Source organism: Pseudacidovorax sp. DMC4 (genome assembly GCF_056314265.1).
Map to the genome: position 1 here is coordinate 386,682 of NZ_JBQUYR010000003.1, position 41,753 is coordinate 428,434.

Below are 41,753 nucleotides of genomic sequence, written 5' to 3' on the forward strand. Positions count from 1 at the left end.
GGGCAAGACGCAGGTTCTGTACCTGACCCGCGCAATGGCCGGGTCGAGCGTCATCAGCTCCCCGGAGTCCGGCGACAAGATCACACGCGCTGAGCCAGTGGCCGCCCAGGTGAATGTGGGCAACGTGTCCATGATCCGGTCGGACTGGAATCAGCCCCTTCTCAACGAGTTGCGGAGCTTCCCCAACGGGACGAATGATGACCAGGTGGATGCGCTTTCGAGGGCGTTTGCCGAGCTGATCGCGCCCCGCAAATCGTTCTTCGGATAGCAATGTTCAACCTCTTCCGCAAACCTGCTGCCGCGCCGAAGGAAAGGGCGCCCAAGGTGGGTTTCTTCTCGACCCATTCGGTGATCGAGGAAGAGGGTCGGCCGAAGTTTGCCGACTGGCTGGCCAACGTGACGGCCAAGATGCCGAAGGTTGTGCCTGAAGGCGCAATGGACGACAGCTCGGGCGCCGTGACACTCAAGATGCAGTCGCAGCCCCAGGCGATCAACGAACTGTTGGCGATGTGGTACGCCAGCCAGTCGTTCATCGGTCACCAGCTGTGCGCCATCCTGTCGCAGCACTGGCTGATCGACAAGGCATGCTCCATGCCTGGCCGGGATGCGATCCGACAGGGGTTCGATGCGGTCAGCGTGGATGGGGATGATCTCCCCCCTGATTCGCTCAAGGTGCTGCGCCAGTACGACCGCAAGTACAAGCTTAACTGGAACCTAGAGCAGTTCATTCGGATGGGCCGGATCTTCGGTATCCGCATCGCGCTGTTCAAGGTCGAATCGACCGACGCGGAGTACTACGTCAAGCCGTTCAATCTGGATGGCGTGACGCCTGGAAGCTACAAGGGGATCGTTCAGGTCGATCCGTATTGGTGCGCTCCTGAGTTGGATCAGGCATCGGCTTCCATGCCGGACTCGATCCACTTCTACGAGCCGACGTTCTGGATCATCAACGGTCAGCGGTATCACCGTTCGCACCTCGTGATCTTCCGCAACGCCGAGCCCCCGGACCTGCTCAAGCCGATGTACCTCTACGGTGGTGTGCCGGTCCCGCAGAAGATCATGGAGCGGGTGTACGGGGCTGAGCGGACCGCGAACGAAGCCCCGATGCTTGTGCAGACGAAGCGCACGAATGTCTGGCTCACGGACATGGCGGCTTTCATCACCAAAGGTGATGAGGCTATTGAGCGGCTTCAGGACTGGGTCCGCTACCGTGACAGCTTCGGTCTGAAGATGGGCGACAAGGAAGGCGACGAGTTCCAGCAGTTCGACACGTCTCTGGCTGATTTGGACGCGGTGATCATGACCCAGTACCAGATCGTGGCCGCTGCAGCCAACGTGCCGGCGACCAAGCTGCTGGGCACGACGCCGAAGGGTTTCAACGCCACCGGGGAATACGAAGAGGCCAGCTACCACGAGGAGCTGGAGAGCATCCAGACGCACGACCTGACGCCGTTCATTGAGCGTCACCACGCGCTGGTGCAGAAGTCGTTCATCAATGGCGAGCAGATCGAGACGACCGTCTCCTGGCGCCCGCTGGACACGCCGACTGCGAAGGAACTGGCCGACACCAACCTGGTGAAGGCGCAGACGGGCGCGGCCCTGATCGGCGCGGGTGCCCTGAGCAGCGAAGACGAGCGCCGCCGCATCGCCACGGACCCGGACAGCGGCTACAACGAATTGGGCCTGGACGACCTGCCCGTGCCCCCCGACGATGGCGACGACGACCAACCTGATTAAGGGTGGCGTGCTGCGGCCTGCGGTGGACATCCAGCAGGAGTACGCGACCCCCATCCTGACGCTGGTCCGAAAGATGGGCGACGAGGTCAAGCGCGAGGTGCGCCGCCTGTTCTCTGAGTCAAGCTTCCACGCGATGGACGACGACAAGGGGGGTGGGGATGGCTATGGAAACATAGCATCCCAGGCCCGGATCGCCGTCAACGGCCTGATCGACAAATACGAGCCCCTGTTCCGTCGTATGGCGAAGAGGGCGACTAAGCGGATGGTTAACCGCACGGTCAAGAACAGTGCTGTCACGCTGGGGATGTCACTCAAGGAGATGTCCAAGGACGTCAGCCTTTCGACGGACTTCATCGATGAGCGGATCAGGGAGATCGTCAATGCCAGCACGGCCGAGGCGGTGAGCCTGATCAAGCTGATCCCGCAGAAGTACCTGAGCGAGGTTCAGGGCGCGGTGTCGCGGTCGATTGCGTCGGGGACGGGACTGCAGGAGCTGATCTCGTTCCTGAATGAGAAGTACGACCAGAACATCCGCCACGCTCGCAACGTGGCGATGGACCAGACCCGCAAGGTCTACAGCAATGTGAACGCCGCGCGCATGCAGGCGCTGGGCGTGAAGAAATTCGAGTGGGTGCACACGGGAGGTTCCCAGCATCCACGCAAGGACCATCAGGAGCTGAGCGGCAAGGTGTTCAGCCTGGATGACCTGCCTGTCATTGGCGTGATGTACGGCAACGAGGTCCGAGGCAAGCCCGGAGATCTGCCTTACTGCCGCTGCACGATGCGGCCCATTGTTTCGTTCGAGGATTGACATGGAAGAGCAGACCCGCAGCGCCGCAGGAGTGATGTACTCCGCTGGCGGCCGTGTGCTGCTGCTCAAGCGGTGCGCTGATTCGGTGCACGGCGGTACGTGGGGATTCCCCGCTGGCGGCATTGAAGAGGGCGAGTCCCCAGCCGAAGCCGCAGCGCGCGAGTCGGAAGAAGAGGTTGGGTTTCGTCCTTCTGTCCTGCGCCTGCTCTCGGAGGGAGAGGGCTTTACCCTCTTCGCAGCAAACGACGTGTTTTCGCCCGTCCTGAACGACGAACACGACGGCTACGTGTGGGCGCCGGTCAATGACCTGCCTACGCCGCTCCACCCGGGTGTCCAAGAAGCCATTGAGGCGGCGTCCAACGCCGTAGCGATGGACAAGACCGCGCGAGAACTGGACATCAACGGTTGGCCCGAGATTCGCGCCAACCCTCTGTCCAAGGTGGGCGTGTACCCCTATGCCGGCCGGTCCATCCCTGGCGCCGAAGAGCCGGACCGCATGTACATGGTCTATCGCCCGGCAGAAGAGCTGGCCGACCCTGACTGCATCGCCTCGTTTCGCCTCCTGCCGTGGATTGACAACCACGTCATGCTGGGCAGCGAAGAGGCTGGATTGATGCCTGCCGAGCGCAAAGGCGTGCAGGGCGTAATCGGTGAAGAGGTGTTCTTTCAGGAAGACACGCTCTACGGCAATTTGAAAGTTTTCTCCCAATCCCTGGCAAACCTGATCGAGGCCGGGAAGAAGGAGTTGTCCTGCGGATACCGCTGTGTCTACGAATGGACGCCTGGCACCTACAAGGGCCAGCCGTTCGACGTGATCCAGCGCCGCATCCGCGGGAATCACCTGGCTCTGGTTGAGTCGGGGCGAATGGGGCCAGAAGTCGCAGTTCTGGACGGCTCCGCTCTCGATCATTTCACGTTCACCCTTGACTCAAAGGATGTAAGCATGGCTGAAGAAACCAAGGACGGCGGCGAAGCTGGGGGCGGCATGTCCCTGGAAGACGCCGTGAAAGCAATCGAGCAACTGATGCCCGCCATCGAGATGGTGCGCAAGGCTGCTGAATCGAAGGTCGACGCCGAGCCCGCCCCCGCGGCTGTGGTCGACGCCGAGCCCGAGAAGAAGGACGAGGAAGAGAAGAAGGAAGCGCCCGCCATGGACGCGGCCGAAGTCTTCAAGACCTTCTCCAAGCTGGCCAAGCAGCGCGACACGCTCGCCGAGCAGATCTCGTGGCACGTCGGCACGTTCGACCATGCCGACATGACGGTGGAAGAGGTCGCCCAGTACGGCCTGCAGAAGCTGAACATCAACGCCCCCAAGGGCCAGGAAGTCGTCTTCCTCGGCGCCTACCTCCAAGGCAAGGGCGATCCCAAGCAGGCGAAGACCGTCAAGTCCGACGCCATGGACGCGAAGTCGTCGAACAGCTTCGTCACCCGCCACCTGAACAAGGAGTAAGGTCATGGCATTCCAATCGACCATCAACGTCAACCTGGCGTTCGGCGTTCCCGGTGAACTCATCGAGGAAGGCCCGCAGCGTGCTGAATCGCTGATCATCAACAGCAACGGCGGCACGAACACCGTCGGCTTCGCCTTCACCAAGTCGGCCTCCACCAACGTCGCCAAGGTCGGCGGCACGATCAACCAGGGCGCTGCCAGCGTCACCGGCTCGATCAGCGGCACGACCCTGACCGTGACCGCTGTGTCTTCGGGCACGCTGGGTGTCGGTCAGACCATCAGCGGCTCCGGCGTGACCGCTGGCACCACGATCACCGGCTTTGGCACGGGCACGGGCGGCACGGGCACCTACACGGTGTCTGCTTCGCAGACCGCCTCATCCACCACCATCACCGCGACGGGTGGTGCTGCGGTGTTCGCCGGCATCCTTTCCAATCCGAAGGTGTACGCGTCCATCGGCACGACCTCGGGCCCGCTGGCTCCGACGCTGAACCTGCCGGACAACACCCAGGGCGAATTCCTCACCATGGGCAACATCGTCGTGAGCGTCACGGGCGCCGCCAACATCGGCGACCAGGTGCAATACGACATCGTCACGGGCGCGCTGTCCTGCGTCGCTCCGGGCGCCTCGGCATCGGCGGGCAAGGCGCTCGTCCCGAATGCGAAGGTGTGGCGCTTCCCCACCGCGGCGACCGGCCTGGTTGCCATCATGCTGACCAACTGATCAGGGACGGAAGATCATGAACAAGAGCATCGAACACAGCCACATCGGCCCGCGCGATGTCCGCCCCGTCGTCATGACGCAGGCGGATGTCGCCGATTACCGCGAACTGCGCCAACTGGGCATCAACTTCGGTCCCGGCATCGTGTCCAAGATGGCCAAGGCCATGGACAGCTTTGCCATGGACGACCAGCAAGGCGGCATCACCACGCCGTCGATCACGACCCCCATCCAGTTCCTGCAGAACTGGCTGCCGGGCTTCGTGCGTGTGGCTACCGCCGCCCGCAAGATCGACCAGCTGGTCGGCATCACCACGGCTGGCTCCTGGGAAGACGAGGAAGTCGTGCAAGGCGTGCTGGAGAACATCGGCAACGCCCAGCCGTACGGCGACTACACCAACGTGCCGCTGGCAAGCTGGAATGTCGAGTTCCAGCGCCGCACCGTCGTTCGCTTCGAGAAGGGCTTCAAGGTCGGCAACCTGGAAGAGGCCCGCGCTGCCCGCATCCGCGTGAGCACCGCCGCCGAAAAGCGAGCCTCTGCGCAGCTCGGCCTGGAGATCACCCGGAACCTGGTCGGCTTCAATGGCTACAACTCGGGCACCAACCGCACCTATGGATTCCTGAACGACCCGGCGCTGCCGGCGTACGTGACGGTGGCCACCGGTGCCAGCTCGTCCACCCAGTGGTCCACCAAGACCTTTCTGGAGATCACGGCCGACATCCGCGAGGCTGCCGCTGCCCTGCAGACCCAGTCGCAGGACACGATCAACCCCGAGGGTGTGGACATCACGCTTGCGGTCCCGACGGCCTGCTATCAGTACCTGTCCACCCCCGCGGTCTACGGCGCCATGTCGGCGCGCCAGTGGATCAAGGAGACGTACCCGCGCATGCGCATCGAGTCGGCCCCCCAGCTGAACGCGGCCAACGGCGGCGCGAACGTGTTCTACATGTACGCGGAGCAAGTGGACGACGGCGCGAGCGACGACAGTCGCACCTGGGTGCAGGTGGTGCCGGCCCGCTTCCAGGCCCTGGGCGTGGAAAAGCAGGCCAAGGCGTACCTGGAAGACTACGCGAACGCGACGGCTGGCGTGATGCTGAAGCGTCCGTACGCCGTGGTTCGCCGCTCCGGCATCTGATCCTTTCGGATCGCCTCCTGGGCCTCTGTGGGCAACCACAGGGGCCTTTTCATTTGTGTGCCCCGGGCTCGGGGCTGTTGAAAGGCTCCAAATGGCCGGCAAGAAGATTTACGTTTTTTCCACCCTCGCCAACGACCAGAAGTACACCAACTGGGCTGACGGCGGCGGCGGCACCAACATCGAAACCGGCTCCGTCCTCATCCGTGGCGGCGCTGGCGTGGCGAATGAGCGCATCATCACCCCGCTAGGCGTGTCGACCGAGATCGATGAAGACCAGTTGGCGATTCTCGAAAAGAACAGCGACTATCAGCGGCATGTGAAGCTGGGCTTCATCAAGACCCAGGCCAAGCACTCCGACCCCGAAAAGGTTGCTGCCGACATGAACCGAGCGGATGCGTCCGCGCCGCTCACCCCGACCGCTGTTGCAGAGCTGGGGGAAGTGGACGCCCGGGACTGACCTGTGGACCACGCTCTCGACATCGCGGCATTCCGGGCCATGTTCCCGGAGTTCGCCGCATCCCCTGCCGACACCACGCTGCAAGCGTATTGGTCTATGGCGACGGGCTTCATGTCCTCGACGGACGGCGTGATGTTGAATGGCGCATCCCTTCAGCTGGGGCTCAACCTGCTGACGGCGCACATCGCCAAGATGCTGGGCGGGGCTGCGACGGGCTCCGTTGCACCTGGCCCGGTCACTGGCGGCTCGGAAGGGTCGGTGAGTTCGTCCTTTGCTGCCCCCCCGACTAAGAGCGGGTGGCAGTTCTGGCTGTCCACCACGCCCTACGGCCTTCAACTGTGGGCGCTGCTGCAGGTCCAATCTGCGGGGGGCTTGTACGTCGGCGGTCTTCCTGAGACTGGCGCTTTCCGCAAGGTCGGAGGTATCTGGTGAAGTCGCTCAACTTCGACAAGATCGAAGCGCGCATCGCCTCGATCCCCGAGAGCTTTGACGACAAGGTCGCCCAAATGGGGTGGTTCGACTCGGCCCGCTACCCGGATGGCACGCCTGTTGCCTATGTGGCGACGATCCAGGAGCATGGTGCCCCTGAAGTCAGCATCCCCCCTCGTCCCACGATCAAGCCCACTATTGAGAGCCGAAAGGCCGATTGGGTCAATCTGCTGGCCAGCGGTGTCAAGGCTGTGGCACAGGGCAAGATGACCGCCGACGAGGTGCTGGAGGGTGTGGGCCTGCAGGCTGCCGGCGACATTCGCAAGGCCATTGCTGCCATCAGCAGCCCTCCGCTGAGCCCGACAACCATCCTGCTGCGCAAGTGGCGCCGAGAAGGTCGCACGATCACCGGCAAGACGGTCGGGGAGGCCGCTGCCGCGGTGGCTGCTGATCCGAGCCTGATTGCTGGCGAGAACGCCAAGCCCCTGAACGATACCGGCCTGCTGGTCGCCACGCTGACGAACGCTGTAGGCAAGGCATGATCAACCTGCGGGCTATCGCCAACTCTGCAATCCAGCAGATCAACCCGAACATCATGGGAACGCTGCTGCGGTCCACTGGGTACACGACCCAGCCCGGGGGAAAGCGCGTGCCGACGTTCGACACGTTGACTGGCGAGATTCAGGTCCAGGCCATCGGCGCAAAGGATCTGGAGCACATGAACTTCCTGAACATCCAGGGAGTGATGCGGCTGGTCTACATCTGGGGCAACTGGGCCGGCGTTGTCCGAGCGGACCAGAAGGGTGGTGACATCCTGCAGTTTCCCCAGGTTCCGGGTGCTGAGGTTCAGGATTGGCGCGTGGTCAACGTCAAGGAGACGTGGCCCACCTGGTCCAGCGTCATTGTCGTCTTGCAGAGCCCCGCATCATGATCGTCACGCCGACGCAGAACGACCTGTTCGTGAAGCTGCAGACGTTCGTGATGGATGTTCTGTCTCTGGATGGCGAGAAGGTCATCCAGGGCATCGACAACGGCGTGCCCATGCCGCTGGGTGGGTTCGTGGCGATGACCGAGGTAGGTCGCACCCGTCTCGCCACCAACACGACCCGATACATCGACAGCTCGCCCACGATGGCGAAGGAATCGACACAGGCAACGAAGGTCAGTTTTCAGCTGGATTGCTACGGCCCCGCGTCTTCGGACTGGGCGGCGATCCTGGCAACGCTGCTGCGCGATGAATACGGGTGCATCGCACTCGCGCCCGTGATGCAGCCCCTGTTCACCGACGAGCCGCGAATGATGCCGCTGGTCGATGGTGAGCAGCAGTACGAACAGAGGTGGATGGTCCTGGCAGAGATGCAGGTCAACGCCACCGTCTCCAGCCCCGTGGAGTTCTTCGATCAGGCCCAAATCGGGCTGGTCGAGGTCGATTCCTCCTTTCCTCCCGCGCCGCTGATCACATCCTTCGGGGGTCAGTTGGTCGAAACCTTCGCTGGCCAGCCCATCGTGAGCGGCACGCTTGAAGGGTAGCCCCGCCAGACTTGGCCACCCAGCCCGCCGAGTGCGGGCTTTTTTCTTGGAGCATTGAATGACGATCCCCGCAAGTTACTTTGTGGACGTTCTGCCGTCGGTAATTGGCGCGGCAGGTAGTGCCATCGACCTGAACGGCGTCATGCTGACCCGCAGCACTTACGTGCCGATTGGCGCCGTGCAGCAGTTCGCCACGGCGGATGATGTGGGGAAGTATTTCGGCCCGACGTCAAACGAGAAGGCAAAGGCTGACATCTACTTTCTTGGCCCCGATGGGAAGACCAAGACGCCCGGCCGGCTGTACTTCGCTCAGTACCCGTCGGCAAACGTGGCGGCCTATCTGCGCGGCGGGTCGATGGCGGCAATCTCGCTCGACACCCTCAAGACCTACACCGGCACGCTGACCATCGTTGCCGATGGTGTGTCGAAGACGTCCAGCTCCATCAACCTGTCGAGCGCAACGAGCTTCAGCAACGCTGCGTCGATCATCACGGCAGCCTTCACGACGCCGGGGTTTGCTGTCACCTACGACGCGACCCAGCAGGCGTTCGTCGCAACGTCCTCGACCACGGGCGCGTCCTCGACCATGGCGTTCGCCGCGGGCACCATTGCCGCTTCTCTGAAGCTGACCAGCGCAACGGGCGCGGTGACGTCCCAAGGCGCGATTGCTGGTGTGCCCGCGACCAACATGGACGCCATTAAGGCCGCGACCCTGAATTGGGCGACGTTCACCACGCTATGGGAGCCCGATTTGGCCGAGGCAGAAGCGTTCAGCGCCTGGTCCAACTCTCAAGGCGAGCGCTACGCCTACGTTGGCTGGGACACGGACATCAACGCCGCCACGTCGGGCAGCACGACCACTTGGGGCGCCTACCTCAAGGCCGGCAATCTGGATGGCAGTCTGCCGATCTACGGGCCGTCGGAGCACGCGGCATTCGTCATGGGCTGGGCCGCATCGCTGGACTTCGACCGCTTGAATGGATCGCAGACGCTCGCCTACAAGCATCAATCCGGCCTCCTGCCGTATGTGACCGATGCCTCCACGGCGCAGGCCCTGGAAGACAACGGGTACAACTTCTACGGTGCTGCGGCAACGGCCAAAGACAGCTTCGTGTTCATGTTCCCGGGTTCTGTGTCTGGAAGCTGGCTGTGGGCACAGCCCTACTTCAATCAGATCTGGTTGAACGCCAACTTCCAGTTGTCCATGCTGACGCTGCTGATGAACATCAACAGCGTCCCGTACAACGTCGATGGCTATGCGCTGGTGGAAGCCGCGCTTCTCGACCCCATCAACAAAGCCAAGAACTTCGGCGCCATCCGCGCCGGCATCAATCTTTCTTCGGCACAGAAGGCGCAGATCAAGACGATCCTTGGGGTTGATGCGTCGCCCGCCATCTACGCCAAGGGCTGGTATCTACAGATCGTGGATGCCACGGCCGACATCCGCGTTGAGCGCCGCAGCCCTTCGATGACGTTCGTGTATACCGACGGCGGATCGATTCATCGGCTCAACCTGGCCTCCATCGCCGTTCTCTAAGGAGCTGAAATGTCGATCACCGCTGCAAACTCGACGTTCTATCTGTCGATCCAAAATCTCTACCCCACCCCCCAGCGACTGCAGGGCTATTCGTCGGACGATGCGTTTACGACGGAAGCCATCGACATGGCCGAAACGGTGATGGGTGTGGATGGCTACATGTCCGCAGGCTTTGTGTTCAACGCCACGCCTCAGACTGTGGTCCTCATGCCCGACAGTCCGAGCCTGGACCTGTTCGAGCAACTGCAGAGCGCGACCAAAACAACCCGCGAGGTCTACCGCTTGGATGCGACGGTCTGGTTGCCTGCCATAGGCAAGAAGTACACCCTGACCAATGGCGTGCTGCAGCAGGCCCCGGCCATCGCTGCCGTGAAGAAGACCCTTCAGCCGCTGACGTTCCGGCTGATGTGGGAATCGGTCATCGCTGAGCCCTTCTGATGGCCCGTCGCACACTGAACTGGACGGCCACTGACGGCCGCGACAAGGGCAAGCGCTTCCTGCTGACCGAGATGAGCGCGCGCGAGGCCGAGAACTGGGCTTTGCGCGCTCTTCTGGCGCTGGGCAAAAACGGCATCGAGATCCCCGACACCGCCTTCGATGCGGGTATGGCAGGCATTGCTCGTGTTGGCCTGGGCCTGTTCCTCAAGGCCGATCCCGTGACCGCCGCCAACCTGCTGGACGAGCTGATGGCCTGCGTGCAGATCCAGCCCGACCAGCGCAACCCCAATGTGTCCCGTCCGCTGGTGGACGACGACACCGAAGAAGTGCAGACCCGCATGAAGCTGAAGATTGAGGTCTTCAAGCTGCACACGGATTTTTCGATGGCCGTCGCCCCCTCGACATCGGGCCAGGCGCCGGCATAAGTGGCCCCCGCCTGATCAAAGCGCCCAACGTCCCCGCGACGATTGCCCTGGTGGTGCAGTCGAAGCTGGCGACCTATGCCGAGCTGGACACGTCACTCGGCATCATGGACCTGCATGACCTTCTGGAGATTCATGCGGTCCATCTGTACAACCAGCAGCAGATAGACGAGTTCAAGAGTAGGCCCTGACCATGGCAAGCATCATCGACGCACTGCTGGTCACCATTGGCTTGGATGCCACGGGGTACAAGCGCGGCCAGAAGGAAGTCGAAGAGGCCAACCGAAAGCTGTCCGACGAGGAACAGAAGCAGGCCAAGGAGCAGCAGGCCCGGCAGAAGGCCGCAGTGGAGGGCTTCCGCGCGATCCGCAATGAGATCCTGACCATCGTATCTGCTGCCCTAGGTGGCAAAGCGCTGAAGGACTTCATGGCCGACGCCACGGCGACGAATCGGCAACTGGGGATCAATGCCCGCAACCTGGGCATGTCGGCCTCGCGCCTGAAGGCGTGGCAGGACGCTGCGAAGGCTGCTGGCGGAACGGCTGAAGGGCTGACCAACAGCATGCAGGGGCTGGCTCAAGCGATTGAGCAGCACCAGCAGGGCAACCCGACCGAAGCCACGCGCATGCTCGCGCGCATGGGTGTCAACTTCAATGAGAAGGACATCGAGAAGCTGACTGCTGATGTGGCGGGAGCACTCCAGCGCATCGGGAAGGAATACGGGCCGCAGACTCAGATCTTCGCGGCCAATGCCTTGGGCATCGATCCCGGCACGCTGGAACTGCTGCGCCGCGGCAAGGATGGGGTTTCCAAGCTCGTCAACCAGATGGCCGAGCACACGAAGTCGTCCAACGATGCCGCGCAGGCGTCCGGCCGGCTGACCTCGGCGTGGGGTAACCTGTCCAACCGTGCCGGCGACCTGGGGAATCGGATCTACGTCGCGTTGGTGCCGGCCCTGGAGGCGGCATCCAACCTGCTGACCAAGATCCTCGACACCATCCTGAAGGTGGACGAGTCCACGGGCGGCTGGACGATCAAGATCGGGGCGCTGTCGTTTGCCCTGGTGGGGCTGGCTGCTGGCTTGCGAACAGTCCTGACTATTGGCCGTGGCTTGCTTGCCCTGATGGGCGGCGGTGCAGCGGCGGGGGCGGCTGGTGCAGCAGCCGAGGGCGGTGCCGCAACTGGCGCAGCCGCCGCTGCAGGGGGTGGCCTATTGGCTCGTCTGGCGTGGCTCTTCAAGGGCGGCGTGGGTCTTAGCGCGCTGATCTACTCGGGATCGCTGAACGCGAACGAGGACGCGGAGCTGGCGCGCATTCGTGGCGAGGGCAGTCCAGATGCGCCCAAGCAGTTCGCGGAGTTGGAGAGCAAGTGGGGCCTGCCGCCTGGGATGCTCGACAAGATTTGGAGCATCGAGTCCAGCCGTGGCAAGAACATGGTTTCGCCAGCAGGGGCAACCGGCCACTTTGGGTTCATGCCTGGAACTGCGGGAGACATGGGTCTTTCGCGTGAAGACACGTTCGACCTCGGAAAGTCTTCGGAGGCCGCCGCCAAGTACATGTCCATGCTGCTCAAGAAGTACAGCGGCGACACCGAAAAGGCCCTGGCTGCCTACAACTGGGGCATGGGCAACGTTGACCGTCAGGGCATGGCGAACGCCCCGCTTGAGACGATCAACTACATCAAGAAGTACAACAACCTCGGGGGCCGTGCTGGCAACACCACGACCAGCGAAACGCACATCCAGAGTCTGACGATCAACACGCAGGCTACGGATGCGCAAGGTATCGCCCGTGAACTCCCTTCTGCCCTGGGCGCGAACTCCCTGGTGCCCAACTTCGCCACTGGGGTGAACTGATGCCGCTCATCGAATACCCGGACGTCCCGCTCGCTGCGGGCGTGCCGGATGTCGCGCGTCAGGCGGCTGTGCAGGCGGTGGGAGCGCTGCCGGAAATCACTGTGGCCGCCGAGCGCGACACCGTTGACCTCATCCAGTCTCCGACGGCTTGGGCGATCCTGTACGAGGATGGCACTCCCGCACTGGAGCCGGATTCGGTGGTGGCCATCGACACGCGCAACGAACAGCGCCTGGTCGGTCACCCTATCGAACAGGGGTCGTTCAACACCATCAACAAGGTGGCGACGCCCTACGAAGTCCGGCTGCGCATGACATGCTCTGGCAATGGGGTGATGACTCGGGATTCCTTCCTGGCCCAACTCCGCGTGCTGGTAGACGGCATCGACCTGCTGACTATCGTCACGCCGGATGAGGTGTTTGAAAACGCCAACCTGACGCACATTGACTACCGGCGCGAGTCGCGTAACGGCGTTTCCCTGCTGACGGTGGATGCATGGTTTGAAGAGGTCCGCCAGGCCGGTGCCAACCCCAAAACCAGCACCATCGCGCCTTCGGGGGCGGCGAACCGTGACGGCGGGATTGTCCAGGCGCCCACGATGGCCCAGGCGACCGTCGGGAGTATCGAGAACGTCGCTCTTCGTACTGCTGGGCTGTACGGCCAGCAACTCACGCAGACCGCCCTGAACTCGGCGATTGGCCGTCTGCGGGTTGCGGCCAGTGCCAATCTGAACATCCCCGGCCTCAAGTCGGTCTACGCTCGGTTGTACGGCTGATGCAGCAAATCAACATCACCGCCGTGCCGTCGCAGACCGTGGAGGTCACGCTGGCAGGTCAAGATTGCACCATCGTGCTCCAGCAGAAAGAGCAGGGGCTATTGATCGACCTGACCATGGGTGGCGTCAAGCTGACGTCTGGCCAGGTGTGTCGTGATCGGGTGCGGATCGTGCGTCATGCCTACCTAGGGTTTGTGGGTGACCTGTCCTTCGTGGACACGCAGGGCACAAGCGACCCGGAGTATTTGGGGCTGGGCACTCGGTACGTGCTGGGCTACATCGAGGCGGATCTACTGTGACGCTGGCAAAGCGGAAGCTCACGGTCACGCTCATCAAGGGCAAGACCGCCAAGACGGAAGAGCAGACGTTCCAGCTTGAAGGGCTGCGGGTTGAAGCTCGCATCGACAACCCGGGCGGATTTCAGTCGTGGGGAAGTCTGCAGGCGCGCGTGTTCGGTCTTCGCCGCGAGGTGTTGAACACCTTCACGATGGTGGCGGGCAAGACCATTGGACAGACGAACAACCGTGTAATCGTGGAGGCCGGCGACGACGTGACCGGCATGTTCCGCGTGTTCGACGGCAACATTTTCTTCTCCGCGCAGAACCTGCAGGGGGCGCCAGACGTGTGCTTGGAACTGGTGGCGGTGTCGGCCATGTATGAGCGTATGGCCCCCGCCGCACCGAACAGCTACAAGGGCGAATTCGACGTCGCCACGGCGATTAAGGGTTTGGCGCAGGCTGCAGGCTTTGGATTCGAGAACGCAGGCGTCACGGTGAAGCTGCGGGACCATTACGCGGCTGGCTCGCTGATCGACCAGATTTACGACCTAGCCCGCTCGGCCGGAATCATGTGCAGCATCGACAACCGGATTGTCTCGATCTGGCCCAATGGCGGAAGTCGGAGTGAGCGCATCATCAAGGTCAGCGCGCAGACCGGCCTAGTGGGCTACCCGACTATCTCAAGCAACGGCACAGCAATCCGCACGGTCTTCAACCCTGCGATCAACATCAGCGCGAAGATCGACCTTGAAAGCGTGATCGAGCCTGTGAATGGGCGGTGGTACTGCCAGACCGTGACGCACGAACTGGCATCGCTGGTGCCCGATGGCCCCTGGTACACGGCGGCCACACTGACCCCGACGGATTTTTATGTCGCTCGGAACTGAAGCATTCGGCACGCGCACTGCAACTTCGGGCTCCAGCAAAGGCAACGAACAACTGTTCGTTATCGAAGCGCTGCTGTCCAAGGTGCGAACCTGCTACCCGGTCAAAGTGCTGGCCGTCACGAACAGCGGTGGCGTCGAGCCCATTGGCTATGTGGACCTCGAAGTCCTCATTACGCAGCTGGACGGGGATGGGAATGCGATCCCGCACACGACCATCTACAACGCGCCTTATCTACGTGTGCAGGGCGGCCGGAATGCAGTGATCCTGGATCCGGAGGTGGGGGACATCGGGGTTGCGTCCTTCGCGTCGCAAGACATGTCCGGGGTGAAGGTGGCGAGGGGAGTGTCCCCGCCTGGCTCGAAGCGCCGGCACCACTTCTCCGATGCGGTGTACCTGTACTCAATCATTGCCGGAGCGCCCGAGCAGTACGTGCGCTTCTACAGCGGCGGGATCGAGTCAGTCACTCCGAACGAGTTCAAGGTGAGCGCCAAGAACATCGTTCTGAACGCTCAAGAAAGCATCACGTCCACCGCAACCAACATTGACCAAATCGCATCGGTTGCAGTGGCTCAAACCGCCCCGGTGGTCGGCCTGAACGGCGCGATCACGCAGACGGTCGCCACAGGCGGAAGTACCGACGTTCAACTGGTCGGCCCGGTCAATGTGCAGCAGCAGGTCCATTCCGACACTGACGTGACCGCCGACACGGTCAGCCTCAAGGCGCACGTTCATTCGGGCGTGCAGGACGGCACAGACAACTCCGGTCCGCCCGTCTAAGGCGCACCATGCAAACACAGGCCCGCCACTGAGCGGGCCTTTTCTTTTGGGGAACCGAATGAGCAATGTCCCGTCGCTGACGATTGACGGAACAGGCGTGACCCTGCCTGCGGAGCAGGACATCCTGGCCGGGGTTCAAGCGGACATCAATGAAGCGTTCGGGGGTGGTGTCAACCCGGGCCTGTCTACCCCCCAGGGTCAGATTGCCCAATCGATGACGGCCATCATCGGCGACAAGAACGCCCAGTTCGCCGAGCTGGTCAGCAACGTGGACCCGGACTCAGCGGATGGCCGGTGGCAGGACGCCATTGCCCGCATCTACTTCCTAGACCGCATCCCTGCCTCCGGGTCTGTGGTCATCGGCAAGTGCATCGGCGCCGTGGGGACGCTGATCCCTGCGGGCACGCGCGCTCAGGACACGAACGGCTACGTCTACGCTTCGACAGCGGACGGCACGATTGACTCTTCGGGCTTCACAGAGATCCAGTTCCAGAACACCACGACCGGCCCCATCGGCTGTGCGGTGGGGGCGCTGTCGATCATCTATACCGCGGTGATCGGGTGGGACCGGATCGAGAACGAGTCCGAAGCCGTCCTTGGAACCAACGTCGAATCTCGCGCGGATTTCGAGTACCGCCGATCCAACTCCGTCGCCCTGAATGCGACCGGCTCTTTGCCGGCGATCTACGCCAACGTGCTGGACGTGGATGGGGTCTTGGACGCCTATGTGACCGAGAACCCGACCAGCTCCACGGTCACGAAGGGCTCGACCAGCTATTCCCTAGCTCCGCACTCGATCTACGTGGCCGCGGTGGGCGGGACAGCATCCGCCATTGCACAGGCTATCTGGACGCGCAAGAACACGGGCGCTGACTACAACGGCAACACGGCGGTGACGGTGACCGACAGCGAAGGCTACGAGCCCCCGTATCCGTCCTACCAGGTCAAGTTCGAGATCCCCTCGGACCTGCCGATTTATTTTGCGGTGGAGATTGAGGACTCACCCGACCTGCCCGCTGACGTGGTGGCGCAGGTCAAGGCGGCCATCGTGAGCGCCTTCAACGGGTTGGATGGTGGCGCACGGGCTCGCATCGGATCGCGCATCCTGGCCAGCCGCTTTTATGCCCCGGTGCAGGCGGTGAGTACGGCGGTGGAAGTGCTGTCCATCCTGATCGGCACGACGTCCTCCCCCGCGCTCAATTCGCTGACTGTCGGCATCGACCAAGTGCCCACGATCAGCGCGGCCAACATCTTGGTGACGCTGGTGAGCTGACATGCGCGACGTCATCAAGACCATCGAAGCGCAGTATGGAAACAGCCCGACCATCCTCGCGCTGATCCAGAACTTCAACGACTGCATCGATCCCTCGGCCAACATCGATGCCTTCTATGACGTCGTATGGAACGTGGATTCAGCCCAGGGTTTTGGGCTAGACATCTGGGGGCGCATCGTCGGCGTCAATCGCAACATCCGCGTCGCCGCAAGCGATGCGTACTTCGGCTTTCAGGAGGGCGTGAACTATCAGCCCTTCGGTCAAGCCCCGTTCAACTCGATGGCATCGAGCAGCGGCACCAGCATCTACGCGCTGACGGACGACGCTTTCCGCACGCTGATCCTGGTCAAGGCGCTGGCCAACATCAGCAACAGCACATCGCGCGCCTACAACCGGCTACTGCAAAACCTCTTCGCAGATCGGGGTCGATGCTTCGTGCATGACACGGGCGGCATGCAGATGCGGTACGTCTTCGAGTTCGACCTGCTGCCCTACGAGATTTCCATCATGACCGCGTCGGGCGCATTCCCTCGCCCTGCAGCGGTGGACGCGAAGGTTCTCGCGCTCGATCCCGCATCCACGTTCGGCTTCGCTGAAGCCGGAAGCTTCCAGCCCTTCAACCAGGGCGCATTCCTCGCAAACCAAGGACTTCGCAATGTTGCTTAGCGACGCCCCATCGCCGATTCAGCTCCCGTTCGCCAACAGCGGGGCGAAGAACACCATTCCCGTTCCCTCGCAGATCAGCGTGACGCCTGGCCGGGCCTCGTACACGGATGGCTTCCCGCCGCTGACGCGAACGCCTCTGGCAGCTGGTGGTGTTCCTCCGTTCGGCGAGGACATGAACGGCATCCTGAATGCCATCACCGACGTACAGCAGTGGCAGACGTCGGGCGGCCTGTTCACGTACAGCGCGGCGCAGGCGCCGGCCATCGGCGGCTATCCGAAGGGAGCGATCCTGCTCAAAACCTCGGGCGCGGGGTTCTGGGTCAACTCCGTCGATGGAAACGTGACGGACCCGGACGCCGGTGGCGCTGGCTGGGTGGATCTGCTCCAAAACGCAATGTTCGGTGTGGACTCGGGATCGGCGAACACATACGTCGTCGCCCTGCGCCTGGGTAGCACTTCGATTGCCGACGGCACGGTGGTTCGCTTCAAGGCAAATGCATCCAACAGCGGCGCCTGCACCTTGAACGTTGGATCGCTTGGGGCAAAGGCCCTGATCGGGGCGGGTCAAGAGGCACTGCAGGGCGGCGAGATTGTTGCCGGTGGCATGTGCATCGCCACCTGGAGCTTGGGGCTCAATAGCTGGGTGCTGAATCAGTGCACTGGCGGTGCTCAGCCCGTGGCGCTGGCCACGAACTGGCGGCATGCGGTGCGCCGAGATCAGACGATCGGTGATGGCGGCACTGCGCTGCAACTGGTGACGGGCAGCCGCGCCATCGGCGTCACGTACACGAACACGAGCGCGCGGCCGCGCATCGTCATCATCGACCTCGGCATCTCCAGCGGCGTGGCTCGTGCATATGTCGGCGTGCAAGAAGTGTGGTTCTTCTCGGGGGCGAGCGGATTCAGCACGGCATTTCTCATCGTGCCGCCCGGTGCGACCTATACCGTTGGCGGCGTCTCTGGCTCCGCCTCCATCGAATACTGGTTGGAGTACTGAGCATGCGATTCTTCAAGAGCGCCGCGACTGGCGCCGTTCACGCCTACGACGATGATGTCGTCATTGAGAGCGATGCATCGGGCGTCTACACCTTCACGACGGCTCACGGGTTGCGGCTGGATGTGCCGGCCGACCTGCAGCCCTGCGCCGAACCCGGACCCGCTGAAATGACGGTGGAGCAAAAGCAGGCCGCACTGTCCGCCAAGGTTCAGGAGCACCTGGACCAAGCGGCCCAGGATCTGGGCTATGACGACATCCGCAGCGCGGTCACCTATGCGGACGAGCAAGCTGTGCCCAAGTTCCAGGCTGAGGGCCGCGCGCTGCGTGCCTGGCGCTCCGAAGTCTGGGCCGCCTGCTATGACCTTCTGGATCAATGGTCCAAGGGGAAGATCGAAGAGCCCACGCCAGAGGACGTGATTGCTGCGCTGCCGGCGTTCCAGGGCGTGGCCAGCGCCTGATCGGCCTTTGCGACGTGAAGACCCTACTTCTCGACCGCACAGCGTGGGACTTGGTCCTGGACGCGGCGGGAAACATCGCGCTTGCGAGCGAGCCATACGCCATCGCCCAAGACGTGGCCAGTGCGGTCCGCCTATTCAAGGGTGAGGCGTACTACGACACATCTCAGGGGGTTCCCTACTGGGAGCAAATCCTAGGACAGCGACCTCCGCTGTCACTTGTCAAAGCGGCAGTCGTGAAAGCCGCACTCACCGTACCGGGCGTCTTAGACGCCCGTTGCTTTTTGGTGTCCTTCATTGACCGAACCCTGACGGGTCAGGTCCAGGTGAAGACGGCCGAAAGCTTTGCCGCCGCATCGCAGTCCTCAACGGGAACCCAAATCACCACGTTCGACGGTCGCCCCATGGTGACCACGGACGGCTATTACATCGTGAGCTTCTGATGAGCGCTCTTGCTGTCACCTTCAGCCAGTTCCAACTGGTTACCGAGCCTGATTCGTCGTCCTACGTCGTGGGGTACATGACGGTCAACGGGGTCAACAAAGAGATTCGCATCCCCTACACGAATGTGCAGGCCCTTGCGAATGCGGTAGCTCAGGCGCAGTCCGCCGCCAGCACTGCAACCACAAAAGCCGGAGAGGCCGGAGGCTCCGCTTCTGCTGCTGCGGAAAGTGCGGCCGAGGCCGACATCTCTGCTGCTGCGGCCGAGGCTGCCGCCGAGAGCGTTCTTTCCATTTCCGAAGACTGGGGTTTGACTTCCAGCGCACCGGGTTCCACTGAAGACTGGGGTACTGCACCATGACCAAGCAAGTTCAAATTCGTCGCAACAGCGGCACGCTCCTCAACACCTATACCGGCCCTGTCGCCGAGTTGACTGTCGATACCGACGACTACTCACTGCGCGTTCAGGACGGAGTCACGCCCGGGGGTGTTCCATTGCCCACCCTGTCGGGCAACTTCCGAGCCGGCAAGAGCCGGCTTTTTTATGACGACTTCAACCGTCCAAACACTGCGCTGGGCAGCATAGGCGCTCCCGTGGGCGGCAACTCGTACACGTTGCTTGGGCCGAATGCTTTGGCACCCGCTACCGATGGCCGGATCTCGCAAAAGCGATTTGTCTCGACTGCGGGGAACGTGATTTATGCGACCCAGGATCTGCGCGGCCCGGTCAACATCATCGGCGCGCGCATGCTTTGGACGGCCGGCAATGCGGGGGCAAACGCAGGAACGGCTGCGTTCCTGATCAGCCCGCAGAACGGAGCAAACACGATTGCCAACTCGGCAATCCACATCACCATGACGCGCTCTCAGTTCGTCATCGGCTACATCCTGGGCAGTTCCATCGTCAACCTCAAGACGGTGATCTACACCACTCAAATCCCGCTGAACACCGAGATCATGGCCGAAGTCCGGATCGACGGGAATTACATCTCGTGGGACATCAACGGCGTCGTCGGCTCTCTCAAAATGCCGATCATGAACTCGATTGGCCTTGGCCAATACGCGACCTGGGAGCACTACTACGCCTCTTCGTCTGTGTCCGACCTCGTGGCCTATACGGCAGTGTGGGCCGGTTCCGATGCAGTGCGCCGAAGCTCTTTGCAGGAGTTGTGCGTCGCCGCCTGGCGCTTCAAGGACACCACTTGGACTGATAGCTCGGGCCAGGGCCTTACGTTCAACAGCGCTACCGGCTCGCCCACGGTATCTGCAGGCAAGCTGGGCAACGCCCTGACGCTGGTGGCCGCGAGCAGCCAGTACCTGACAAAGACCAATGCGCAGCAGTTGCAATTGGCGGGCAAGGAGTGGACCCTCGCAATGTGGGTCAACCCAGCCACCATCAGCGGCACGCGCGCGATCTGGAACAAGGGCACGAGCACTACTCTGGAGCTGGACGTGTTCCTCGACTCGTCGGGCCGAGTGAACGCCATTGCCAGCCCGACCGGTCAGACCTCCAGCGGATCTGTGACGGTCATCAACACCACCGCGCTGACTGCAGGCCAGTGGGCTTTCGTTGTGGTGGCCTATGACCCGTCCTCGACGCGCCTGGGCGTATCTATCAACGGGGGCGCCTTCACCACGCAGGTGCTGACCGGCGTCTACCTTGGTACGTCCGACCTGCGCGTGGGCTACGCGAGCCGGCTGGGATCGTCGTACTTCGACGGCCAGATTGGCCCGATCAGCCTCTTCACGACGGCGCCCGGCCATGGTGGATATCTGAGCGATGACCTGTTGCGACGGCTCTACAACGATGGCGACGGCTTGAGCTTCCCGTGGTGACCTGATGCCTGAACCCACTACCACCACCGCAGCCGCGGTCGCCACGCTCTCGGGCGGCGCGCTGGCCGTGCCTGCGCTGTCCCTGCTGGGCATGCCGCTGGGCCTGCGTGCTGACGTCCTGGTGGCCGGCTTTGCTGGCGCCCTGGCCGCTATCGCGCTGCTCAATAGCGTGCCGGCGACGGGCGACACGGCACGGGCGCTGCTCGAGACGTCGTGCAAGCGCCTGTTCGTGGCCACCACTTCAAGCCTGACGGCCGGCTATCTCACGCCGCTGATCCTTCTGTGGTCTGGCGTGCCGGATTCGCTGCTGCTGGGCGCGGCCTTCGCGGTCGGCGGCGGCGCGCAGAAGGCCATGGCGTTCGTCATGCGGCGCTTCTTCGGCGACGAGCCCCCGAAGGGGGGTGCGGCATGACGCTCATCAGCCTCGTCCACGTCATCGGCGGCGTCGTCATTGTGTGCGAGGCGCTGGCCAAGCTGGCGCATTGCCGGCCAATCTGGGAGTGGCACTCCTGCCGGGCCTTCGGGTTGTGCGAGCTGGCGACGGCGGTCGCGTGGATTCTGGCCGGCCTCGGCGGTGGTGGCGCCATCGTTACGCCGCTGATGCGCTGGCACGGCCCGGACCTGGGGGATGCGTTCATCGTCGCCGCGCTGGCGCTCATCATCATTCTTGCCCGCCTGCGCGAGCGGCCGGCCCTGGAGGTCTCATGCCCTCGCTGATCCTGACCGCCGAGCAGCTGGCCGCGTCAACCGGCTCCTTCTTGTCCAACGCACAGAAGTGGCTAACACCGATCACCGATGCCTTCGGCCAATACGACGTGGACACGCCGGAGCGTGTCGCGATGGCCCTGGCCAACATCGGACACGAGAGCATGCGCCTGACGCGCACCACGGAGATCTGGGGGCCGACGCCGGCGCAGCGCGGGTATGAGGGTCGCGCCGACCTCGGCAACTCGCAGCCTGGCGACGGGGCGCGCTTCAAGGGCCGCGGGCTGCTGCAGACCACCGGCCGGGCGAACTATCGAGCGTTGCGCGACCGCCTGCGCGCACGCATGGGCCCGACGGTGCCGGACTTCGAGGCGGTGCCCGACCTGCTGGCTGCGGTGCCCTGGGCCGCCCTGGGCGCGGCCGACTACATCGGCATGCGCAGCCTGAACGCCCGCGCCGACCGCGGCGACTTCGAAGGCTACTGCGCCGGCATCAACGGCCGCAACCGGGCCACCGGCAAGCCCAACGGCATGGCCGAGCGGCTGGAGCTCTACGACAACGCGCGCCGCGCACTGGGGATCTGACGTGACCGCGCTGCTCGATCTGGTGCCGCGCTGGCTCCTGCTGGCGCTGCTGGCCTTCGCCCTGGTGCTGGTGGGCGTGGAGCGCACCCAGGTGCTCAAGGCCCGTGCCGACACCGCCGCGGCGCAGCGCGATTACGCCGCCTACCGGGCAACCCAGGCCGAAGCCGGCCGCCTGGCCGAGAAGGCCAACCGCGATCGGGAATCCGCCTGGCGCGCCCAATTCGAGAAGGAGGCCCGCGATGGGCAAGAACGCATCGACCTCGCGCGCCGCGACGCTGACCGCGCTGGCGCTGCTCTTGACGGCCTGCGCCGCCAGCTCTCCGCCGTCCTCGCCGCCGAGCGTGGCGCCCCCAGCAGTGCCCAGCCTGCCACCGCAGGCCCTGCAGCCGAATCCGCCCTCGATCTGCTCGCAGGGATGCTCGGTGGGGGTGGAGAAGCTCTTGTCGAGTTGGCGGGATTCGCTGACGCAGCCCACGCGGCCGGGCTTACCTGCCAGCGCTCAGCCGGGGCGCTGACGACGGCCGGGCAGTAGGTCTCGCCCCTGGTGGGAGGGCGGGCAAGGGTCAGGAGACTGGCGGCCGCCACTCCGAAAGCCCAGCGGCCAGGGCAGCACAGGCCAGAGCAGTGCGCTTGTCGATCTTGCTCGACCCGTTGAGCATGCGCGTGTACGTAGTGAGATTGACGCCCAGGGCGCTGCTCGCTTGGGACAAGCTCAGCCCCATGGCCGTTTGCCAGAGTCGGAGATCTGCGGGCGTCATCATTCGGCGGTGATGCTGCAACCCGGCAGGCACAGCCAGGTTGTGCCGTGCTCGTCCATCATCTCGACGCTCGTATAGCCCAGCTTGGAAGCCAGCAGGCCACGCAGTCGCTGGAACTCCCACCCCTGCTCTGCGATGTCTTCGGGCTCGCAGTCGTCCAGTGCCTCGCACGACTTGCTCATGATCGCATCGGCAATGCGCTCATCACCGCCGGCAATCTCCAGAGCGACGTCGTAGGCGCCTTCAACGTCGTAGTTCAGCTCGTAGTCGCTTAGGGGGCGGGGCGAGACGATGCGGTGTGCGATGGCGCCATGACTCAGAGCCGCTTCGCGAGTCGGCGTGCCAAACAGGCCGCCAAAGACGCCGGTCGCCTTGATCGCTTCGATCTGGGTATTGCTGCCGTGGAAGAGTTCGTGTGCCATGGGTGTAATGTACTTGCGTTTTGCAAGTAGAGCAAGCGCTGCCATGTCATCTTCCCAGCCGATCAAGCGCCCGGCCTATGCGCGGTAGAGGCATGCTCCGTTAGAAACATGCCGATTCGTTAGAAACCGCCGCCAGAAAGGACAACGCCCACAGCGGCCTAAGTTGCTGCAGGCGTTGAGGTTTTTGGTCGGAACGGCGGGATTCGAACTCGCGACCCTCTGCTCCCAAAGCAGATGCGCTACCAGGCTGCGCTACGTTCCGACAAGCCCGCCATTCTAGCGCTTCTGATACTGGGTCTTGCCGAACAGGATCTCGCGCGACTTGTCGTCGGTGATCGGCTTGCGGCGATCGGCCAGCACCTGCACGCCCCGCTGCACTGCCGGACGCGCCGCGATGCCGTCGAACCAGGCCTTGAGCGCGGGGTAATCGTCCATCTCCACGCCCTGGTTCTGCCAGCTGCGCAGCCACGGAAAGATGGCGATGTCGGCAATCGAATAGTCGGCGCCGCCGACGAAGGCGCTCTTCTCCAGGCGGCGGTCGATGACGCCATACAGCCGCTTGGCCTCGTTGGTGTAGCGCTCGATGGCGTAGGGCAGCTTCTCGGGCGCGTACATGCGGAAGTGATGGGCCTGGCCGAGCATGGGGCCCACGCCGCCCATCTGGAACATCAGCCACTGCAGCACCTCGAAGCGCGCGCGGTCGCCCTGGGGCAGCAACTGGCCAGTCTTGGCCGCCAGGTAGACCAGGATGGCGCCTGACTCGAAGAGCGAGATCGGCTGCCCGTCCGGCCCCACGGGGTCGGTGATCGCCGGGATCTTGTTGTTGGGGCTGATGGCCAGGAAGTCGGGCGCGAACTGGTCGCCCTGGCCGATGTCGACCGCGTGCGCCCGGTAGGGCAGGCCGGTCTCCTCCAGCATGATGTGGACCTTGTGGCCGTTGGGCGTGGGCCAGGAATAGACGTCGATGACAGGTTGTTCGGACATGGTCGGATGGCTCCTAGGGATGCGCTTCACGAATCGAGCGGCAAGTGGGCGCCGCGGATCGGGATGAGATGCTAGGCGCAAAGCGCAGCAATAGCCCAGCTATTGCGAGCATTTGCAACGACGCAGATCGCCCGATTCCGCAGATGCCCACGGCGCGCGCATTCGTGAAGCGCGTCCCTAGGCAGGCGGGCCGCAGGATAGCGCCGCGCGGCCACCCGCGCAGCGCCGTCACGCAATTGCCACGGCTTCGACATGCGGGCTTCATCGGTGCGGCACAGACTGCGCGGCAATCCGAAAAGACCAGAAGCCGCTCATGAAAGAACTGCCGACGCCCACCCTCGCCCTGTCACGCCTCGGCCTGCGCGAGACGCTGTGGCCGCAGCCGCCGCAACTTCCCCAGCCGGCCGCAGCCGGCGGCGTGACGGTGGCATGGGCCCGCCACCAGGACGAGGTGCGTGAGGCGCAGCGCCTGCGCTGGCGCGTGTTCGTGCAAGAGATGGGTGCGCGCCTGCCCACGTCGCTGCCGGGCCATGACGTGGACCTGTTCGACGACTTCTGCGAGCACCTGCTGGTGCGCGCCGAGCCGGGTGGCGAGGTGGTGGGCACCTACCGCGTGCTCACGCCGGCCCAGGCCCGCCGGGTGGGCGGTACCTACAGCGACACCGAGTTCGACCTGACCCGCCTGCGTGGCCTGCGCGAGCGCATGGTCGAACTGGGCCGCAGCTGCGTGCATCCGGACCATCGCCAGGGCGGCGTGATCCTGGCCCTGTGGGGTGCGCTGGCGGCCTTCATGCACCGCAACCGGCTCGACACCATGATCGGCTGCGCCAGCATCCCGATGCTGCAGAACGGTGTGCATGGTGGCGATGCCGCGGCCAGCATCTGGCGCCAGCTGTCGGCCACGCACATGGCGCCCATCCAGTACCACGTGCAGCCGCGCCTGCCGCTGCCGGTCGACCAGTTGGACGGCTCGCTCGATGTGGAGCCGCCCGCGCTCATCAAGGGCTATCTGCGCCTGGGCGCCAAGGTGCTGGGCGCGCCGGCCTGGGACCCGGACTTCAACACCGCCGACCTGCCGATGATGATGCGCCTGGCCGACCTGCCACCGCGCTATCGCCGCCACTTCCTCGGCGCCTGAGAGGGGGCGGCGCGGCACATGACAGTGTCATGACGGCGTCACATTCAAACATGACAATGGGATGACAGTCTTGCCTCTGTCCCTCGACCCCGACGTCATGCCCTTTTCCGAAGAGTCCCTGCCGACGCCGAATGTGCCGGCAGCCACCCCGTTGCTGGACCGGGACCACAGCATCCTGGCCTTCAACCGGCGCGTCCTGAACTGGTCGGAGCGGCCCGAAGTGCCGCTGCTGGAGCGCCTGCGCTACCTGTGCATCGTCTCGTCCAACCTCGACGAGTTCTTCGAGGTGCGCGCCGAGCCGCACGTGCGGGCCTGCCTCGAAGCGCAGGGCACCGGGCCGTACACGGCCGAATCCTTCGATGCCCTGTCGGCGGCCGCGCATGCGCTGGTGGCACGCCAGTACCAGCTCTACAACGACGAACTGCTGCCGGCCTTTGCCGAGCATGGCATCCATGTCATCTCGCACGGCAAGCGCAATGCGGCACAGCGCAAGTGGGTGCAGGAATACTTCGAGCGCGAGGTGCGGCCGCTGCTGATCCCCGTCGCGCTGGACCCGGCTCATCCCTTCCCGCAGGTGGCCAACAAGTCGCTGAACTTCATCGTCAAGCTCTCGGGCAAGGACGCCTTCGGCCGCGAGAACCCCATTGCCATCCTGAAGGTGCCGCGCGTGCTGCCGCGGCTGATCCGCATGCCGACCAAGGTGTCGGAGGGCAGGACGCTGGTGGTGGCGCTGTCGAGCATCGTGCGGGCGCACCTGCACGCGATGTTCCCGGGGCGGGAGGTGGGGCAGTTTTCGCAGTTCCGCGTCACGCGCCATTCCGACCTCGCCGTGGATGAGGAAGATGTGAAGAACCTGCGCACCGCGTTGCGCCAGGGCCTGCAGCACCGCAACTTCGGCCAGGCCGTTCGGCTGGAGGTGTCGGCCGACTGCGACGAGTCGCTCTGGAGCTTCCTGCTGGCGCAGTTCAACCTGCCGCAGGGTGCGCTCTACCGCGTGCCGGGGCCGGTGAACCTGGCGCGCTTCTCGCAGATGGTCGACCTGATCGATGAGCCGCGCTTCAAGGACCTGCGCTTCACGCCGTACCAGGCCTCCTACCCGATCAACCTGTCGACCGGCCAGTCCTTCTTCGACCGGCTGCAGCGCAGCGATGTGCTGATCCACCAGCCCTTCGAGAGCTTCGACGGTGTCATCGAATTCCTGCGCGAGGCGGTGGCCGATCCGCAGGTGCTGGCCATCAAGCAGACCATCTACCGCACCGGCTCCGACTCGGTGCTGATGGACCTGCTGCGCGAGGCCGTGCGCCGCGGCAAGGAAGTGATGGCGGTGGTGGAGCTCAAGGCCCGCTTCGACGAAGAGGCCAACATCAACTGGGCCGAGGTGCTCGAATCCATCGGCGCGCAGGTCGTGTACGGCGTGGTGGGTCTCAAGACGCACGCCAAGATGCTGCTGGTCACCCGCCGCGAAGGCCGCCACATCCGCCGCTATGGCCATCTCTCGACCGGCAACTACAACCCCCGCACCGCGCGGCTTTACACCGACATCAGCCACCTGACGGCCGACCCGCAACTCACGGCGGACATGGATGCGCTCTTCGTGCACCTGGCCGGCCAGAGCCGGCTGCCCAAGCTGCAGCGGCTGTGGGTGGCGCCCTTCGACCTGCACAGGAACCTGGTGGCCCGCATCGACGCGCTGGCCGAGGCTGCGGGCGAGGGCAAGACCACGCGCATCGTCGCCAAGATGAATGCGCTCACCGACGAGGCACTGATCGCGGCACTGCTGCGTGCCGGCAGCCGCGGCGTGAAGATCGACCTCATCGTGCGGGGTGCCTGCATGCTGCCGGCGCAGGTGCCGGGCGTGAGCGACAACATCCGCGTGCGCTCGATCATCGGCCGCTTCCTGGAGCATTCGCGGGTCTTCTACTTCCGCGTGGACGAGGACGAGAGCCTGTACCTTTCCAGCGCCGACTGGATGAACCGCAACATGATGCGGCGCGTCGAGGTGGCATGGCCGGTTACGCATCCGGTGTTGCGCCAGCGGCTGATCGACGAATGCCTGGTGGCCTACCTGCACGACGGCCGCGATGCCTGGGAGCTGGAAGCCGACGGCTGCTACGAGCGGGTGGACCGCAACCTGCATGCGGGCGAGCCCGGCGCCTCGCGCGCCATCGAAGCGCACGGCGCGCAGGCGGCCCTGATGGGGCGCTATGCCTTCCGCGGCCGTGGCCCGGGTGTCTGAGACGCGCACTGTTCGCAAGGGAAGGACAAGACCATGGACCTGATCCTGTGGCGCCATGCCGAAGCCGAGGACTGGCACGAGGGCTGCGACGACCTGGCCCGTTCGCTCACGCCGCGGGGCGAGAGGCAGGCCAAGCGAATGGCCGCCTGGCTGGATCGACAACTGCCCGAGGGCACGCGCATCCTGTGCAGCCCGGCGCGCCGCTGCGAGCAGACGGTGCTGGCGCTGGGCCGCAAGTACAAGTTGCGCGAGGAAATCGCCCCGCACGCGACCGGCGATGAACTGCTGGCTGCGGCCGGCTGGCCGCATGGCAAGTCGGTGATCGTGCTGGTGGGCCACCAGCCGGCCCTGGGCCAGGCCGTCGCGCGCCTGCTGGGCCTTCAGCAGGACAGTTGCGCCGTGCGCAAGGGCTCGGTGTGGTGGCTGCGCACGCGCGAGCGCGATGGCGAGGAGCAGACGGTGATGGTCACGGTGCAGGCGCCCGAGCTGCTCTGAGCGTCACCTCGCCCCCTGGCTTGGGCAGGCTCCGCCCGAACGGTGTCTGGTGGATTGAGCCGCCCTGAGACGCCGCGGCGCCTTTTCAGTCCAGGTGCAGCCCCAGCATCCAGCTCGTCTTCTGCCAGGCCAGCACCTCTTCGCGCAGCAGGTGCGCCGACTGGGGATAGCGCTCCGCCCAGTCCTTGCGCGCCCGCACCGCAAAACCGCGTGCGCCCGACAGTTCCACGGCCAGCGCATCGGCTTCCGGGTCGCGCCGTGCGTGGCACAGGATGACCGCCAGCCGCAGGGCCAGCAACTGCGCGGCGAAAGTCTCATCGGCCATCGAGGCTTCGACCTTGCGCAGCTTGCCCCGGTGGCCGAGCACCAGTTGGCTCAGCGCATGGGTCTCGTTGACGGCGAAGCCGGGCACGTCCACGTTGTCGAGGATGTACGCGCCGTGCTTGTGGTAGTCGCTGTGCGAGATGTGCATGCCGATCTCGTGCAACTGCGCCGCCCAGCGCAGCTTGCGCAGGGCCCGACCGGCCCGGCTGGCGCTGGCGCCGCCGCGGGCTTCGGGCACCAGTTGCACGAAGAGCGCAGCGGCCACGTCGCCCACGCGCCGCGCCTGCGCCTCGTCGGCGTCGAAGCGGTGCGCCAGCCGCGCCACCGTGCTGTCGCGCAGGTCGGCCACGCCGTCGTCGCGCTCCAGCAGTTCGTACAGCACGCCGTGGCGCAGGGCGCCCTGTGCGACGCGCATCTCGTCGATGGAAAGCAGGTCGAACAACGCCCGCAGCACGGCCAGGCCGCCGCCGATGACGGGCTTGCGGTCTTCGCGCAGGCCGTCCAGGCGCAGGCGGTCGGCGCTGCCGGCCTTGAGCAGGCGGTCCAGCAGCCAGTCCAGGTCGGCGCGCGTGACCACGCCAGCACGTCCACCGGCCGCGGCCACCAGGTCGCCCACGGCGCCGATGGTGCCGGAGGCGCCATAGGCCGTGTCCCACTGGTCGCGGGTGTAGTTGTTGAGGGCGTCGTCCATGACGGCCTTGGCCGCGATCTCGGCGACGCGGAAGGCACTGACCGAGAACTGGCCATCCGGAAAGTGCTTCATCGACCAGGCGACGCTGCCCACCCGGTACGACTCCGTGGTCTGCGCCTGCAGGCCCGAGCCGATGATCATCTCGGTGGAGCGGCCGCCGATGTCGACCACCAGCCGGCGCTCGCTGTCGGCGACCTCGTTGCGCGGCAGCAGGTGGGCCACGCCCTGGTAGATCAGGCGGGCTTCCTCGCGGCCGGGAATGACGTCGATGCCGAAGCCGAGCACGGTGCGGGCCCGCAGCAGGAATTCCTCGCGGTTGCGCGCCTCGCGCAGCGTCTGCGTGGCCACCGCGCGGACCTGGGCGCGCTCGAAGCCGGCCAGCCGCTCGCCGAAGCGGGCCAGGGCCTCCCAGCCGCGCTGCATGGCCTCGTGGGTCAGGTTGCGTGCGCTGTCCAGGCCGTTGCCCAGGCGCACGGTCTCCTTGAAGTATTCGGCGCGCTGGATCTGCCCGTGGTCCACGCGGCCGATCTCCAGGCGAAAACTGTTGGAGCCGAGATCAATGGCGGCCAGGCGCGTTCCGTTCTGCATACATCAAGGAGGGAAAAGTCGGCCCCGATGGTAGCGGCGGCAGGCTGGCGATCCTCCGTCCGGGACATGACGAATTGATGACAGTGTCATGGTGGGCGAGCGCGCCCCGGGGCGGTTTTCCCTCGGAGATGGGGTGTCACATGGTTGTCACATGGCCTTTCTACAGTCCGCCGCAGACCCCCGGACCCGGGGGTGGTGACCCTTCGGAAAGGAAGACCATGAAGTCCGTGTTTCAAATTGCCGCCGCCGGCCTGACCCTCGCCGCTTGCGCGCATGTGCCCGCCTTCGCCCAGGAAGCCACCGGCGCCGGCGCCAGCTTCCCCGCCCCGCTGTACGCCAAGTGGGCCTCCGATTTCAACAAGGCCACCGGCGTCAAGATCAACTACCAGTCGGTCGGCTCCGGTGCCGGCATCAAGCAGATCGAGGCCAAGACCGTCGACTTCGGTGCCTCCGATGCCCCGTTGAAAGACGCCGAGCTGGAGTCCAAGGGCCTGCTGCAGTTCCCCACCGTCATCGGCGGCGTGATCCCCGTCGTGAACATCCAGGGCATCAAGGCCGGCGAACTCAAGCTGAGCGGCCAGGTGCTGGGCGACATCTACCTGGGCAAGATCGCCAAGTGGAACGACCCCGCCATCAAGTCCCTGAACCCCTCGCTGAACCTGCCCGACGCCGCCATCGCCCCGGTGCGCCGCGCCGATGGCTCGGGCACCAGCTTCCTGTTCACCAACTACCTGTCGAAGGTGAACGCCGAGTGGAAAGACAAGGTCGGTGAAGGCACGGCCGTGAACTGGCCGACCGGCGCCGGCGGCAAGGGCAACGAAGGCGTCGCCGCGTTCGTGGGCCGCCTGCCCAACTCGATCGGCTATGTCGAGTACGCCTACGTCAAGCAGAACAAGATGACCTACGCCCTGCTGCAGAACTCGGCCGGCAAGTTCGTCTCGCCCGAGGACACCGCCTTCAAGGCCGCCGCAGCGGGCGCCGACTGGAACAAGAGCTTCTACCAGGTGCTGACCAACCAGCCTGGCGACGGCGCCTGGCCCATCACCGGTGCCACCTTCATCCTGATGCACAAGGTGCAGGACAAGCCGGCCCAGGGCACCACCGTGCTCAAGTTCTTCGACTGGGCCTACAAGAACGGCGACAAGACCGCCGACGACCTGGACTACGTGCCGATGCCCGATGCCGTGAAGGCCACGATCCGCAAGTCGTGGGACGGCATCAAGGACGGCTCGGGCAAGGTCGTCGCCTCGCACTGACCCCGGCCCCCCTCGGGATTCCATAACTAAGACAAACCAGGAACAGGGAGCCGCATGACCCGCATCGCTGCCGAGTCGACGGTGCGGGTCGATGCGCGCCCGCAGGAGGTTCATACCGTGTCATCCACTCTCACCGCCGACGGCCAGGGGCTCGAGCGGCCCGCCGAGCGGGCCCGCCCCGCGGTGCCTCCGCCGGTCAAGCGTCCCCGCTCCGGCCCCATGGCCGACCTGCTGTTCGGCTGGGCCGCCAAGGGCGCTGCGCTGCTGACGCTGGCGCTGCTCATCGGCATCCTCGTCTCGCTCGTCATCGGCGCCTGGCCCGCCATCGCCAAGTACGGCCTGGGTTTCCTGACCAGCAGCGTCTGGGACCCCGTGCAGGAAGAGTTCGGCGGCCTGGTGATGATCTACGGCACGCTGGCGACCTCCATCATTGCCCTGCTGATCGCGGTGCCGGTGAGCTTCGGCATCGCGCTCTTCCTCACCGAACTCTCCCCCAGCTGGCTCAAGCGCCCGCTGGGCACGGCCATCGAGCTGCTGGCCGCCGTGCCCTCCATCGTGTACGGCATGTGGGGCCTGCTGGTCTTCGGCCCCATCCTCGCGACCTATGTGCAGCAGCCCCTGCAGAAGCTGCTGACCGGCGTGCCCGTGCTGGGTGCGCTGGTAGCCGGCCCACCCGTGGGCATCGGCATCCTGTCGGCCGGCATCATCCTGGCCATCATGATCATTCCCTTCATCGCCTCGGTGATGCGCGACGTCTTCGAGGTCACGCCCCCGATGCTGAAGGAGTCGGCCTACGGCCTGGGCGCCACCACCTGGGAGGTGGTGAGCAAGGTCGTGCTGCCCTACACCAAGGCCGGCGTGGTCGGCGGCATCATGCTCGGCCTGGGCCGCGCCCTGGGCGAGACCATGGCCGTGACCTTCGTCATCGGCAACATGAACCAGCTCGACTCTCTGTCCCTGTTCCAGGCGGCCAACAGCATCACCTCGGCGTTGGCCAACGAATTCGCCGAAGCCGGCGCCGGTCTTCACCAGGCCGCGCTGATGTACCTCGGCCTGGTCCTGTTCTTCATCACCTTCGTCGTGCTGTCGCTGTCCAAGCTGCTGCTGGCTCGCATGAAGAAGAGCGAAGGAGCCCGCTCGTGAGCGCCCCCAGCCCCGCCAGCACTTCCCAGCAACTGCTGGCCGCCCAGGCGCTGGCCCGCACCCGCGAGGCCAAGTACGCCCGCCGCTCGCGCGTCAACCAGGTGGCCCTCGCCCTGTCGCTGGCTGCCATGGCCTTCGGCGTGTTCTGGCTGATCTGGATCCTCTGGCAGACGCTGTACCTCGGCATCGGTGGCCTGTCCCTGGCCACCTTCACCGAGATGACGCCCCCGCCCAACGAGGCCGGCGGCATCCTGAACGCCATCTTCGGCTCGCTGGTGATGGTGGGCGTCGCCACCTTCGTCGGCACGCCCATCGGCATCATGGCCGGCATCTACCTGGCCGAGTACAACCCGCACGGCTGGCTGTCGTCGGTGATCCGCTTCGTCAACGACATCCTGCTGTCGGCGCCGTCCATCGTGATCGGCCTGTTCGTCTACTCGCTGGTGGTGGCGCAGTTCCGGTCCTTCTCGGGCCTGGCCGGCTCCATCGCGCTGGCGCTCATCACCATTCCGGTGGTGATCCGCACCACCGAGAACATGCTGCAGCTGGTGCCGCCGGGTCTGCGCGAAGCCGCCTACGCCCTGGGCACGCCCAAGTGGAAGGTGATCCTGTCGATCACGCTGCGCGCGGCCCGCGCCGGCGTCGTGACGGGCATCCTGCTGGCCGTGGCCCGCATCGCTGGCGAGACCGCACCGCTGCTGTTCACCGCGCTGAACAACCAGTTCTGGACGGCCGACGTCACCCAGCCGATGGCCAGCCTGCCGGTCACCATCTTCAAGTTCGCGATGAGCCCGTACGAGAACTGGCAGCAGCTGGCCTGGGCCGGCGTGTTCCTGATCACCGTCGCCGTCCTCGCCCTCAACATCCTGGCCCGCGTGCTTACGCGCGGCAAGAACTGATACCAAGAAGAGTCAAGCCATGGTTGCTACCGTCTCCACCCCCCCGCGTTCCAAGATCGCCGTCAAGGACCTGAACTTCTACTACGGCAAGTTCCACGCGCTCAAGGGCATCAACCTCGACATCCCCGAGAACAAGGTCACCGCCTTCATCGGTCCTTCGGGCTGTGGCAAGTCCACGCTGCTGCGCACCTTCAACCGCATGTTCGAGCTGTATCCCGAGCAGCGCGCCGAAGGCGCCATCGAGCTGGACGGCGAGAACCTGCTGACCTCCAAGCAGGACGTCGCCCTGGTGCGCGCCAAGGTCGGCATGGTCTTCCAGAAGCCCACGCCCTTCCCGATGTCGATCTACGACAACATCGCCTTCGGCGTGAAGCTGTTTGAGAACCTGTCGGCCTCGGACATGGACGACCGCGTCGAATGGGCGCTCAAGAAGGCCGCCCTGTGGACCGAGGTGCGCGACAAGCTGCACCAGAGCGGCTCTGGCCTCTCCGGCGGCCAGCAGCAGCGCCTGTGCATCGCCCGCGGCATCGCCATCAAGCCCGAAGTGCTGCTGCTGGACGAGCCCTGCTCGGCGCTGGACCCGATCTCCACCGCCAAGATCGAAGAGCTGATCGCCGAGCTCAAGGACGAATACACCGTGGTCATCGTGACCCACAACATGCAGCAGGCAGCCCGCTGCAGCGACTACACGGCCTACATGTACCTGGGGGACCTCATCGAGTTCGGCGCCACCGAGCAGATGTTCTTCAAGCCCAAGCGCAAGGAGACCGAGGACTACATCACGGGCCGTTTCGGCTGATGCCGGCACTGGAGACCACAGCGATGGCTGACAAACATCTTTCCACCCAGTTCGACAGCGAACTCAACGGCGTGTCCTCGCGCGTCATGGAACTCGGCGGCATGGTCGAGTCCCAGATCCGCCAGGCCGTCTATGCGCTGCTGCAGTTCGACACCGACGCCGCCGAGCGCGTGATCGAGACCGAGCCGCGCGTCAACGCGATGGAGATCGAGATCGACCGCGAGCTCTCGTCCATCATCGCCCGCCGCCAGCCGACGGCGCGCGACCTGCGCCTGTTGATCGCCATCTCCAAGACCACGGCCAACCTCGAGCGCGTGGGCGACGAGGCGAACAAGATCGCCCGCATGGTCAAGTCGATCATCGAGAGCGGCTCGGCCCGGGCGCTGCCCTGCACCGAGCTGCGCATCGCCGCCGATCTGGCGTCTGGGCTGCTGCGCAAGGCGCTGGATGCCTTCGCCCGCCTCGACACCGCCGGCGCGCTGTCGATCCTCAAGGAGGACGACCTGATCGACCAGGAGTTCGACGGCTTCGTGCGCAAGCTGGTCACCTACATGATGGAAGACCCGCGCACCATCTCGCCCAGCCTGGACCTGCTGTTCCTGGCCAAGGCCATCGAGCGCATCGGCGACCATGCGAAGAACATCGCCGAGTTCATCATCTACATCGTCAAGGGCGAGGACGTGCGGCACACTTCGATGCAAGAGATCGAGAGCGCGTTGAAGTGAAGCCCCCCAGGCTCCGCGCTTCGCGCTCCGCCAACCCCCCGGAGGGGGGCGCACCCAGCGGCCTGGCAAAGCCAGTTCCGCGGGTGCTTGGGCGTGGCCTGCTCCGCGGCCGTTCGAGCGGTGGGCGGGCTGAGCGGCTGTTGGCGATGGCTGCGCTGCCCGGACCTGGAAGAACACCATGAAGAAACCTCGTGTACTGATCGTGGAGGACGAGTCCTCCATCGCCGAGCTGCTGGCGGTGAACCTGCGGCACAACGGCTTCGAGCCCATCTGGGCCGAGGACGGCGTGAGCGCACAGCGCGAGATCGATGCGGTGCTGCCGGACATGATCCTGCTGGACTGGATGCTGCCGGGCCAGAGCGGCCTGCAGCTGGCGCGCCAGTGGCGCCGCGACGCCCGAACGAAGCAGGTGCCGATCCTGATGCTCACCGCCCGCGGCGACGAGCCGGACAAGGTGGCCGGACTGGACGCCGGCGCCGACGACTACATCACCAAGCCTTTCTCCACGCAGGAGATGCTGGCCCGCATCCGTGCCGTCCTGCGCCGCCGCGCGCCCGAGGCCGCGGTCGAACGGCTGGAGGCCGGCGAGCTGGTGCTCGACACCGCGACCCACCGCGTGACCTGGCAGGGAGCCGCCCTCAAGATGGGCCCGACCGAGTTCAAGCTGCTGGCCTACCTGATGCAGAACGCCGAGCGCGTGCACAGCCGCTCGCAACTGCTCGACAAGGTGTGGGGCGACCATGTCTTCATCGAGGAGCGCACGGTCGACGTCCACGTCAAGCGCCTGCGCGAGTCGCTGGGCGCCGCCGCCAGCATGGTCGAGACCGTGCGGGGCGCGGGCTACCGCTTCACCGTCCAGGCGACCGTCTGATCGGCCTGGCGCCGGGCCGCCGGATGCGCCGGCCGCTGCCCGTCTTCCTTCCTTCCGTGCGCGACTTTGCCCGCGGGCCCGCCGAGGCGGTGCCTGCCGATAATCCATGGCCATGCCCGGTCGTCTAGCCGCCTTTCTCTGCCTGTCCGCTGCAGGCGCCGCTGCCGCCGGCTTCCTGATGGGATGGCGCCTGGCCTGGGCCGGGGCCTGGGCGGGGGCGCTGGGCTGGCTGGTGCTGGACATGCTTCGGGCCCACAGCCTGATCCAGGCGATGCGCAACGACGCCCTGGGACTGCCGCCCGGCCGCTTCGGCCTGTGGGGCGAGCTGTCGGACCGCATCCGCCGCGCCTTGCGCCTGCGCGAGCAGCAGACCCAGCAGGCGGAGCAGCGTCTGCAGGAGTTCCTGGCCGCCATCCAGGCCTCGCCCAACGGCGTGGTGCTGGTGGACGAGGAAGGCCGCATCGAATGGTGCAACCAGACCGCCGGCGTCCACCTGGGGCTGGACGTCGAACGCGACCTGCAGCAGCTCATCGCCAATCTCGTGCGCGATCCTGCCTTCATCGGCTACCTCGCCTCGTGGAACTACAGCCGCGAGGTGGTCATCGATGCGCCGGTGGCCTCGCGCTCCGCGTCCGGACAGCCGATGCGGCTGTCGGTGCAGGCGCATCCCTACGCGGGCAACCGCCGGATGCTGCTCACGCGCGACATCACGGCGCTCGAGAAGGCCGAGGAGATGCGGCGTGACTTCGTCGCCAACGTGTCGCATGAGATCCGCACGCCCCTGACCGTGCTCACCGGCTTCGTCGAAACGCTGCAGACGCTGCCGCTGGACGCCGACGAGCGGGCCCGCTACCTGGCCCTGATGGGCCAGCAGGCCCAGCGCATGGGCACGCTGGTGGCCGACCTGCTGACGCTGTCGCGCCTCGAAGGCAGTGCGGCGCCGCCGGTCAACCAGTGGACGCGCATGAGGGCGCTGATGGCGCACTGCGAGGACGAGGCGCGTGGGCTCTCGGGCCGCATCGCGTCGCAGCCGCACAAGCTTTTCTTTGCCGTCGAGGCCGATTCGGAAGTCTCGGGCGTGCCGACCGAACTGCAGAGCGCCATGTCCAACCTCGTGACCAACGCCGTGCGCTATACGCCCGGTGGCGGCGAGGTGGTCGTCACCTGGCGCCTGCTGTCCGATGGCCGGGGCGAGTTCACGGTGCGCGACACCGGGCCGGGCGTGGCCGCCGAGCACATCCCGCGGCTGACCGAGCGCTTCTACCGCATCGACCGCAGTCGCTCGCGCGAGACAGGTGGGACTGGACTGGGCCTGGCCATCGTCAAGCACATCGTGCAGCGCCACGGCGGGCAACTGCGCATCGAGAGCGAGGTGGGCAAGGGGTCGCGCTTCTCGATCACCTTCCCGGCGACGCGCGTGCGCGAGGTGCGGGCGCGGCTGGCGGCCTCGGCCTCCGCGCCCGCCGCCTGAGGCGCCACGCGCCAGCGCGTGTGGTCAGGCGGGCGCCCGGCGCCCCTCAGTCGATGGGCCAGCGCTGGCGCACTTCGGCCAGGCGCGGCGCAATGGACAGGAAGAGCGCGACCAGCGTGGGATCGAAGTGCCGTCCCGATTCGCTGCGGATGTAGTCGAGGGCCCGTTCGGCAGTCCAGGCCTCCTTGTAGGGACGGCGCGATGTGAGGGCGTCGAACACGTCCGCGATGGCCACGATGCGTGCCTCCAGCGGGATCGCCTCGCCGCGCAGGCCCTGCGGATAGCCGGTGCCGTCCCATTTCTCGTGATGCGACAGGGCGATGGCGCGGGCCATGGTCAGGATCTCCGAGCTGTCGTTGCCGATGATCTCGGCGCCGATCAGCGGATGGCGGCGCATCACGTCCCATTCGTGGCTGTCGAGCGGTCCGGCCTTGCGCAGCAGGGCGTCGGGGATGCCGATCTTGCCCACGTCGTGCATGGGCGCGGCATGCAGCAGGTCGTCGGCCCATTCCTGCGTGCTACCCGCGGCCAGCGCCAGCTCGCGGGCGTAGTGGCTCATGCGGATGACGTGCATGCCCGTCTCGTTGTCCCGGTACTCGGCGGCGCGGCTGAGCCGCTGGACGATCTGCAACTGGGTGCGGCGCAGTTCCTCCGCGCGCACCAGTGACAGGTGGGTGCGCACGCGCGCCCGTACCACCGGCGGGTAGAGCGGCTTGGTGATGTAGTCGACGGCGCCGGCTTCCAGGCCGAGGGCCTCGCCCTGGCTGTCGGCGCGCGCGGTGCAGAAGATCACCGGGATGCTCGCCGTGGCCGGGTCCTCCTGCAGCACGCGGCAGACGGCATAGCCATCGAGCTCCGGCATCATGATGTCGAGCAGGATCAGGTCGGGCCGGTGTTCGCGGGCGAGTTGCAGGGCCCGCCGCCCGTCGGTAGCGAACACCAGCCGGTAGTCGGCCTGAAGCGCCAGACGCAGCACCTGGAGGTTGGAGGGTTCGTCGTCCACCAGCAGCAGGCAGGGCCGGCGATGGCGCGGGGCAGCTGTTTCGGCCGCGGCGGCGGGCAGGGCGGTGGGCGCAGCCGCGGGGGCGGGGGCCGGCATCTCCGGCGCCTGCGGTGCGACAGCCTCACCCACCAGCTGTTCGGCGGGCAGCGGACGCAGGAACTCGTGGCGCTCGCGGCCCCGGGCTTCGAGCCAGGCCCGCACCAGGCCCCGCGGCAGCAGCGCCGGCATCCGCCGTTCATGGCCGCTCGCGCCGTAGCGGGCCATCAGCGGATGGTCGTCCGCGTTGATGGTGAGCAGGGCGAAGCTCAGTTGCCGCACGCCGTTGTCGTCCAGCCAACTGCTCCACAGGCCGGCGATGCACAGGGCATGGCCGTCGCGCCGGCTGATGCGTGCGAGTTGCGGTACACGGGGGTCGACGCGGAAGTCCTGCACATAGATGGCTGCCACCGGCACCACGCAGAGCTGGTCCTTGGTCCAGGCCGTGGCGTAGGGCGACTTGCGCACTTCGTCGTCACGCACGAGGGCGGTGCGCAGTCGCAGCGCGGCCTCCATGCCGCCACGCCGGCTTTCCGCCGTCACCAGTCCCCAGCGCCCCATGCCCACCACGGGCGCGCCGGTCTGCTTGTGGATGAAGGCGCCCTGGCCGCCGGGCAGGACATCGTCCGCATGTGCCGCCGGGAGTTCCAGCGGCACGCTCTGTCGAAGATCGCGCGCAAGGACATCCCAGTGGCGATCTTGAGCAGGAGCGTATCGGGAGATCATCGATATCCAGCATAAGCGTTTGCGGGTCAGCGATGCGTCAGCCGAATCGCACTCGGCCATTTGGCATGCCGGCCGCCGTGTCGGCGGCACGAACGTGCAGGGCAATCCAGGCTATTTCCGACTATTTATGTTGGTTACTCTGTGCGACCGAAACACCGTCGCTATACTCTAGGGCTTCCTTCCCCGATAGCTCAGTCGGTAGAGCGCCGGACTGTTAATCCGTAGGTCCCTGGTTCGAGCCCAGGTCGGGGAGCCAATCAAGGCCACTGTGAACATCCTTCACCGGACCCGTTTGCAGCAAGGCATCCGCCCGATAAGCGACTTCGACTTCCGAGTTGGAGACCGTGATCTGGTCTAAGAACGCGCCCATAAAGGCGCGTTTTTTTTTGGCATCGGCCGCCATTATCGTTTCGTGCATCACCTCGATGGCCACTTCGGGGTCGATGTGCCGTTTGCGCTGCGGCACCTTGGCGCGCTCCAGGCGGTCCAGCTCGGCCTGCAGCTCATCGATCTGGGCGCGTGCTTCGTTCAGCTTGCCGATGACATCCGCCGGCGTGGCCCTCCCGTGTTCTGCCACGAAGTCCAGCAGCCCGTCCCGCTTTCCCTCGACGGCGCGCAGATCGCGCACCAGGCGGCCGCGCGCTGCCTCTCTGTCCCACAGCCAGGTTTCCGTCATTGCCGCCACGTCGTCCAGGGCCTTGGAGACCACCTCAGGCGTTAGCACGCGCTCAAGGATCGTCTGGGTAAGCCATTCGTCCATGAGGTCGGCGCGGATCGGCCGAAAGAGGCACTGAGGCCGCCCGTGCTTGTGAGCCACGCAGCTGTAGTAGCTGTACAGGGCCCCGCTGCGGGATGTGCCGTTCGTGATCTGCAGCAAGCTGCTGCATATGCCGCAGGTGAGCTTGCCCGCGAAAACGAACTCGCTGCGCGGCGTGCCATCTCCTTCGTGGGGCGTTCGGTCCTTGATCATGGTCTGAGCCCTTTCGAATGCTTCCTTGCTGATCAGCGGCTCGTGGGCGTCGACGGACACCCATTCGTCCAGCGGCTTCGCACGGCCGGTCCGGCTGTGCTTGCGGTTGTAGGTCTTTACGCCCGTGTAGACGCGGTTGTTGAGCAGGTACTGGACGCTGTTTTTCCCCCACCGGGCGCCGGCGCGGAGCAGTCCGGCATCGTTGAGCGCGTGGGCGATGGCCTGGGCGCCCAGGCCTTCCTGTAGGCAGAGGTCGAAGGCGCGCCGGACGATGGCAGCGGCCTCCAGATCCGGCACCATGCGGCGCCGCTTGCCCTCGTCCACCACGGCGTAGCCGTAGGGCACGCGCCCGCCGGTAAAGAAGCCCTAGGCCGCCACACGCTTCTGGGATCGCAAGGTGTCGCGGCTGATGTTGCGCGAGTGGAGCTCGTCCATCGCTGCCATGAAGGTGCGATTGATGAAGCCGGCATCCGTGTCGTCGTTGACGTCAGCGTTGAGGCACTCCAGCCGCGTGCCGCCATCTCGCAGGGTCTCCTGCGCCATGATGAGGTCCACGGCGTTCCTAGCCACGCGCGAGGTGGCCCACGTGACGAAAAAGTGGACGCCGGCCTGTTGACAAAAATCGACCGCTGCTTGGAAGCCGTGGCGGCCCTTTGTCGAGCGACCGCTGACCCCTTCATCCCTGAAGACCTTTAGCACCTCTGCGCCCAGCTGCTCGGCGCGACCGCGGCACTGCTCAACTTGCGCATCAAGCGAAACCCCTTCGGCGGCTTGGCGTTGGGTGCTAACGCGCGCATATATCACGGCGGTCTTCATCAGGACATGCTCCCATATGAACTAGTGCGAGGTGGATGAAGATATGGCATAAATTCAGTTGACAAACGCCGGAGGAATAAATGCTGGTTCGAGATTGGTGGAGTCATGCTCTTGATGAGTGGGACTATAAAGACACAATTTTCTGGGGCTATGTGGCATTCGCCCTAACAGGAATTGTGCTGTACATGCTCTTTAAGATTTTTAGTATGGATACTTGGAGCGCAGACAAATGGAGTGCACTAGCAAACTGGGCACAAGCATTCGGGGCTGTGATTGCGATCATTGCGGGATTTAGTGTTGCGCGATACCAACTAAACAAGCAGTTTGAGGCAGGGCGGGCTGCGGCGGCCAATGCTGTACGTCTTCAAATAATTTCTGCGTACCTCCTCCTAGAAAATATTCTTGAAGAAAAGCAGGGTCTAGTACAGACGCCGATGCAGCAGGGAGCGCTTAGCGATGGGCATATTATCTACGCGGAAGCTTCTTTAAAATCGATTTTGGAATCTTTGAATTCTTTCGCTGTCACTGCGCAGCCCAACAAGCAAGCACTTGAAATCAGCCGCATCGCAGCTCACAACATCATTGGGTTTTTGCATATTTTGGATCGTTTAAAAGAGGTCCCAGAAAATCGTCGTGGTAACGTTTTGATGCAGATAAATAAGTATAGGGATGGTATGACCACTTTTTGCAAAAGCTGCATTAAATGGATAAAAGAGAAGGTTGAGATACTTAGTACGGAACAAGAATTAAAATTGAGGAAAAAAGAAATTGAGGAAATCTATGCTCTTGATCGCGGAGAATACTCGTAACGGGGGATTCATTTCCTACCTCTCCTAGCGAGACGTAAAATGTGATTTCTTGTGAGCGATTCGCCTAGTTGGGCTTTAACGGCAGCGTGAATTTCGCTGCCACTTTGACCCATGGCGGCCAAGCTTTCGATGAACCGGTTCCGCTGAAAGCGCTGGAAGCTCGCGAAGCGTCGAAGGCGGACCTCGATCATGGATTCGTTGTCGGACAGCGGCAGCGAGCCGCCCGCGGCGGCGCCGTCGAGGTGCTTCCACAGGCGCACGAAATTTTCGTAGCCGATCAGGCGGGCTCCCTCCAGCCAAACAGCGGGCAGCCCCATCTCGTCGGCCCTGCAAAACCCCGCCACCCCGCATGAATGCTGGATTCCTTGCGGCTGGCGGTACACCGAATCCCCCAGGA

Annotated in this window: 49 protein-coding genes, 2 tRNA genes and 2 pseudogenes (1 of these 53 only partly in view); 44 read left to right on the top strand and 9 right to left on the bottom strand. The window is 64.8% G+C overall.

Annotation, left to right across the window (positions count from 1 at the left end; genetic code table 11):
* The 31 genes from terL to ACT54X_RS08605 all read left to right on the top strand — a co-directional run.
* Positions 1 to 268: the 3' portion of a phage terminase large subunit gene (gene terL / locus ACT54X_RS08455; RefSeq protein WP_476346009.1), read on the top strand. 1,196 nt of this gene lie to the left of the window's left edge; only the last 268 of its 1,464 coding nucleotides appear in the window; its start codon lies beyond the left edge, outside the window; its stop codon occupies positions 266 to 268.
* 2 nt (positions 269 to 270) lie between these two features.
* The gene (locus tag ACT54X_RS08460; protein WP_476346011.1) at positions 271 to 1,737 is read left to right on the top strand and encodes a phage portal protein; all 1,467 of its coding nucleotides are present in this window, start codon (positions 271 to 273) and stop codon (positions 1,735 to 1,737) included.
* On the top strand, positions 1,712 to 2,548 hold the full coding sequence (locus ACT54X_RS08465; RefSeq protein WP_476346013.1) for a phage head morphogenesis protein: 837 nt from the start codon (positions 1,712 to 1,714) through the stop codon (positions 2,546 to 2,548). Before ACT54X_RS08460 ends, ACT54X_RS08465 begins: the two co-directional genes overlap by 26 nt.
* A gap of 1 nt (position 2,549) precedes the next feature.
* Complete coding sequence (locus ACT54X_RS08470; RefSeq protein ID WP_476346014.1) at positions 2,550 to 3,998, top strand: DUF2213 domain-containing protein; 1,449 nt, start codon at positions 2,550 to 2,552, stop codon at positions 3,996 to 3,998.
* A 4-nt stretch (positions 3,999 to 4,002) separates the two neighbouring features.
* The gene (locus ACT54X_RS08475) at positions 4,003 to 4,722 is read left to right on the top strand and encodes a structural cement protein Gp24 (protein WP_476346015.1); all 720 of its coding nucleotides are present in this window, start codon (positions 4,003 to 4,005) and stop codon (positions 4,720 to 4,722) included.
* A 16-nt stretch (positions 4,723 to 4,738) separates the two neighbouring features.
* Positions 4,739 to 5,854, top strand: a complete 1,116-nt coding sequence (locus ACT54X_RS08480) for a major capsid family protein (RefSeq protein ID WP_476346017.1) — start codon at positions 4,739 to 4,741, stop codon at positions 5,852 to 5,854.
* Between the two features lie 91 nt (positions 5,855 to 5,945).
* Positions 5,946 to 6,311 carry a hypothetical protein gene (locus ACT54X_RS08485; protein ID WP_476346018.1) on the top strand — a complete coding sequence of 122 codons (366 nt, stop codon included), beginning with the start codon at positions 5,946 to 5,948 and terminating at the stop codon, positions 6,309 to 6,311.
* Between the two features lie 3 nt (positions 6,312 to 6,314).
* Complete coding sequence (locus ACT54X_RS08490) at positions 6,315 to 6,743, top strand: DUF4054 domain-containing protein (RefSeq protein WP_476346020.1); 429 nt, start codon at positions 6,315 to 6,317, stop codon at positions 6,741 to 6,743.
* Positions 6,740 to 7,282 (top strand): hypothetical protein, encoded by a 543-nt coding sequence (locus ACT54X_RS08495; protein WP_476346022.1) that lies wholly within the window; start codon positions 6,740 to 6,742, stop codon positions 7,280 to 7,282. Before ACT54X_RS08490 ends, ACT54X_RS08495 begins: the two co-directional genes overlap by 4 nt.
* Positions 7,279 to 7,671, top strand: a complete 393-nt coding sequence (locus ACT54X_RS08500) for a hypothetical protein (protein WP_476346023.1) — start codon at positions 7,279 to 7,281, stop codon at positions 7,669 to 7,671. The genes ACT54X_RS08495 and ACT54X_RS08500 overlap by 4 nt, the downstream gene beginning before the upstream one ends.
* Positions 7,668 to 8,270 carry a phage neck terminator protein gene (locus tag ACT54X_RS08505; protein WP_476346025.1) on the top strand — a complete coding sequence of 201 codons (603 nt, stop codon included), beginning with the start codon at positions 7,668 to 7,670 and terminating at the stop codon, positions 8,268 to 8,270. Before ACT54X_RS08500 ends, ACT54X_RS08505 begins: the two co-directional genes overlap by 4 nt.
* A gap of 58 nt (positions 8,271 to 8,328) precedes the next feature.
* Complete coding sequence (locus ACT54X_RS08510; protein WP_476346027.1) at positions 8,329 to 9,807, top strand: DUF3383 domain-containing protein; 1,479 nt, start codon at positions 8,329 to 8,331, stop codon at positions 9,805 to 9,807.
* A 9-nt stretch (positions 9,808 to 9,816) separates the two neighbouring features.
* The gene (locus ACT54X_RS08515; RefSeq protein ID WP_476346029.1) at positions 9,817 to 10,245 is read left to right on the top strand and encodes a phage tail fiber protein; all 429 of its coding nucleotides are present in this window, start codon (positions 9,817 to 9,819) and stop codon (positions 10,243 to 10,245) included.
* On the top strand, positions 10,245 to 10,670 hold the full coding sequence (locus ACT54X_RS08520) for a hypothetical protein (protein ID WP_476346031.1): 426 nt from the start codon (positions 10,245 to 10,247) through the stop codon (positions 10,668 to 10,670). Before ACT54X_RS08515 ends, ACT54X_RS08520 begins: the two co-directional genes overlap by 1 nt.
* A gap of 53 nt (positions 10,671 to 10,723) precedes the next feature.
* Complete coding sequence (locus ACT54X_RS08525; protein ID WP_476346033.1) at positions 10,724 to 10,858, top strand: hypothetical protein; 135 nt, start codon at positions 10,724 to 10,726, stop codon at positions 10,856 to 10,858.
* Between the two features lie 2 nt (positions 10,859 to 10,860).
* The gene (locus tag ACT54X_RS08530) at positions 10,861 to 12,522 is read left to right on the top strand and encodes a lytic transglycosylase domain-containing protein (protein ID WP_476346035.1); all 1,662 of its coding nucleotides are present in this window, start codon (positions 10,861 to 10,863) and stop codon (positions 12,520 to 12,522) included.
* Positions 12,522 to 13,295, top strand: coding sequence for a phage baseplate protein (locus ACT54X_RS08535; RefSeq protein ID WP_476346037.1), 774 nt, complete (start codon positions 12,522 to 12,524; stop codon positions 13,293 to 13,295). The genes ACT54X_RS08530 and ACT54X_RS08535 overlap by 1 nt, the downstream gene beginning before the upstream one ends.
* Complete coding sequence (locus tag ACT54X_RS08540) at positions 13,295 to 13,594, top strand: phage baseplate plug family protein (protein WP_476346038.1); 300 nt, start codon at positions 13,295 to 13,297, stop codon at positions 13,592 to 13,594. The genes ACT54X_RS08535 and ACT54X_RS08540 overlap by 1 nt, the downstream gene beginning before the upstream one ends.
* Complete coding sequence (locus ACT54X_RS08545) at positions 13,591 to 14,460, top strand: baseplate hub protein (protein WP_476346039.1); 870 nt, start codon at positions 13,591 to 13,593, stop codon at positions 14,458 to 14,460. The genes ACT54X_RS08540 and ACT54X_RS08545 overlap by 4 nt, the downstream gene beginning before the upstream one ends.
* Positions 14,444 to 15,238 carry an oxidoreductase gene (locus ACT54X_RS08550; RefSeq protein WP_476346040.1) on the top strand — a complete coding sequence of 265 codons (795 nt, stop codon included), beginning with the start codon at positions 14,444 to 14,446 and terminating at the stop codon, positions 15,236 to 15,238. The genes ACT54X_RS08545 and ACT54X_RS08550 overlap by 17 nt, the downstream gene beginning before the upstream one ends.
* Before the next feature lie 58 nt (positions 15,239 to 15,296).
* A complete protein-coding gene (locus ACT54X_RS08555; RefSeq protein ID WP_476346041.1) occupies positions 15,297 to 16,511 on the top strand; it encodes a baseplate J/gp47 family protein in 1,215 nt (404 codons plus the stop codon).
* A 1-nt stretch (position 16,512) separates the two neighbouring features.
* Positions 16,513 to 17,178: a DUF2612 domain-containing protein gene (locus ACT54X_RS08560; RefSeq protein WP_476346043.1), complete on the top strand. Its 666-nt coding sequence runs from the start codon at positions 16,513 to 16,515 to the stop codon at positions 17,176 to 17,178.
* Positions 17,168 to 18,175, top strand: a complete 1,008-nt coding sequence (locus tag ACT54X_RS08565) for a hypothetical protein (protein ID WP_476346044.1) — start codon at positions 17,168 to 17,170, stop codon at positions 18,173 to 18,175. The genes ACT54X_RS08560 and ACT54X_RS08565 overlap by 11 nt, the downstream gene beginning before the upstream one ends.
* A 2-nt stretch (positions 18,176 to 18,177) precedes the next feature.
* Complete coding sequence (locus ACT54X_RS08570; protein ID WP_476346045.1) at positions 18,178 to 18,633, top strand: hypothetical protein; 456 nt, start codon at positions 18,178 to 18,180, stop codon at positions 18,631 to 18,633.
* A 14-nt stretch (positions 18,634 to 18,647) separates the two neighbouring features.
* Complete coding sequence (locus ACT54X_RS08575) at positions 18,648 to 19,073, top strand: contractile injection system sheath initiator (RefSeq protein WP_476346047.1); 426 nt, start codon at positions 18,648 to 18,650, stop codon at positions 19,071 to 19,073.
* Positions 19,073 to 19,432 carry a hypothetical protein gene (locus ACT54X_RS08580; protein ID WP_476346049.1) on the top strand — a complete coding sequence of 120 codons (360 nt, stop codon included), beginning with the start codon at positions 19,073 to 19,075 and terminating at the stop codon, positions 19,430 to 19,432. The genes ACT54X_RS08575 and ACT54X_RS08580 overlap by 1 nt, the downstream gene beginning before the upstream one ends.
* On the top strand, positions 19,429 to 20,907 hold the full coding sequence (locus ACT54X_RS08585) for a LamG-like jellyroll fold domain-containing protein (RefSeq protein WP_476346051.1): 1,479 nt from the start codon (positions 19,429 to 19,431) through the stop codon (positions 20,905 to 20,907). Before ACT54X_RS08580 ends, ACT54X_RS08585 begins: the two co-directional genes overlap by 4 nt.
* Before the next feature lie 4 nt (positions 20,908 to 20,911).
* On the top strand, positions 20,912 to 21,319 hold the full coding sequence (locus ACT54X_RS08590; RefSeq protein ID WP_476346053.1) for a hypothetical protein: 408 nt from the start codon (positions 20,912 to 20,914) through the stop codon (positions 21,317 to 21,319).
* Complete coding sequence (locus tag ACT54X_RS08595) at positions 21,316 to 21,624, top strand: hypothetical protein (protein ID WP_476346055.1); 309 nt, start codon at positions 21,316 to 21,318, stop codon at positions 21,622 to 21,624. The genes ACT54X_RS08590 and ACT54X_RS08595 overlap by 4 nt, the downstream gene beginning before the upstream one ends.
* Entirely contained in the window at positions 21,612 to 22,196 is a 585-nt protein-coding gene (locus ACT54X_RS08600; protein ID WP_476346057.1) for a glycoside hydrolase family 19 protein, read from the top strand. Before ACT54X_RS08595 ends, ACT54X_RS08600 begins: the two co-directional genes overlap by 13 nt.
* A 1-nt stretch (position 22,197) precedes the next feature.
* Positions 22,198 to 22,728 (top strand): DUF2514 family protein, encoded by a 531-nt coding sequence (locus ACT54X_RS08605; RefSeq protein WP_476346058.1) that lies wholly within the window; start codon positions 22,198 to 22,200, stop codon positions 22,726 to 22,728.
* A gap of 225 nt (positions 22,729 to 22,953) precedes the next feature.
* On the opposite strand, the gene ACT54X_RS08610 is transcribed toward ACT54X_RS08605, so the two are convergent.
* The 3 genes from ACT54X_RS08610 to ACT54X_RS08620 all read right to left on the bottom strand — a co-directional run bounded on the left by ACT54X_RS08610 (position 22,954) and on the right by ACT54X_RS08620 (position 24,360).
* Positions 22,954 to 23,376, bottom strand: coding sequence for an AcrIF11 family anti-CRISPR ADP-ribosyltransferase (locus ACT54X_RS08610; protein ID WP_476346060.1), 423 nt, complete (start codon positions 23,374 to 23,376; stop codon positions 22,954 to 22,956).
* A gap of 185 nt (positions 23,377 to 23,561) precedes the next feature.
* A tRNA-Pro gene (locus tag ACT54X_RS08615) sits at positions 23,562 to 23,638 on the bottom strand.
* Positions 23,639 to 23,652: 14 nt separating this feature from the next.
* Positions 23,653 to 24,360, bottom strand: coding sequence for a glutathione S-transferase N-terminal domain-containing protein (locus ACT54X_RS08620; RefSeq protein WP_017760635.1), 708 nt, complete (start codon positions 24,358 to 24,360; stop codon positions 23,653 to 23,655).
* 313 nt (positions 24,361 to 24,673) lie between these two features.
* Between ACT54X_RS08620 and ACT54X_RS08625 the strand changes: the two genes are divergently transcribed.
* The 3 genes from ACT54X_RS08625 (at position 24,674) to ACT54X_RS08635 (ending at position 28,229) form a co-directional block, all read left to right on the top strand.
* On the top strand, positions 24,674 to 25,498 hold the full coding sequence (locus tag ACT54X_RS08625) for a GNAT family N-acetyltransferase (protein ID WP_294371424.1): 825 nt from the start codon (positions 24,674 to 24,676) through the stop codon (positions 25,496 to 25,498).
* 97 nt (positions 25,499 to 25,595) lie between these two features.
* The gene (ppk1, locus tag ACT54X_RS08630; protein ID WP_476346094.1) at positions 25,596 to 27,734 is read left to right on the top strand and encodes a polyphosphate kinase 1; all 2,139 of its coding nucleotides are present in this window, start codon (positions 25,596 to 25,598) and stop codon (positions 27,732 to 27,734) included.
* 33 nt (positions 27,735 to 27,767) lie between these two features.
* Positions 27,768 to 28,229 (top strand): SixA phosphatase family protein, encoded by a 462-nt coding sequence (locus tag ACT54X_RS08635; protein ID WP_476346062.1) that lies wholly within the window; start codon positions 27,768 to 27,770, stop codon positions 28,227 to 28,229.
* Positions 28,230 to 28,314: 85 nt separating this feature from the next.
* Here the strand turns inward: ACT54X_RS08635 and ACT54X_RS08640 are convergent, their stop codons facing one another.
* Positions 28,315 to 29,832: a Ppx/GppA phosphatase family protein gene (locus ACT54X_RS08640; protein WP_476346064.1), complete on the bottom strand. Its 1,518-nt coding sequence runs from the start codon at positions 29,830 to 29,832 to the stop codon at positions 28,315 to 28,317.
* Between the two features lie 218 nt (positions 29,833 to 30,050).
* On the opposite strand from ACT54X_RS08640, the gene pstS reads away from it, so the two are divergent.
* The 7 genes from pstS (at position 30,051) to phoR (ending at position 36,996) form a co-directional block, all read left to right on the top strand.
* A complete protein-coding gene (gene pstS / locus ACT54X_RS08645; RefSeq protein WP_476346066.1) occupies positions 30,051 to 31,088 on the top strand; it encodes a phosphate ABC transporter substrate-binding protein PstS in 1,038 nt (345 codons plus the stop codon).
* A 219-nt stretch (positions 31,089 to 31,307) separates the two neighbouring features.
* Positions 31,308 to 32,231, top strand: a complete 924-nt coding sequence (gene pstC, locus ACT54X_RS08650) for a phosphate ABC transporter permease subunit PstC (RefSeq protein WP_294371819.1) — start codon at positions 31,308 to 31,310, stop codon at positions 32,229 to 32,231.
* Positions 32,228 to 33,130: a phosphate ABC transporter permease PstA gene (gene pstA, locus ACT54X_RS08655; protein ID WP_476346068.1), complete on the top strand. Its 903-nt coding sequence runs from the start codon at positions 32,228 to 32,230 to the stop codon at positions 33,128 to 33,130. The genes pstC and pstA overlap by 4 nt, the downstream gene beginning before the upstream one ends.
* 19 nt (positions 33,131 to 33,149) lie before the next feature.
* On the top strand, positions 33,150 to 33,929 hold the full coding sequence (gene pstB / locus ACT54X_RS08660) for a phosphate ABC transporter ATP-binding protein PstB (RefSeq protein ID WP_017762158.1): 780 nt from the start codon (positions 33,150 to 33,152) through the stop codon (positions 33,927 to 33,929).
* Positions 33,930 to 33,952: 23 nt separating this feature from the next.
* Positions 33,953 to 34,654 (top strand): phosphate signaling complex protein PhoU, encoded by a 702-nt coding sequence (gene phoU / locus ACT54X_RS08665; protein WP_476346070.1) that lies wholly within the window; start codon positions 33,953 to 33,955, stop codon positions 34,652 to 34,654.
* Between the two features lie 178 nt (positions 34,655 to 34,832).
* Positions 34,833 to 35,525 carry a phosphate regulon transcriptional regulator PhoB gene (phoB, locus tag ACT54X_RS08670; RefSeq protein WP_017760498.1) on the top strand — a complete coding sequence of 231 codons (693 nt, stop codon included), beginning with the start codon at positions 34,833 to 34,835 and terminating at the stop codon, positions 35,523 to 35,525.
* A gap of 112 nt (positions 35,526 to 35,637) precedes the next feature.
* Positions 35,638 to 36,996, top strand: coding sequence for a phosphate regulon sensor histidine kinase PhoR (phoR, locus tag ACT54X_RS08675; protein ID WP_294371411.1), 1,359 nt, complete (start codon positions 35,638 to 35,640; stop codon positions 36,994 to 36,996).
* 46 nt (positions 36,997 to 37,042) lie between these two features.
* Here the strand turns inward: phoR and ACT54X_RS08680 are convergent, their stop codons facing one another.
* Positions 37,043 to 38,095 (bottom strand): HD domain-containing phosphohydrolase, encoded by a 1,053-nt coding sequence (locus tag ACT54X_RS08680; RefSeq protein WP_294371814.1) that lies wholly within the window; start codon positions 38,093 to 38,095, stop codon positions 37,043 to 37,045.
* Between the two features lie 27 nt (positions 38,096 to 38,122).
* Positions 38,123 to 38,821: pseudogene (locus ACT54X_RS08685) on the bottom strand (SOS response-associated peptidase family protein); the annotation flags it as partial.
* A 120-nt stretch (positions 38,822 to 38,941) separates the two neighbouring features.
* Here ACT54X_RS08685 and ACT54X_RS08690 point away from each other — a divergent pair.
* Positions 38,942 to 39,017 (top strand) — tRNA-Asn (locus tag ACT54X_RS08690).
* A 156-nt stretch (positions 39,018 to 39,173) separates the two neighbouring features.
* Positions 39,174 to 39,482, top strand: a complete 309-nt coding sequence (locus ACT54X_RS08695) for a hypothetical protein (RefSeq protein ID WP_476346073.1) — start codon at positions 39,174 to 39,176, stop codon at positions 39,480 to 39,482.
* A gap of 30 nt (positions 39,483 to 39,512) precedes the next feature.
* Here ACT54X_RS08695 and ACT54X_RS08700 read toward each other — a convergent pair.
* Both ACT54X_RS08700 and ACT54X_RS08705 read right to left on the bottom strand, forming a co-directional pair.
* Positions 39,513 to 40,031, bottom strand: a pseudogene (locus ACT54X_RS08700) (recombinase family protein); the annotation flags it as partial.
* A gap of 66 nt (positions 40,032 to 40,097) precedes the next feature.
* A complete protein-coding gene (locus tag ACT54X_RS08705; RefSeq protein ID WP_476346074.1) occupies positions 40,098 to 40,547 on the bottom strand; it encodes a recombinase family protein in 450 nt (149 codons plus the stop codon).
* Positions 40,548 to 40,627: 80 nt separating this feature from the next.
* Here ACT54X_RS08705 and ACT54X_RS08710 point away from each other — a divergent pair, with 80 nt between their 5' ends.
* Complete coding sequence (locus ACT54X_RS08710; RefSeq protein ID WP_476346076.1) at positions 40,628 to 41,356, top strand: hypothetical protein; 729 nt, start codon at positions 40,628 to 40,630, stop codon at positions 41,354 to 41,356.
* A gap of 8 nt (positions 41,357 to 41,364) precedes the next feature.
* Here ACT54X_RS08710 and ACT54X_RS08715 read toward each other — a convergent pair.
* Positions 41,365 to 41,753 (bottom strand): hypothetical protein (locus tag ACT54X_RS08715; RefSeq protein WP_476346077.1); only part of this gene is annotated, 389 nt, incomplete at its 5' end.

Bases quoted from the DNA above. Each gene is read 5' to 3' on its own strand.
- ACT54X_RS08465 (WP_476346013.1), top strand. From the start codon at position 1,712: ATGGCGACGACGACCAACCTGATTAAGGGTGGCGTGCTGCGGCCTGCG.
- ACT54X_RS08560 (WP_476346043.1), top strand. From the start codon at position 16,513: ATGCGCGACGTCATCAAGACCATCGAAGCGCAGTATGGAAACAGCCCG.
- pstS (WP_476346066.1), top strand. From the start codon at position 30,051: ATGAAGTCCGTGTTTCAAATTGCCGCCGCCGGCCTGACCCTCGCCGCT.
- ACT54X_RS08515 (WP_476346029.1), top strand. From the start codon at position 9,817: ATGTCGATCACCGCTGCAAACTCGACGTTCTATCTGTCGATCCAAAAT.
- ACT54X_RS08505 (WP_476346025.1), top strand. From the start codon at position 7,668: ATGATCGTCACGCCGACGCAGAACGACCTGTTCGTGAAGCTGCAGACG.
- ACT54X_RS08585 (WP_476346051.1), top strand. From the start codon at position 19,429: ATGACCAAGCAAGTTCAAATTCGTCGCAACAGCGGCACGCTCCTCAAC.
- pstB (WP_017762158.1), top strand. From the start codon at position 33,150: ATGGTTGCTACCGTCTCCACCCCCCCGCGTTCCAAGATCGCCGTCAAG.
- ACT54X_RS08590 (WP_476346053.1), top strand. From the start codon at position 20,912: ATGCCTGAACCCACTACCACCACCGCAGCCGCGGTCGCCACGCTCTCG.
- ACT54X_RS08530 (WP_476346035.1), top strand. From the start codon at position 10,861: ATGGCAAGCATCATCGACGCACTGCTGGTCACCATTGGCTTGGATGCC.
- ACT54X_RS08510 (WP_476346027.1), top strand. From the start codon at position 8,329: ATGACGATCCCCGCAAGTTACTTTGTGGACGTTCTGCCGTCGGTAATT.
- ACT54X_RS08635 (WP_476346062.1), top strand. From the start codon at position 27,768: ATGGACCTGATCCTGTGGCGCCATGCCGAAGCCGAGGACTGGCACGAG.
- ACT54X_RS08705 (WP_476346074.1), bottom strand. From the start codon at position 40,547: ATGAAGACCGCCGTGATATATGCGCGCGTTAGCACCCAACGCCAAGCC.
- ACT54X_RS08570 (WP_476346045.1), top strand. From the start codon at position 18,178: ATGCGATTCTTCAAGAGCGCCGCGACTGGCGCCGTTCACGCCTACGAC.
- phoU (WP_476346070.1), top strand. From the start codon at position 33,953: ATGGCTGACAAACATCTTTCCACCCAGTTCGACAGCGAACTCAACGGC.
- ACT54X_RS08520 (WP_476346031.1), top strand. From the start codon at position 10,245: ATGGCCCGTCGCACACTGAACTGGACGGCCACTGACGGCCGCGACAAG.
- ACT54X_RS08485 (WP_476346018.1), top strand. From the start codon at position 5,946: ATGGCCGGCAAGAAGATTTACGTTTTTTCCACCCTCGCCAACGACCAG.
- ACT54X_RS08625 (WP_294371424.1), top strand. From the start codon at position 24,674: ATGAAAGAACTGCCGACGCCCACCCTCGCCCTGTCACGCCTCGGCCTG.
- ACT54X_RS08555 (WP_476346041.1), top strand. From the start codon at position 15,297: ATGAGCAATGTCCCGTCGCTGACGATTGACGGAACAGGCGTGACCCTG.
- ACT54X_RS08470 (WP_476346014.1), top strand. From the start codon at position 2,550: ATGGAAGAGCAGACCCGCAGCGCCGCAGGAGTGATGTACTCCGCTGGC.
- phoB (WP_017760498.1), top strand. From the start codon at position 34,833: ATGAAGAAACCTCGTGTACTGATCGTGGAGGACGAGTCCTCCATCGCC.
- ACT54X_RS08600 (WP_476346057.1), top strand. From the start codon at position 21,612: ATGCCCTCGCTGATCCTGACCGCCGAGCAGCTGGCCGCGTCAACCGGC.
- ACT54X_RS08610 (WP_476346060.1), bottom strand. From the start codon at position 23,376: ATGGCACACGAACTCTTCCACGGCAGCAATACCCAGATCGAAGCGATC.
- ACT54X_RS08460 (WP_476346011.1), top strand. From the start codon at position 271: ATGTTCAACCTCTTCCGCAAACCTGCTGCCGCGCCGAAGGAAAGGGCG.
- ACT54X_RS08500 (WP_476346023.1), top strand. From the start codon at position 7,279: ATGATCAACCTGCGGGCTATCGCCAACTCTGCAATCCAGCAGATCAAC.
- ACT54X_RS08480 (WP_476346017.1), top strand. From the start codon at position 4,739: ATGAACAAGAGCATCGAACACAGCCACATCGGCCCGCGCGATGTCCGC.
- ACT54X_RS08580 (WP_476346049.1), top strand. From the start codon at position 19,073: ATGAGCGCTCTTGCTGTCACCTTCAGCCAGTTCCAACTGGTTACCGAG.
- ACT54X_RS08535 (WP_476346037.1), top strand. From the start codon at position 12,522: ATGCCGCTCATCGAATACCCGGACGTCCCGCTCGCTGCGGGCGTGCCG.
- ACT54X_RS08540 (WP_476346038.1), top strand. From the start codon at position 13,295: ATGCAGCAAATCAACATCACCGCCGTGCCGTCGCAGACCGTGGAGGTC.
- ACT54X_RS08595 (WP_476346055.1), top strand. From the start codon at position 21,316: ATGACGCTCATCAGCCTCGTCCACGTCATCGGCGGCGTCGTCATTGTG.
- ppk1 (WP_476346094.1), top strand. From the start codon at position 25,596: ATGCCCTTTTCCGAAGAGTCCCTGCCGACGCCGAATGTGCCGGCAGCC.
- phoR (WP_294371411.1), top strand. From the start codon at position 35,638: ATGCCCGGTCGTCTAGCCGCCTTTCTCTGCCTGTCCGCTGCAGGCGCC.
- ACT54X_RS08620 (WP_017760635.1), bottom strand. From the start codon at position 24,360: ATGTCCGAACAACCTGTCATCGACGTCTATTCCTGGCCCACGCCCAAC.
- ACT54X_RS08550 (WP_476346040.1), top strand. From the start codon at position 14,444: ATGTCGCTCGGAACTGAAGCATTCGGCACGCGCACTGCAACTTCGGGC.
- ACT54X_RS08565 (WP_476346044.1), top strand. From the start codon at position 17,168: ATGTTGCTTAGCGACGCCCCATCGCCGATTCAGCTCCCGTTCGCCAAC.
- ACT54X_RS08710 (WP_476346076.1), top strand. From the start codon at position 40,628: ATGCTGGTTCGAGATTGGTGGAGTCATGCTCTTGATGAGTGGGACTAT.
- ACT54X_RS08475 (WP_476346015.1), top strand. From the start codon at position 4,003: ATGGCATTCCAATCGACCATCAACGTCAACCTGGCGTTCGGCGTTCCC.
- ACT54X_RS08680 (WP_294371814.1), bottom strand. From the start codon at position 38,095: ATGCCGGCCCCCGCCCCCGCGGCTGCGCCCACCGCCCTGCCCGCCGCC.
- pstC (WP_294371819.1), top strand. From the start codon at position 31,308: ATGGCCGACCTGCTGTTCGGCTGGGCCGCCAAGGGCGCTGCGCTGCTG.
- ACT54X_RS08640 (WP_476346064.1), bottom strand. From the start codon at position 29,832: ATGCAGAACGGAACGCGCCTGGCCGCCATTGATCTCGGCTCCAACAGT.